Origin of the sequence: Streptomyces sp. NPDC052040, from assembly GCF_044548405.1 — a bacterium.
GTDB lineage: Bacteria > Actinomycetota > Actinomycetes > Streptomycetales > Streptomycetaceae > Streptomyces.
On record NZ_JBIUBV010000015.1, the window covers coordinates 1 to 57,671 of the forward strand.

The 57,671-nt window shown below is 71.8% G+C and carries 38 protein-coding genes and 3 tRNA genes; 14 read left to right on the plus strand and 27 right to left on the minus strand.

Features of this window, described 5'->3' with window-relative positions; translation table 11 throughout:
• Window positions 1–373 precede the first annotated feature (373 nt).
• The gene (locus ACIHAA_RS25105; RefSeq protein WP_399820857.1) at window positions 374–1,804 is read right to left on the minus strand and encodes a DUF2252 domain-containing protein; all 1,431 of its coding nucleotides are present in this window, start codon (window positions 1,802–1,804) and stop codon (window positions 374–376) included.
• Between the two features lie 482 nt (window positions 1,805–2,286).
• Between ACIHAA_RS25105 and ACIHAA_RS25110 the strand changes: the two genes are divergently transcribed.
• Both ACIHAA_RS25110 and ACIHAA_RS25115 read left to right on the plus strand, forming a co-directional pair.
• Window positions 2,287–4,092 carry an APC family permease gene (locus ACIHAA_RS25110; RefSeq protein ID WP_399820858.1) on the plus strand — a complete coding sequence of 602 codons (1,806 nt, stop codon included), beginning with the start codon at window positions 2,287–2,289 and terminating at the stop codon, window positions 4,090–4,092.
• Between the two features lie 156 nt (window positions 4,093–4,248).
• Window positions 4,249–4,614, plus strand: coding sequence for an MmcQ/YjbR family DNA-binding protein (locus ACIHAA_RS25115; protein ID WP_399820861.1), 366 nt, complete (start codon window positions 4,249–4,251; stop codon window positions 4,612–4,614).
• A 253-nt stretch (window positions 4,615–4,867) separates the two neighbouring features.
• Here the strand turns inward: ACIHAA_RS25115 and ACIHAA_RS25120 are convergent, their stop codons facing one another.
• The 7 genes from ACIHAA_RS25120 to ACIHAA_RS25150 all read right to left on the minus strand — a co-directional run bounded on the left by ACIHAA_RS25120 (window position 4,868) and on the right by ACIHAA_RS25150 (window position 26,282).
• On the minus strand, window positions 4,868–5,380 hold the full coding sequence (locus tag ACIHAA_RS25120) for a flavin reductase family protein (protein ID WP_399820864.1): 513 nt from the start codon (window positions 5,378–5,380) through the stop codon (window positions 4,868–4,870).
• 19 nt (window positions 5,381–5,399) lie between these two features.
• Window positions 5,400–6,530: an LLM class flavin-dependent oxidoreductase gene (locus ACIHAA_RS25125; protein ID WP_399820865.1), complete on the minus strand. Its 1,131-nt coding sequence runs from the start codon at window positions 6,528–6,530 to the stop codon at window positions 5,400–5,402.
• Window positions 6,527–14,803, minus strand: a complete 8,277-nt coding sequence (locus ACIHAA_RS25130) for an amino acid adenylation domain-containing protein (protein WP_399820868.1) — start codon at window positions 14,801–14,803, stop codon at window positions 6,527–6,529. The genes ACIHAA_RS25125 and ACIHAA_RS25130 overlap by 4 nt, the downstream gene beginning before the upstream one ends.
• Window positions 14,800–18,270, minus strand: a complete 3,471-nt coding sequence (locus ACIHAA_RS25135) for a type I polyketide synthase (protein ID WP_399820870.1) — start codon at window positions 18,268–18,270, stop codon at window positions 14,800–14,802. The genes ACIHAA_RS25130 and ACIHAA_RS25135 overlap by 4 nt, the downstream gene beginning before the upstream one ends.
• A gap of 1 nt (window position 18,271) precedes the next feature.
• Window positions 18,272–23,779 (minus strand): acyltransferase domain-containing protein, encoded by a 5,508-nt coding sequence (locus tag ACIHAA_RS25140; protein WP_399820871.1) that lies wholly within the window; start codon window positions 23,777–23,779, stop codon window positions 18,272–18,274.
• A 404-nt stretch (window positions 23,780–24,183) separates the two neighbouring features.
• Complete coding sequence (locus tag ACIHAA_RS25145) at window positions 24,184–25,761, minus strand: MFS transporter (RefSeq protein ID WP_399820872.1); 1,578 nt, start codon at window positions 25,759–25,761, stop codon at window positions 24,184–24,186.
• A 146-nt stretch (window positions 25,762–25,907) separates the two neighbouring features.
• Window positions 25,908–26,282: a cupin domain-containing protein gene (locus tag ACIHAA_RS25150; protein WP_399820873.1), complete on the minus strand. Its 375-nt coding sequence runs from the start codon at window positions 26,280–26,282 to the stop codon at window positions 25,908–25,910.
• Window positions 26,283–26,357: 75 nt separating this feature from the next.
• On the opposite strand from ACIHAA_RS25150, the gene ACIHAA_RS25155 reads away from it, so the two are divergent.
• Window positions 26,358–26,831: a MarR family winged helix-turn-helix transcriptional regulator gene (locus ACIHAA_RS25155; RefSeq protein WP_399820874.1), complete on the plus strand. Its 474-nt coding sequence runs from the start codon at window positions 26,358–26,360 to the stop codon at window positions 26,829–26,831.
• A 234-nt stretch (window positions 26,832–27,065) separates the two neighbouring features.
• Here ACIHAA_RS25155 and ACIHAA_RS25160 read toward each other — a convergent pair.
• A tRNA-Leu gene (locus tag ACIHAA_RS25160) sits at window positions 27,066–27,149 on the minus strand.
• Between the two features lie 648 nt (window positions 27,150–27,797).
• Between ACIHAA_RS25160 and ACIHAA_RS25165 the strand changes: the two genes are divergently transcribed.
• The 6 genes from ACIHAA_RS25165 to pknB all read left to right on the plus strand — a co-directional run bounded on the left by ACIHAA_RS25165 (window position 27,798) and on the right by pknB (window position 35,927).
• Window positions 27,798–28,646, plus strand: a complete 849-nt coding sequence (locus tag ACIHAA_RS25165; RefSeq protein ID WP_399820876.1) for an FhaA domain-containing protein — start codon at window positions 27,798–27,800, stop codon at window positions 28,644–28,646.
• A gap of 10 nt (window positions 28,647–28,656) precedes the next feature.
• Window positions 28,657–29,184 carry an FHA domain-containing protein gene (locus tag ACIHAA_RS25170; protein ID WP_399820878.1) on the plus strand — a complete coding sequence of 176 codons (528 nt, stop codon included), beginning with the start codon at window positions 28,657–28,659 and terminating at the stop codon, window positions 29,182–29,184.
• A 128-nt stretch (window positions 29,185–29,312) separates the two neighbouring features.
• The gene (locus ACIHAA_RS25175) at window positions 29,313–30,818 is read left to right on the plus strand and encodes a Stp1/IreP family PP2C-type Ser/Thr phosphatase (protein WP_399820880.1); all 1,506 of its coding nucleotides are present in this window, start codon (window positions 29,313–29,315) and stop codon (window positions 30,816–30,818) included.
• A gap of 27 nt (window positions 30,819–30,845) precedes the next feature.
• The gene (locus ACIHAA_RS25180; RefSeq protein ID WP_399820882.1) at window positions 30,846–32,282 is read left to right on the plus strand and encodes an FtsW/RodA/SpoVE family cell cycle protein; all 1,437 of its coding nucleotides are present in this window, start codon (window positions 30,846–30,848) and stop codon (window positions 32,280–32,282) included.
• Window positions 32,279–33,766, plus strand: coding sequence for a peptidoglycan D,D-transpeptidase FtsI family protein (locus ACIHAA_RS25185; RefSeq protein ID WP_399820884.1), 1,488 nt, complete (start codon window positions 32,279–32,281; stop codon window positions 33,764–33,766). Before ACIHAA_RS25180 ends, ACIHAA_RS25185 begins: the two co-directional genes overlap by 4 nt.
• 169 nt (window positions 33,767–33,935) lie before the next feature.
• A complete protein-coding gene (pknB, locus tag ACIHAA_RS25190) occupies window positions 33,936–35,927 on the plus strand; it encodes a Stk1 family PASTA domain-containing Ser/Thr kinase (protein WP_399820887.1) in 1,992 nt (663 codons plus the stop codon).
• 93 nt (window positions 35,928–36,020) lie between these two features.
• Here the strand turns inward: pknB and ACIHAA_RS25195 are convergent, their stop codons facing one another.
• The 6 genes from ACIHAA_RS25195 to ACIHAA_RS25220 form a co-directional block, all read right to left on the minus strand.
• Entirely contained in the window at window positions 36,021–36,782 is a 762-nt protein-coding gene (locus ACIHAA_RS25195; RefSeq protein ID WP_399820888.1) for a class E sortase, read from the minus strand.
• A 94-nt stretch (window positions 36,783–36,876) separates the two neighbouring features.
• The gene (locus ACIHAA_RS25200; protein ID WP_399820890.1) at window positions 36,877–37,896 is read right to left on the minus strand and encodes a class E sortase; all 1,020 of its coding nucleotides are present in this window, start codon (window positions 37,894–37,896) and stop codon (window positions 36,877–36,879) included.
• Window positions 37,893–38,531: an aminodeoxychorismate/anthranilate synthase component II gene (locus ACIHAA_RS25205; protein WP_399820892.1), complete on the minus strand. Its 639-nt coding sequence runs from the start codon at window positions 38,529–38,531 to the stop codon at window positions 37,893–37,895. Before ACIHAA_RS25205 ends, ACIHAA_RS25200 begins: the two co-directional genes overlap by 4 nt.
• Window positions 38,528–38,689 carry a hypothetical protein gene (locus ACIHAA_RS25210; RefSeq protein ID WP_399820894.1) on the minus strand — a complete coding sequence of 54 codons (162 nt, stop codon included), beginning with the start codon at window positions 38,687–38,689 and terminating at the stop codon, window positions 38,528–38,530. The genes ACIHAA_RS25205 and ACIHAA_RS25210 overlap by 4 nt, the downstream gene beginning before the upstream one ends.
• A gap of 52 nt (window positions 38,690–38,741) precedes the next feature.
• Window positions 38,742–39,416 carry a class E sortase gene (locus ACIHAA_RS25215; protein WP_399820895.1) on the minus strand — a complete coding sequence of 225 codons (675 nt, stop codon included), beginning with the start codon at window positions 39,414–39,416 and terminating at the stop codon, window positions 38,742–38,744.
• A 37-nt stretch (window positions 39,417–39,453) separates the two neighbouring features.
• Window positions 39,454–40,257 (minus strand): DUF881 domain-containing protein, encoded by an 804-nt coding sequence (locus tag ACIHAA_RS25220; protein WP_399820898.1) that lies wholly within the window; start codon window positions 40,255–40,257, stop codon window positions 39,454–39,456.
• A 142-nt stretch (window positions 40,258–40,399) separates the two neighbouring features.
• Between ACIHAA_RS25220 and crgA the strand changes: the two genes are divergently transcribed.
• Window positions 40,400–40,654 (plus strand): cell division protein CrgA, encoded by a 255-nt coding sequence (gene crgA, locus ACIHAA_RS25225; RefSeq protein ID WP_399820899.1) that lies wholly within the window; start codon window positions 40,400–40,402, stop codon window positions 40,652–40,654.
• A 304-nt stretch (window positions 40,655–40,958) separates the two neighbouring features.
• Here the strand turns inward: crgA and ACIHAA_RS25230 are convergent, their stop codons facing one another.
• Together ACIHAA_RS25230 and ACIHAA_RS25235 are read right to left on the minus strand one after the other, a co-directional pair.
• Window positions 40,959–41,858, minus strand: a complete 900-nt coding sequence (locus tag ACIHAA_RS25230; RefSeq protein ID WP_399820901.1) for a rhomboid family intramembrane serine protease — start codon at window positions 41,856–41,858, stop codon at window positions 40,959–40,961.
• Window positions 41,859–41,951: 93 nt separating this feature from the next.
• Window positions 41,952–42,485 (minus strand): peptidylprolyl isomerase, encoded by a 534-nt coding sequence (locus ACIHAA_RS25235; protein ID WP_399820903.1) that lies wholly within the window; start codon window positions 42,483–42,485, stop codon window positions 41,952–41,954.
• Window positions 42,486–42,895: 410 nt separating this feature from the next.
• Between ACIHAA_RS25235 and ACIHAA_RS25240 the strand changes: the two genes are divergently transcribed.
• A complete protein-coding gene (locus ACIHAA_RS25240) occupies window positions 42,896–43,588 on the plus strand; it encodes a DUF5324 family protein (RefSeq protein ID WP_399820905.1) in 693 nt (230 codons plus the stop codon).
• 434 nt (window positions 43,589–44,022) lie between these two features.
• Here the strand turns inward: ACIHAA_RS25240 and ACIHAA_RS25245 are convergent.
• Window positions 44,023–44,095: transfer RNA gene (locus ACIHAA_RS25245), tRNA-Ala, on the minus strand.
• A gap of 180 nt (window positions 44,096–44,275) precedes the next feature.
• Between ACIHAA_RS25245 and ACIHAA_RS25250 the strand changes: the two genes are divergently transcribed.
• Complete coding sequence (locus tag ACIHAA_RS25250; protein ID WP_399820907.1) at window positions 44,276–44,824, plus strand: helix-turn-helix domain-containing protein; 549 nt, start codon at window positions 44,276–44,278, stop codon at window positions 44,822–44,824.
• Between the two features lie 85 nt (window positions 44,825–44,909).
• Entirely contained in the window at window positions 44,910–47,033 is a 2,124-nt protein-coding gene (locus ACIHAA_RS25255) for a protein kinase (protein ID WP_399820908.1), read from the plus strand.
• A gap of 8 nt (window positions 47,034–47,041) precedes the next feature.
• Here ACIHAA_RS25255 and ACIHAA_RS25260 read toward each other — a convergent pair whose 3' ends face one another.
• A complete protein-coding gene (locus ACIHAA_RS25260; protein WP_399820910.1) occupies window positions 47,042–48,442 on the minus strand; it encodes a hypothetical protein in 1,401 nt (466 codons plus the stop codon).
• A gap of 195 nt (window positions 48,443–48,637) precedes the next feature.
• Complete coding sequence (locus tag ACIHAA_RS25265; protein ID WP_003999697.1) at window positions 48,638–48,766, minus strand: DLW-39 family protein; 129 nt, start codon at window positions 48,764–48,766, stop codon at window positions 48,638–48,640.
• Between the two features lie 346 nt (window positions 48,767–49,112).
• Here ACIHAA_RS25265 and ACIHAA_RS25270 point away from each other — a divergent pair, with 346 nt between their 5' ends.
• Complete coding sequence (locus ACIHAA_RS25270; RefSeq protein WP_399820912.1) at window positions 49,113–49,472, plus strand: DUF6344 domain-containing protein; 360 nt, start codon at window positions 49,113–49,115, stop codon at window positions 49,470–49,472.
• Window positions 49,473–49,608: 136 nt separating this feature from the next.
• Here the strand turns inward: ACIHAA_RS25270 and ACIHAA_RS25275 are convergent, their stop codons facing one another.
• The 7 genes from ACIHAA_RS25275 to recF all read right to left on the minus strand — a co-directional run bounded on the left by ACIHAA_RS25275 (window position 49,609) and on the right by recF (window position 57,623).
• The gene (locus ACIHAA_RS25275; protein ID WP_399820913.1) at window positions 49,609–49,812 is read right to left on the minus strand and encodes a hypothetical protein; all 204 of its coding nucleotides are present in this window, start codon (window positions 49,810–49,812) and stop codon (window positions 49,609–49,611) included.
• A gap of 157 nt (window positions 49,813–49,969) precedes the next feature.
• Window positions 49,970–50,043, minus strand: a tRNA-Ile gene (locus tag ACIHAA_RS25280).
• Window positions 50,044–50,165: 122 nt separating this feature from the next.
• Window positions 50,166–50,876 (minus strand): DUF3566 domain-containing protein, encoded by a 711-nt coding sequence (locus ACIHAA_RS25285; RefSeq protein ID WP_399820915.1) that lies wholly within the window; start codon window positions 50,874–50,876, stop codon window positions 50,166–50,168.
• Window positions 50,877–50,895: 19 nt separating this feature from the next.
• A complete protein-coding gene (gyrA, locus tag ACIHAA_RS25290; RefSeq protein ID WP_399820916.1) occupies window positions 50,896–53,490 on the minus strand; it encodes a DNA gyrase subunit A in 2,595 nt (864 codons plus the stop codon).
• Between the two features lie 42 nt (window positions 53,491–53,532).
• The gene (gyrB, locus tag ACIHAA_RS25295) at window positions 53,533–55,608 is read right to left on the minus strand and encodes a DNA topoisomerase (ATP-hydrolyzing) subunit B (RefSeq protein ID WP_399820918.1); all 2,076 of its coding nucleotides are present in this window, start codon (window positions 55,606–55,608) and stop codon (window positions 53,533–53,535) included.
• 363 nt (window positions 55,609–55,971) lie between these two features.
• Entirely contained in the window at window positions 55,972–56,505 is a 534-nt protein-coding gene (locus tag ACIHAA_RS25300) for a DUF721 domain-containing protein (protein WP_399820920.1), read from the minus strand.
• Entirely contained in the window at window positions 56,502–57,623 is a 1,122-nt protein-coding gene (gene recF / locus ACIHAA_RS25305; protein WP_399820922.1) for a DNA replication/repair protein RecF, read from the minus strand. The genes ACIHAA_RS25300 and recF overlap by 4 nt, the downstream gene beginning before the upstream one ends.
• Between the last annotated feature and the right edge of the window lie 48 nt (window positions 57,624–57,671).

Consider the following 57,671-nt stretch of genomic DNA (forward strand, 5'->3'; position numbering starts at 1 on the left):
CTCCCGCACGCCTCTCACGCCTCCCACGCCCCCTGGGTCCCACATCTCCTCCGCGCCTCACACCCCCACCGCGCTCCACACCCCCCCCCCCCCCCCCCCCCCCCCCGGCCCCCCCCCCCCCCGGCCCGGCCCCCCCCCCCCCCCGCCCCCCCCCCCCCCCCCGGGGGGGGGGGGGGGCCGCCCCCCCCCCCGGGGGCGCCGGGGGGGGGGGGGGGGGGGGGGGGGGGGGGGGGGGGGGGGCCCCAGAACGATCGGCGCGGGCTTGGGGGGGCTCCCCCCTCCCCCGCCCCCCTCCCCTCCCCCCGATCGACTGTCAGCCCCCACCCCCACCACCCCCAGAACCAACCCCGATCAAGACCGGGTCAAACCCGCATCAAACCCCCATCTCCCCCTCCACCCGCCCACTCCGCACAGCGGCCACCAGTGCCGAGTGGTCTGCCTCTGTGCGGTCCGCGTAGGCCATGGCGAAGGCCGCGATGGCTTCGTCCAGTTCCTCGTTCTTGCCGCAGTAGCCGGCTATCAGGCGCGGGTCGGCGCTGTGGCTGTGGGCGCGGGCCAGCAGTGCTCCGGTCATGCGGGCGTAGTCGTCGACCTGGTCGGCGGCCAGTGCGGCGGGGTCGACGCTGCCCTTGCGGTTGCGGAACTGCCGTACCTGGTAGGGGCGGCCTTCGACCGTTGTCCAGCCCAGCAGGATGTCGCTGACGACCTGCATGCGCTTCTGGCCGAGTACGACGCGGCGGCCCTCGTGCTCCGCCTGCGGCACCGGGTGGCCGGCCGTTGCCAGGTGCGGGAGCAGGGCGGACGGTCGGGCCTCCTTGACCTGGAGGACCAGCGGCTCGCCGCGGTGGTCGAGGAGCAGCACCACATAGGAGCGGGTGCCGACGCTGCCGGTGCCGACGACCCGGAAGGCGACGTCGTGCACGGCGTACCGTCCGAGGAGCGGCAGGCGGTCTTCGGAGAGGGTCGTCAGATAGTGCTCCAGTGACGCGGCGACGGCGGTGGCCTCCGCGTCGGGTATGCGGCGCAGTACGGGTGGTGCGTCCAGGAAGCGGCGGCCGCCGTCCTCGACCGGCTCGGTGGATTTGGCCGCGAAGCGTCCGCTGGTGTTGGCGCGTGCCTTTTCGGAGACTCTTTCCAGGGTGCCGAGCAGGTCGTGGGCGTCGGTGTGGGAGACGAGTTCCTCGTCGGCTATCGCGTTCCATGCGTCCAGGACGGGGAGTTTGGCGAGCAGGCGCATGGTGCGCCGGTAGGCGCCGGCCGCGTCCTGGGCTGCCGCGCGGCAGGTGTCCTCGTCGGCTCCGGCTTCGCGGCCGGCCAGGACCAGTGATGTGGCGAGGCGTTTGAGGTCCCATTCCCAGGGGCCGTGGACCGTCTCGTCGAAGTCGTTCAGGTCGATGACGAGGCTGCCGCGGGCGTCTGCGTAGAGTCCGAAGTTGGCCGCGTGGGCGTCGCCGCAGATCTGGGCGCGGATCCCGGTGGTGGGGGTGCGGGCGAGGTCGTGGGCCATGAGTCCGGCCGAGCCGCGCAGGAAGGCGAAGGGGGTGGCGGCCATCCTTCCGACGCGGATGGGGGTGAGTTCGGGGAGGCGGCCGTGGTTGGACTCCTCGACGGCGGCGACCGCGTCGGGGCGGTCGGCGTCGATCACGAGGTCGGCGTGGGCGCCGCGTCGGACCCGGGCGCGCAGTGCCTTGCCCTCGTCCTTGGGTGTTTCCGGCGCGGGCCATGGTGCGAAGCCGCGCACCGCGGAGATCCTGCGCCGTTGTGACGGCAGTGCCGCCTCTGTCGTCGTGCTGGTCCCGGCCATGTCGACCGCCTCCCCCGTTGGTTCGTTCGTCCGAGTGCTGCGCGTCCACTCGCTGCGCGTCCGCTTGTGGCGCGTGCGTCCGCTCATCGGGTGTTCGCTCATTGGTTGTTCGCTTGTCGCTGCTGCTTGTCCGCCGGTGCCGTGGCCGTCTGCCGGAGCACCGTCCGCCCGTCCGCCGTAGCGCCGCAACACCGCAGCCGTGTGCTGCTGTGCTGCGGTGCTGCGGTGGTGGGGACAGCAACTGCGGATGACCGTACAGCGGGGGGCCGGGGGAGTGTCAGGGGCTGTGGACAAGTGCGGGGTTGTGGACAACCTGGTCGGGCCGGTCGGTGTGCGGTGTGGTGCCCGGGGCGTGTCCGGTGCAGGGCCAAGTGGACGTGCCGCACGGCGGCCGGGGCGGGGGCCGGGCATGATGCGGCTGTACGGCAGGGGCCGCGCGGGCGGGCGTGGCGGGTCGCACGGTGCGAGGAGAGCGGGGCCCCATGGCTGCGAGCGAGCACGGGACGGGGGGCGGGCACGAGCGGGACCGGCTGACCGCGCCGGAGGGGCTGGCGGCGCTGTCGCTGGACGCGTTGGCGTCCGTGGCGTACGGGCCGGAAGCCATTGTGATCGTGCTGGCGGTGGCCGGCAGTGTGGGTCTGGGGTACACGGTGCCGGTGACGGCGGCGATCGTGGTGCTGCTGACCGCGCTGACGTTCTCGTACCGGCAGGTCATCGCGGCCTTTCCGAACGGCGGCGGGGCGTATGCGGTGGCGGGGCGGCATCTGGGGCGGGGGGCCGGTCTGGTGGCCGCGGCCTCGCTGATCATCGACTATGTGCTGAATGTGGCGGTCTCGGTGTCCGCCGGTGTGGCGGCGCTGACCTCGGCGTATCCGGAGCTGTACAGGGACCGGGTGCTGTGGTGCGTGCTGGTGCTGGCGCTGATCACGGCGGTGAATCTGTACGGGGCGGCGGAGTCGGCGCGGCTGATGATGGTGCCGACCGGGGTGTTCATCGCGGCGGTGTTCACGGTGATCGCGGCGGGGCTGCTGCGCTCCCAGCCGGTCGCGCAGCCCACGCATCCGTCGGCCGGTGCGGTGCAGGGTGTGGGCCTGCTGCTGCTTCTGCACGCCTTCGCCTCGGGCTGTTCGGCGCTGACCGGGGTAGAGGCGATCGCGAACGCCGTGCCCACGTTCCGTTCGCCGCGGGTGCGGAGGGCGCAGCGCACGGAGGTGGCGCTGGGCGGTCTGCTGGGGGCGATGCTGCTCGGGTTGTCGTTTCTGATCAGCAGGTTCCATGTGGCGCCCGATCCGGCGAAGACGGTGCTGGCGCAGCTGACGGAGGCGTCGATCGGTCACAGCGTGGGTTTCTACGTGGTGCAGTTCGCGACGATGGTGCTGCTGGCGCTGGCGGCGAACACGTCGTTCGGGGGGCTGCCGGTGCTGGCGTCGCTGCTGGCCCGGGACAACTGTCTGCCGCATGTCTTCTGGCTGCGGGCCGACCGGCAGGTCTACCGGTACGGCGTGGTGGTTCTGGCCGTGGTGGCGCTGGTGCTGCTGGTGGCCGTGGAGGGGGACACCCAGGCACTGGTGCCGGTGTTCGCGATCGGGGTCTTCATCGGGTTCACGCTGTCGCAGGCGGGGATGGTGCGGCACTGGTGGCTGGACGGCGGTCCGGGCTGGCGCTGGCGGGCGGCGCTCAACGGTCTGGGGGCGGTGCTGACCGCCGCGGCCCTGGTGATCGAGCTGACGGCGAAGTTCCGTGAGCGGGGCTGGCTGGTGCTGGTGGCGGTGACGGTGCTGGTCGCCCTGTTCGTGTCGGTCCGCCGGGCGTACGGGCGGATCGGTGCGGCGCTGCATCTGGGGGAGCTGCCGGGGCGGCCGCGGCGGTGCCGGACGCTGGTGGTGGTTCCGGTCGGGGCGGTGAATGTGCTGACCCGGGAGGCGCTGGGTGCGGCGCTGTCGCTGGGGGACGAGGTGCGGGCGGTGACCGTGGTGCACACCGAGGGGCCGGACGCACGGGCCGAGGAGCTGTGTGAGGCGTGGAGTGCCTGGGGGCCGGAGGTTCCGCTGTCGGTGGTGCGGACGCCGTCCCGGTCGTTGACCCGTCCGCTCGTGGACTATCTGCGGGCGGTGGGTGCCGAGGGCCGGTACGAGCGTCTGGTGGTGGTCATTCCGGAGATGCATCTGCCCCGGCCGTGGCTGCGGTTGTTGCAGAACCAGCGGGGTGCGGTGCTGGACCGGGCGATCCGCCGGCACACCGGTGCGGTCATCTGCCGACTGCGGTTCCGTCTGGAGCTTCCGGCGTGAGGTCGGGAGGTCGTGGGGTCGTCGGATCGTGAGGTCTCGGGGCCCTAAGGACCGTAGTCGCGGGGCCCTAAGGACCGTAGTCGCGGGGCCGTAAGGGCCGTCGGACCCGGCGTGGTCCAATGGGGCTTCTGCCGCCGTGGACGAGGAGGCTCCGGAGTGACTCCCGAGCAGATGCGTTCCTTCTGTCTGTCCTTCAACGCGGCGGTGGAGGAGTTCCCCTTCTCCTCCTTCCGGGAGCTGTCCGTCTTCAAGGTGCTGGGCAAGGCCTTCGCCCTGACGAGCCTGGACGCCCGGCCGCTGACGGCGAATCTGAAGTGCGACCCGGAGGACGCGCTGCGGCTGCGGGGCGAGCATCCGGGGCTGATCGTCCCGGGGTGGCACATGAACAAGCGTCACTGGAACACGGTGACGCTGGACGGCGGGCTGCCGGACCGGCTGGTGCGGGAGCTGGTGGAGGATTCCTACGACCTGGTCGTCGCGGGTCTGCCGCGTGCCGCACGGCTGCGCCTCGACCGTCCCTGAGTGAACGGCCCGACCCGCCTCCCTCCTGTGCGTGGCCTCCCGCCCTCCTCCTGTGCGTCGCCCCTGCCCCGCCCGGGCCCCTCGGATGGGAGGGGTCCGGGCGGGGGTCGGTGGCGTCATGGCCGCCGGGCGGTGGGCGGCGGCCGGTCCCCCGTGCCGACGGATCCCGTTCGGCGCGGGGTGCGCCCTCCGGGCGGCGGATGCGCTGCTGTGCACCTGCCCGGAAGTCCTGGTGGGAGGGAGGGGACGGGGTTCAGCGAGGGGTCCGGAAGTCGCGCCGGTACCAGACCAGGGGCGGTGCCGCCGTGCCCCGGTTGTGCATCCCGGACAGTTCCCCGACGAGCAGGGTGTGGTCGCCGACGGGGATGCGGCGGGCCACCACGCACCGCAGGGCGATCGCGATGTCGGCGAGGTACGGCACGGTCGAGCCGGGCCAGTCGGCCAGGGGCACCCCCGAGAACCGGTCGACTCCCCTGGCGGCGAAGGTCCGGGCCAGTTCCCGGTGATCGTCCCCGAGGATGTTGACGCTGAACTCGGCCGCCCGGGACAGGGCCCCGAAGCAGCTGGACGTCTGCGACATCCCGACGAGGAGGAGTGGGGGATCGAGGGACACGGAGGTCACCGAGCTGGCGGTGAAGCCCCATGGACGTCCGTCGGTGTCCCGGGCCGTGACGACGGTCAGCGGTGCCGCGAGGAAGGACATCGCCTCGCGGAACTCCGCGCCGCCCACCGCGGGCGGGCTGTCTCCGATCTGTGTGCTCACCATGCGTACCTCCCGCTGGGGGCTATCGGCCGGACGGGGACTGCCGGGCGGCGTCCCGTGCCTGGGCGGCGAAGTCGTCCTTCTGTTCCGACACCCACTGCTGTGAGGCGCGTCGGCTGGTCAGGGCGCCGGTGAAGTGCGGGGCCACATAGCGGGCGAGGAGTTCGTAGCTGCGCCTGGTCTGTTCGCGGGTGGCCCAGTCCTGGGTGTTGACGAGCAGCGTGCCGAAGCCTCCGCTGTCGTCGAGCATGCGCTGGACGGACTCGATGGCGTCGTCGACGGAGCCGATGATGGCGGTCCGGGTCTCCACGGCGACCTCCGCCTCGCGGCCCACGGGAAGGCTGGCCTGGGCGCCGACGGTGTCCCGGACGTACTCGCGGAACCAGCGGGTCATGCCGTCGCGGACCTGGCCGAGGGCCTCTTCGCGGGTCTCCGCGATGTGGACGCAGATGGCGACACGCCACTTGGCGCGGTCGACGGTCTTTCCGTACCGGGCCGCCTCGTCCTCCGCGGCCGCCCACAGCCGGGCCAGGGGCGGTTCCTCCATGCCGGGGCGTCCGGCGAAGGTGAGCGCGTCGAGGCCGTACCGTCCGGCCAGGCGCATGCCCCGTTCGGAGCCCGCGCTGGCGACGGCCATGTCGAAGCAGGGCCTGGTGTAGGGCTTGAGGTGGAGGCGGGCGTCGCGGAGTTCGAACCAGTCGGTCTTGACGGTGACCGGTTCGTCGCCGGTGAGCAGCTGCACCAGGGCGTCGAGGGACTCGGCCATCATGCGGCGCTGGTCGCCCGCCGCGATGCCCATCATGTGGGCGTCCGCGGGGGACACTCCGGCGCCCATGCCGAACATGGCGCGGCCCCGGCTCTGGTGGTCCAGCTGCACGATGCGGTTGGCGGCGGTGAGGGGGTGGTGGTAGGGCAGGCTGACGACTCCGGTGCCGAGTTTGATCCGGCGGGTCCGTTCGGCCGCCGCGGCGAGGAAGACCTCCGGGGAGCTGACGGTGGACCAGCCGCCGGAGTGGTGCTCGCCCACCCAGGCCTCGTCGATGCCGAGCACGTCCAGCCACTCGATGAGGTCCAGGTCGCGCCAGAAGGCGGTGGTGGGATCCTCGTCGAGGGAGTGGAAAGGCGGGATGAACGCGCCGAAGCGGAGAGTCATCGCTGGCTTCCTTCGTTGTCGTGTCGTGACGGTGTGCGGGCGTGGTCGAGCCAGGAGGTCAGCTCGTCCGCGAGGCGGCGCAGCCGGGGTTGCTGCATGACGGTGTAGTGGTCGCCGGGCAGGTCGACGATCCGGGTGTCGTGCGGGAAGAGGGCCTTCCAGGCGGTCACCGCGGTGTCCGGGGCGCCGTCCTGTGCGCGCAGGAAGCGGACGGGGCCCGGGTAGGGGTGGGGCTCGTGGGCGAGCAGGGCCCGGAAGTTGCGGGCGAAGCGTGCGTAGATGGCGGCGAGGGTGGCGGTGTCCAGGTCGGGCGGGAGGACGGAGCGGTGGCGGGCCTCGGTGTGGAGTGCGGCCAGCGCGTCGGGCAGGGCGCCCGCGGTGCGGAAGGCGGCCGGGTCGGGTTCCCAGGTGTGTCCGCCCAGGCCCGCGAGGTCGCGGGCGAACCAGGACAGCAGTACGGCGTCGTCGACGGGCTCCCCCGCGGCGGGACCCGGCGGTTCCATGAGGTCGATGACGGTGACGGATTCGACGTGGCGGCCCGCGCGGGTGAGGTGCCGGGCGGTCTCCAGGGCCACCACACCGCCCATGGACCAGCCGCCGAGCCGGCAGGGGCCCTCGGGATACGCCTCGGTGACGGCGTCGGCGTAGTGGGCGGCGAGGTCGGCGACGGTGGTCAGCTCGGGGCCGTCGGGCACCTGGAGGGCATAGAACGGCTGCTCCGGGTCGAGGAGTTGGGCAAGTTCGGCGTAGCAGAGGACGTCGCCGCCGACGGGGTGGACGAAGAAGAGCGGGGGGCGGCTTCCCTCGGTGCGGATGGGGACGAGTGCGGTGCGGGCGGTGGTGGCGCCGGTGTCGCGGACGGCTTCCGCGAGGGTGGCGATGGTCGGCCGGGCGAAGAGGACCGAGAGGGGCAGTGAGCGCTTCAGGCGGGCGCCGATCCTGGCCATGAGCCGCACCGCGAGCAGGGAGTTCCCGCCGAGGGCGAAGAACCCGGTGTGCACACCGAAGGGGGTGTCGGGGAAGAACTCGGTCCAGATGGAGGCGAGTTCGGCCTCGATGGCGTCGCGGGGGGCGACGGCGGCCTGGTCGTCGTCGGGGCGGGTGCCGGGCTGCGGCAGTGCCGTGCGGTCGACCTTGCCGTTCGCGGTGAGCGGCAGCGCGTCCAGGATCAGGATGTGCTGCGGGACCATGTAGGCGGGCAGTGTCTTGCCCAGGGTTTCGCGCAGCCGGTCGGGGGCGGCGGCCGGGTCGTGGCCCTCGTCGAGGACGGCGTGGGCGACGAGTTGTTTGGCGCCCTGCCGCTCGCCCACGGCGGACACCACCGCGGCGCGGACCCCGGCGCACTGGGCGAGGGCGGCCTCGATCTCGCCGAGTTCGATGCGGTAGCCCTGGACCTTCACCTGGAAGTCCTCGCGGCCGAGGAACTCGATGGTGCCGTCGGGCAGATAGCGGCCGAGGTCGCCGGTGCGGTAGAGGCGTTCCCCGGTGGCCGGGTGGCGGACGAAGGCGGCACGGGTCTTGGCCTCGTCGCCGAGGTAGCCGCGGGCGAGTCCGGCGCCGCCGATGCAGAGCCGGCCGGGCACCCAGACGGGGCAGGGCTGCATCGCGTCGTTGAGGACGTGGAACTGCTGGCTGCGCATCGGTGTGCCGTAGGGGATGCTCGCGCGGGCCGGGTCGACGTCGGTGACGGGGTGCAGGATCGACCAGATGGAGGCCTCGGTGGCGCCGCCCAGGCTCCATACGGCCGCGTCGGGCACCAGGGCGCGGATGCGGTCGGGGAGGGTGACGGGGATCCAGTCGCCGCTCATCATCACGGTGCGCAGCGGGAGGGCGGGGCCGAGGCCCTCGGCGAGGGCGTGTTCGGTGAACATCTCCATCAGGGTGGGGACGCTGTTCCACAGGGTGACGCGGTGCTCGGTGACGAGCTGCGCCCAGCGGCCGGGCTCCCGCTGGGCGGCGGGTTCCGGCAGTACGACGGCGCCGCCCGCGGCGAGGACGCCGAAGATGTCGTAGACGGAGAGGTCGAAGTTCAGCGCGGACAGGGCGAGGACCCGGTCGTCGGCGGTGACGGAGAACCGTTCGTTGATGTCGAGGCAGGTGTTCAGGGCGCCGGTGTGTTCGATCATCACGCCCTTGGGGGTGCCGGTGGACCCGGAGGTGAAGATGACGTAGGCGAGGTCGTCCGGGCGGGCCGGGGACGGGGTCAGGGGTGTGGTGTCCGTGGGCCGGGGGCCGGGGCGGTCGACGCTGAGGCGTACGGTGCCGTCGGGCCAGGCGGTGCGTTCCTCCACCCGCTGCTGGGTGAGGACGAGGGTGATTCCGGCGGACTCCAGCAGCAGCCTGAGGCGTTCGGCGGGTACGGCGGCGTCGACGGGCACGTAGGCGGCCCCGGACTTCAGTACGCCGACGGCGGCGGCGATCTGCTCCCAGCCCTTCTCCATGACGATGCCGACCAGGGTGCCCGGGCGTGCGCCCTGCTCGCGGAGCCAGTGGCCCAGCAGGTCGGTACGGGCGTCGAGTTCGCCGTAGGTGAGGGTGCGGCCGGGGGCGATGACGGCGGTGCGGGCGGGGTGGGCGGCGGCCTGCTCGGTGAACGGCTGGTGCAGCAGTCCGGTGGGAAGGGGTGCGTCGGTGGCGTTGACGGCCCGGCGCACCGCGAGGTCGGTGTCGGGGACCAGGACCGGGGCGGGCCGCTGCCAGGCGTCCGGGTCGTGGCACAGCCCGCGCAGGACGTCCACATGGGCCGCGAACATCGCGTCGATCATGCCCTCGGGGAAGATCTCCTCGACGGCGTCCCAGTTCACCACGAGGGCCCCGGCGTCCTCGACGACCTGGTGGTCCAGCCACACCTGGGGGGTGCGGATCGAGGTGGACACCTCCTGCCCGGCGCTGCCGAGGGAGGTCAGGTGCTGGGTGAGGCCGGTGGCGGCCGCGGAGTCCTCCTTGGCGGCGAAGTTGACGGTGCTGGCGAACACCACGGGCATGGCGGCCCGGCCCGCTCCGCCGCGCGCCCGCTGGAGTTCGCGCAGCACCTCCACACCGCTGACATGGCTGTGTTCCAGGTCGTTCCACAGCTGCTTCTGGATGCGGTCGGCGCGTACGGCGAAGCCGTCGGCGGCGGTGCTGTCGATCTCCAGCAGGGTGGTGGCGCTGAAGTTGCCGACGACGCTGCCGACGTCCGGGTGCAGCGGAAGCCGGTTGAAGAACAGCAGGTTGAGGGTGAAGCGGCTGGATTTGCTCCAGGCGGCGAGCACTTGGGCGTAGGCGGTGCACAGGGCCGCGGAGGGGGTGACGCCGAGAGCGGCCGCCCGCTGCTTGAAGCGGGCCCAGTCCTCGGCCGGGATGCGGTGGGAGCGGTGGGTGAAGACCGGCCGGTCGAGGGAGGCCGGGTTGCCCGCGAGGGGCAGTTCGGGTGCGGGCGGCAGGGTGTCGATGCGTGCGCGCCAGTACTCCAGGGACGCGGTGTGCGGCGGGGTGCCCTCCAGGGAGCGGGCGGTGACCACGTAGTCCCGGTAGGTGAGGGGCAGTTCGGGCAGTGCGGCCGCCCCGCCGCGGTAGGCGGCCGCCCATTCGCGGAACAGCAGGGAGGTGCTCCAGGCGTCGATGATCAGGGCGTCCAGGCCGATGTGCAGCCGGGTGCGCCGGTCGTCGAGCAGGGTGGCCCGCACATCGAACAGCGGCCAGCGGGTGGTGTCGAAGACCTGGTCGCGGACCTCCTCGTGGATGCCCCGCAGCAGCCGCTCCCGCTCGTCGCCGTGGTGGGCGCGCAGGTCGGTGGTGCGTATCTCGTACGGCGGTACGTCGGCCAGGACCCGCTGGTGGCCGTCCTCGGTCATGACGGCGCGCAGCATGTCGTGCCGGGCGATCATGAGTCGCAGTGCGTCGGTGAGGCGGGTGAGGTCGGTGTCCTCGACGTCGACCTCCAGGAAGAAGTACGTGGAGACGTTGCCGAGTTCGAAGGCGCTGGAGCGGCCCACCAGATAGGCCTGCTGGAGGTCGGTCAGCGGGAACGGCTCGTGCCGGGCGGGGGGGTCGGGGACGAGGACCGGCAGGGCGCCGCGCCCGGCCCGGGACGGCCGGGCCGTACCGGACTCCCCGGTGCCGTCGCCGGTGCCGCCCCCTGTGCCCCGGCCGGCGCCGTGGCCCATGCCGTCGCCGGTGCTGCCGTCGGTGCTGTCCCCGCTGCTGTCGCCGGTGCTGGCGCCGGTGCCGAGCAGGCCGAGGATCTCCGTGCCGAGGGTGTGCGTACTGCGCCCGTCGAGGAAGATCACCAGCGGCAGGGACACGCCGAGCCGGGCGGCGAGGGCCTCCTTGACCTCCAGGGCCATCAGCGAGTCCAGGCCCAGGTTCTGCAACGGCTCATGGACATCCAGGCCGGACGCGTCACTGCCGAGGGCCCGGGCCACCGTCCGCGCCACCAGCTCCCGTACGGCGTCGGGGCCGTCCGGGACCGGCTGCCCGGCGGGAGGCTGCGGAAGGGCGCGGGGAGCGGGCCGCTCCCGGGAGGGGCCCGGGCGCAGCAGCTGCCCGCGGTCGGCGCGCCGCAGACACACCCCGTCCGCCTCGGCCAGCGGCTGCCCCTCGTCGTCGTAGAGGACGGCCTCGGCGAGCAGCATCGCGGCCGGGTCCGAGGACGGCAGCAGCCGGACCCGGCAGTGGGTGGGGCCGTCGTCCGGGGCGCGGTGCAGGAGGAAGCGGTCGATGCCGACGAGGAGGTAGGTGGCGTCCGCCGGGGTGTCGGGGGGCAGGCAGGCGAACAGGGTCTGGAACAGGGCGTCGGTCAGGCCGGGGTGCAGCAGATAGGCGTCCTTCTCGTCGGGGCGCGGCGGCCGCATCCGGGCCAGCGCCTCCCCGTCGCCGCCGTGGATGTGCTCGATCCACTGGGCGGACGGCCCGAGATACAGCTTCCGCCGCCACATGCGGCGGTGGAAGTCGTCGCCGGACATCTCCCGGGTGAGCCGCCCGCGCAGGGCGTCCAGATCGGCGGGCGTCGCGGCCGGGGAGGCCGGGCCGATCCTGCCCTGCGCGTGCAGGGTCCAGGAGCCGGGGTCGCCGTCGGCGCCGGAGGGGGCGGCGAAGTAGCGGTAGACGGCGGCCCCGCCGGGGGCTGTCTCGTCCACCAGGAGCTGCACCTCGGCGCGCTCCCCGGGTTCGAGGACCATGCTCTGGAGCACCAGGCAGTCCTCGACCAGCACCGGGCCCGGGCCGTGGAGCAGCCGGGACGCCTCCAGGGCGGTCTCCAGATAGACCCCGATGTTGACCACCGGCAGTCCGTCCATCACGCAGTCGCCCAGGCACGGATGGGACTCGGCGGCGAGGGTGGCGGCGAACTGGGCGGTCGGCAGCGGGGAGGCGGCCCGCTCACCGAGCAGCGTCCGCGACAGCCCGTCCGCGGAACCGGACACCGCCGGGGAACCGTACTCCGCCCCGGAGCCCGACGCAGCCGGGGAGCCGGACACCGTCCCATGGCCGGACGCCGTCTGAAGGCCGGTCGCAGCCCGGCTGCCGGTCCGGAACCAGTGGCGGTCGCGCTGGAAGGCGTAGGTGGGCAGTTCGGTGCGGCGGCGGCCGCGTCCGGCGTCGTAGCGATCCCAGTCGACCGCCACCCCACGGGTGTACAGGGCGCCCAGACTGTCCAGCAGCACCTGCCAGTCGTCATGGCGGGGGCGCAGCGACGGCAGGAACAGCGGCGCCTCGTCCGGATCCGTGCCCGGGCCGAGGAACCGGCGTGCCATGCCGCTGAGCGTGGGCGCCGGCCCCACCTCCAGGAACAGGCGGTGGCCCTCCCCGTGGAGGGTGGTCATGCCCTCGTGGAACCGTACGGCCGCGCGGGCGTGCTCCCGCAGATAGCGGGCGGTGAACGCCTGCTCGCCGTCGAGGATCCGCCCGGTGACATTGGAGACCACCGGGATCCGGGGCGCGCGGAAGGCCACCTTGGCGGCCTCCTGTTCGAACGCGTCGAGTGCGGGCTCCACCAGCGGCGAGTGGAAGGCGCGGGTCGCGGTCATCCGCCTGGCTCGCACGCCCTGCCCGGACAGTTCGGCGAGGACCTCGTCCAGCGCGGGTGCGCGGCCCGACAGGACGATGCTCTCCGGACCGTTGACGGCCGCGACGGACACGCCCTCCGCCCGCTGCCGCAGCAGGGGGGCGACCCGCTCCTCGGCGGCGAAGACCGCGGCCATGGCGCCGTCCCCGGCGAGGTCGTGCATGAGCCGTCCCCGGCGCGCGGCGAGCCGCAGCCCGTCGGTGACGTCCATGGCCCCGGCGACGGTGGCCGCGACCAGTTCGCCGATGCTGTGGCCCAGGACGGCTGCGGGCTCGACGCCCCAGGACCGCCACAGCTCGGCGAGCGCGTACTCGACGGCGAACAGGGCGGGCTGCGTCCAGCAGGTGTCGTGGATCAGCCCGGCGTCCTCGGGCGCGGGATCGAGCACGGACAGCAGCGGGCGGCCGGTCAGCGGGCGCAGCACCGCGTCGCACTCGTCGAGGACCCGCCGGAAGACCGGCTCCGTGGCGTACAGGGTGCGGGCCATGCCCGGGTACTGGGCCCCCTGCCCGGTGAACAGGAAGACCACCTGCGGCCGGCTCCCGGCCCGGACGCGGCCCTGCCGGATGCCCGCGGGCCGCCCTCCGGCGGCGTACTCGGCGAGCCGCCGGGCCGTCTCCCCGGCGGAGGACCCGGTCACGGCCAGCCGGTGGGAGAGGTGCGAGCGGCCGGTGGCGGCGGTGAAGCAGAGGTCGCCGAGTTCGCCGTCCGCCGCCGCGGCGAGCCGCTCGTGGTAGCGGGCGGCCAGGGCGGTGAGCGCCTCGGGGGACCGGGCGGACAGCGTCAGCAGCTGCGCCGTGCGCTCCGGTCCGGCCGCGGCCGCCGCGGCGGCGGTGTCCTCGGGCGCCTCCTCGACGACGACATGGGCGTTGGTGCCGCTGGCGCCGAAGGAGCTGACACCGGCGATCCGGGGCGCGGCCCCCCGCGGCCACGGGCGGCCCCCGGCCGGGATCTCCAGGGCGAGATCCTCGATGCCGATCTCCGGGTTGACCTCGGAGAGGTGCAGATGCGGGGGGATGCGTTCATGGCGCAGCGACAGGATGACCTTGATCAGCCCGGCGACCCCGGCGGCGGGCTCCAGATGGCCCACGTTGGTCTTGACCGACCCCACCAGCAGCGGGCCCGCGTCGCCGCGCTCGCCCAGGACGGCGTCCAGGGCGCGCAGTTCCAGCGGGTCGCCGAGGGGGGTGCCGGTGCCGTGCGCCTCGACATAGCCGACCTGGGCCGGTTCGACGGAGGCCGCCCGCAGGGCCCGGCGGATCACCGCCTGCTGCGCGGCCGAGTTGGGGACGGTGACCCCGCTGCTGCGCCCGTCGTGGTTGACGGCGGAGCCCCGGATCACGGCGAGGATCCGGTCCCCGTCCGCCCGCGCGTCGGCCAGCCTTTTCAGTACGACGATGCCGCAGCCCTCGCTGCGGACATAGCCGTCCGCGCGGGCGTCGAACGTCTTGCACCGGCCGTCCGCCGCGAGCATGTGCGCCTGGGACGCCACCACGAACCACTCCGGTGACAGCAGTACGTTCACCCCGCCCGCCAGCGCCAGCGACGTCTCCCCCGAGCGCAGGCTCTGGCAGGCCAGGTGCACCCCGACCAGGGAGGAGGAGCAGGCGGTGTCCACGGACAGGCTCGGGCCGTTGAGACCGAGCCAGTACGACAGCCGTCCGGCGGCGAAGGTGGAGGCGTTCCCGGTGAGGCTGTAGGCGGTCAGCTCGGCCGGGTCGGCCTGCTGCATCTGCGTCTGGAGGTAGTCGTAGGTGGTGATGCCGAAGTAGACGCCGGTGTCGGAGCCCCGCAGGCTCTCCGGTGACCGCCCCGCGTGCTCCAGGGCCTCCCAGCCCACCTCAAGCAGCAGCCGCTGCTGGGGGTCGAGGGCGGCGGCCTCCCGGGGGGAGACACCGAAGAAGGGGGCGTCGAACCGGTCGACGCCGTCGAGGAATCCACCGCGCCGGGTGGACATCTTGCCGGGGGCGTCCGGGTCGGGGTCGTAGAAGTGCCCGACGTCCCAGCGTCCGGCGGGGATGTCGCCGATGCCGTCGCCGCCCCGGTCGAGGAACTCCCAGAACGCCTCGGGGCTGTCGGCACCGCCCGGCATGCGGCAGGCCATGCCGACGACGGCGACGGGTTCCGAACCGGCCTGCTCGGCCGCCTCGAGTTCGGCGCGCAGCCGCCGGATCTCCTGAAGGCTCCGGGCAAGGACTGACTGACGCTCACGACCGTGCTCGGTCATCGGGATCCTCCTGCGGTACGGGTCGAGGCGCGGACTTCTTCGTCCAGCAGGGCGAGGAGTTCGTCCTCGGAGAGGTCCTCGGGGGCGCCGGCGGGGGCGGGGGCGGGGTCGGTGGCAGCGGTGGGGTCCGTTGCGGGGGCGGTGGGTCCGGTCGCGGGACCAGCGCTGTCGGGCGCGGGGGCCCTGTCGTTCCTAGCGGCGGTGTCGGTCACCGGTGGGGTGCCGGTCGTCGGTGGGGTGTCGCCGTCCGTCGCGGCGGGCGGCCGCGGGCCCGGTCCGCCGGAGTGCCGGTCCAGGAGCCGTTCGGCGAGGACCAGCAGATGCGCGGAGAGCGCCTCGACCGAGGGGTGTTCGAACATCACCGGAGCGGGCAGCCTGCGCCCGAGCCCCGCCTCCAGCTGCACCCGCACCCGGGCGGCGAGCATCGAGTCCATGCCCATCTGGAAGAACCCGGCGTCCGGGTCGACGCGCTCCGGGGGCATCTCCAGCACCTCGGCCACGGCGTGCAGCACGGTCTCCCGGAGCACCGCCCCGCGTTCGGCGGCGGCCGCCAGCCGCTCGTACAGCGCGGTCCGCGGCTCCGCGCCCGGCACCACGGCGGACTCGGCGGCCGGGGCGAGGGGTTCCGGGATCCGCGCGCGGTCGGCGGGGCGCGCGCTGCGGAACCAGAAGCGCTGGTGCTGCCAGGTGTAGGCGGGCAGCGGGACGGGGCGCCCGCCGTCGGGCAGCAGCGTCTCGGGGGCGGGCGCGGGCAGGCCGTGGGTGTGGAGGGCGCCGAGGATGCGGAGCATGCCGTGCGTCTCGGGTCCCTCGCGCCGCATGGCCGGCAGGGCGAGCCCCTCGCGTTCGCCGGACTCAAAACCCTGCTCGACGGCCGACAGCAGCACCGGATGCGGGCTCATCTCCACGAACACCCCGTGGTCGCGGGCGATGAGCGACCGCACGGCGTCCCAGAACAGCACCGGCTCGCGCAGATTGCGCATCCAGTACTCGGCGTCGAAACCGGAGCCGTCGGTCGCCTCGCCGGTGACCGTGGACAGGATCGGGATGCGGGACGGTACGGGCGCCAGTCCCGCGAGGTCGGCGAGGAGTTCCTCGCGCAGCGGATCCACCTGGGGGCTGTGCGAGGCCACGTCGACCTTCACCGGGCGGCAGAAGACATTGCGGGACCGCAGCGTCTCCGCCAGGTCGACCAGGGTGCGCGGGTCCCCGGACAGCACCGTGGAGGTGGGGCTGTTGCTGACCGCCACGGACACCCGGTCCCGGCAGTCCTCGACCAGCCGCCCCGCCTGGTCCAGGGGCAGCGCCACGACCAGCATCGCGCCCTGGCAGCTGATGCGGCGCAGCAGGGCGCTGCGGCGGCAGATGACCCGGGCGGCGTCGTCCAGGCCGAGCGCCCCGGCGATGTGCGCGGCCGCCACCTCCCCCATGCTGTGGCCGACCACGGCGTCCGGTTCGACGCCGTGGGAGCGGCACCGGGCGGCGAGACCGACGGCCAGGGCGAACAGGCCGGGCTGGATCAGATCGATACGGTCCAGGGCCGCGTCGCCGTCGAGCCGCATCACCGCGTCCACGATGGAGCGGCCCCCGAGGTAGGGGCGCATGGCGTCGTCGCACTCGCCGACCGCCGCGCGGAACACCGGGCAGGAGTACAGCAGTTCGCGGCCCATGCCGGGCCGCTGGGAGCCCTGTCCCGGGAAGACGAAGACGGTGCCGTCGGCCACCGCTCCGGTCGCCCGGCCGGTGACCACGCCCGGCTCCTCCTCCCCGTCCAGCCACCGGGTGAGCCGGTCGGCCGCCTCCTGGTGCGATCCGGCGACGACGGCGAGCCGGTGGTCGTGGCGGGTACGGCGCAGGGTCGCCGTGTGGACGATGTCGTCGAAGCGGTGGGCGCGGCCCCCGGCGGACCGCAGCCGGTCCCGGTAGGCGCGGGCCAGGGGCGCCAGCGCGTCGCCGGTGGCCGCGGAGATGGGCAGCAGCCAGGGCCCCTCCCCGGCCGGGGGCCGCTTGTCGGACTCCGCCGCCGGGGCGGGGCCGAGGATGACATGGGCGTTGGTGCCGCCCGCGCCGAAGGAGCTGACGGCCGCGTGCCGCCGTTCGTCGGGCACGGTCCAGGGGCGCAGCGAGGTCGGTACGACGAACCGGGTCCCGTCGAGGTCGATGTGCGGGTTGAGGTTCGTCAGATGCAGATGGGGCGCGATGGCGCGGTGGTGGATGCTCAGCGCGGCCCGGATCAGCCCGGCCATTCCGGCCCCGGCCTCCAGATGGCCGATGTTGGTCTTCACCGAGCCGAGCGCGCAGCCCTCGCCGTCGGCGCCGGGAGCGCCGTAGACGGAGCCGAGCGCCTCCACCTCGATGGGGTCGCCGAGGGCGGTTCCCGTGCCGTGCGCCTCCAGCAGGGTCACCTGGGAGGGGTCGAGGCGGGCGTTGCGCAGGGCCTGCCGGATCACCTGCTGCTGGGACAGCCCGTTGGGTGCGGTGAGTCCGTTGGTCAGGCCGTCCTGGTTGACGGCGGAGCCGCGGACGACCGCCCAGATCCGGTCGCCGTCGGCCTGCGCGTCGGTCAGCCGTTTCAGCACGAGTACGCCGATGCCCTCGCCGCGGGCGTAGCCGTTGGCCTCCGCGTCGAAGGTCTTGCAGCGTCCGTCGGGGGCCAGCGGCAGCCCCTGGGCGTGGGCCCGGGCCAGGGCGGGCGACAGGATCAGGTTGAGGCCGCCGACGACGGCCGTGTCGCAGTCCCGGTTGCGCAGGCTCTGGGCCGCCAGGTGCACGGCCACCAGCGAGGAGGAGCAGGCGGTGTCCAGGGTCATGCTGGGCCCGCGCAGGTCCAGTACGTACGACAGCCGGTTGGCGATGATGCAGTTGGTGCCGCCCGTCACGGTGTAGGTGTCGACGGCGGCGTCCGCCAGCTGGAGCTGGAGGTAGTCGGAGGCGTTGGCGCCGACGAAGACCCCGGTCGGGCTGGACCGGAGCTTCTCCCGGGTCAGTCCGGCGTCCTCCAGCGCCTCCCAGGCCACTTCGAGGAAGTGGCGCTGCTGGGGGTCCATCCGGGCCGCCTCGCGCGGGGATATCCCGAAGAAGTAGGGGTCGAAGCGGTCGACACCGTCGATGAAACCACCGAGCGGGAGCGGCCCGTCGTCCCCGTCGGCCGGAGAGCCGCCCGACGAGGAACCGCCCGACGAGGAACCCCCCGGCGGGCGGAGTTCAAAACGGTCCTCGGGGACCTCGCCGATGGTGTCGACGCCTTCGGAGACCACCTTCCAGAAGGCGTCGGGTGACCTCACCCCGCCCGGCAGCCGGCATCCCATGCCGACCACGGCGATGCCCTCCCGCTTCGCCAGCTCCAACGCGTCGACCTTGCCGCGCAGTTGGCGGACGGCCGCGAGGGCCTTGGTCATGGGGGTGTCGGCGGGGGGTGCGGCCGTGGCCGCATCCCGGTCCCCGGACGCCCCGGATGTGCCGCTCATGCTAGATGGTCTCCATCCGCTCGTTGAGCTCGGCGAGTTCACGTTCGAGGAGTTCCTCGGGGCCCGCGGCTCCCCCGGCCGCTGCACCACCGTCCGAGGCCGGAGCCGGTGCGACCGGATCCCCCGCCGCCGGGCGCCCCGGGCCCTCAGCCGGGTCGCCGCCCTCCTCGTCGAGCACCAGCCCGAGCTTTCCGGCCAGGAAGAGGGCGAGGTCCCGGATGGTCGGGTGGTTCCAGATGAGGGTGGCCGACAGCCGGATGCCGAAGGTCCCTTCGAGCCGGTTGCGCAGCTCCAGCGACATCAGGGAGTCGATGCCGAGGGACCGCAGCGGCCGGTCGGGGTCCACCCGGCGGGCGGGCAGCTTCACGACCTGGGCCACGTTCTCCCGCACCGCCGCCTCCAGCGCCGTACGCCGCTCCGCTCCCCCGGGCAGCGCCGCCAGACGCTCCCGCAGGGCGCCCGGGGCGGCGGCCGGACCGGCGCTCCCGGACCGACCGTTCCCGTCCGGCGGGGCGGGCGGGGCCGCGGCGAGCACGGGAACGGACGCGAGGCGGACGATGCGCAGGCCGAGGACCTCGGCGAGCGGGGTCCCGTCCGGTGCGAGGACCAGGACGTCGACCTCCCACCTGCCGTCGCCCGCCGCCCGGCACACGGCATGCGCCCGCACCTCACCGGCCGCTGTGCCATGGACCGCCGCCCGGCTCATCCCCTCGCTCAGGAAGCCGCCCTCGGTCGTCCAGTCCGCGCCGAGCAGCGGCGCCACGGCCGTCTGGAGGGCGCAGTCCAGCAACGCGGGCGGCACCGTGTGGCCCGTGCCGGGCCAGCCCTCCGGGGACGGCGGCGCGATCCACGCCAACGCCTCGCCGTCACCGCGGGCGATCCGGGTGATGCCCTGGTAGGCGGGGCCGTAGCCGAGACCGCAGGCGGCCAGCGCCCGGTAGTAGCCGGGGCCGTCGAGCGTCTCGGCCGTCCGCGCGGCGAGGCGCTCCCCGTCGGCCGGGGCCGACGGCGTTTCCGGTACGTCCGCCGCCGACAGCTCCGCCTCGGCCACACAGACGGGCCCGTTCTCCTCGGAGACGAAGAAACGGATCCGCGCCCGCTGTTCGCCGGAGCCCTCCAGGACCGCCTGCACCCGTGCGCTGCCCGTCCCGGGAAGCACCAGCGGCTGCTGGAACAGCACCTCGGACAGCACATGCCGGTCGCCGGGCAGCACCTGCCGGGCCGCGCTGAGCGCCATGTCCACGAACGCCGCCCCGGGCACCACGGCCGCCCCGCCGATGAGATGGTCCCGTACGGCCGCGGTCCCGGCGTTCAGACCCGTCTGCCAGTAGTGGGTGCCGGGCTGGACCGCCGAGTCGATCCGCTCGCCCAGCAGCCCCTGGAGCGGGGCGGACCCGGTCTCGGCGGGAGCGCCGTGCGACCCGTGCCAGAAGCGTTCCCGCTGCCACGGATAGTGCGGCAGGCCCCGGCCGCGGGCCGCGGGGGTCGCCACCCGGTCCAGCCGGGCCGGGACGCCCAGCACATGCAGCCGCCCCAGCGAGGCCAGCAGGGTGTCCCGCTCGCCCTCGTTCCTGCGCAGCGACGGCAGTACGGCGGTCTCGGCGCCGAGTCCGGCGGCCACCTGCTCCACGGCGGGCAGCAGAATGGGGTGCGGGCTCATCTCGGCGAAGGCGTCCACGCCCTCCCGCACCAGACGGGCGATCTGGTCCCCGAAGAGCACCGGCTCGCGGAGGTTGTCCACCCAGTAGGCGGCCGTCATCTCCGTGCCGCCGACGAGGTCGCCGGTGACGGTCGAGTAGACCGGCACGGCCGCCGGGCGCGGCGCGAGGCCCTCCAGCGCCGACAGCAGCTCCGGCCGCAGCGGGTCCATCTGCGGGCTGTGCGAGGCGACGTCCACCTTCACCCAGCGGCAGAAGACGTCATCCGCCTCCAGCTCCCGGGCCACCTCGGCCAGGACCTCCCGGTCCCCGGACAGCACCGTGGAGCGGGGGCCGTTGTTGACCGCGACGGAGACGGCGCCCTCCCGCCCGGCGAGGACCCGGTGGGACTCCTCCATGGTGAGTTCGACCGCGAGCATCGCGCCCCGGCCGCTGGTACGGCGCAGCAGACGGCTGCGCAGACAGATGATCCGCGCGGCGTCCTCCAGGCTCAGCACTCCGGCCACATGGGCGGCGGCGACCTCGCCCATGCTGTGTCCGACCACCGCGTCGGGCTCCACGCCCCAGGACCGCCACAGCGCGGCGAGCGCCACCTCCACGGCGAACAGCACCGGCTGCACGACATCGATGCGGTCGGCCGCGGGATCCGGTGCGACGGCGGTCAGCCGCTCCAGGACCGACCAGTCCACAAAGGCTCGGGCCGCCTCGTCGCACTCCCGCAGCGCCGCGTGGAACACCGGCTCACGGTGCATCAACTCCCGGCCCATACCCGGCCACTGGGAGCCCTGGCCGGGGAAGACGAACGCCACCCGGGGCCGCTTCCCGGCCGCCCGGCCGGAGGTGTACAGCCCGGCGGTCCGCTCACCGCGCGCATGCGCCGCCAGGGCGTCCGCCAGCTCCTCCCGGTCCCGGGCCACGACCGCCAGCCGGTACGGATGCTGCGCCCGCGGCAGAGCCGCCCGCACCAGCCCGGCCAGCCCACCGTCCCCTACAACACGCCCGCCGCTCCCAGCGACTCCGCCGCCCCCGACGCGGTTGGCGACCTCGGCCCCACCACCCCCGGCGCAGTCGGCAACCTCGGCGCCACCGCCACCCCCCACCCCCACCGCGGCCCGCCCCGCCAACTCCCGCAGCGCATCAGCAGACTTGGCCGACAGGACGAACAACTCGGCGTCCGACGCGTCCCCCCGGCCCGGCAGCCGTATCTCCGTGCCGAGGCGGGCGAGTGCCTCCAGGGTTTCGGCCAGGCCCGTGCGGTCGTCGTCGCCGCGGCGCATGGTGGGCAGGACCGTCGCGGTGCGCCCGAAGTCGTCCGCGCTCTGCTGGAGCGCGGGTACGAGCACCGGGTTGGCGCTGATCTCCAGCAGGACGTCGAACTTCTCCCGCAGCAGATGCGCCGTCGCGTCAGCGAGCCGCACCTGTTCCCGCAGATTGCGCGCGAAGTACCCGGGGGTCACGTCCCGCGGGTCCAGGGGGCGCCCGGTGACCGAGGAGATGACGGGGATGCGCCCCGGCCGCCCGGCGATGCCCGCGAGGGCCCGTTCCAGATCGGCCATGACGGGGTCGATGGCCGGGCTGTGGGCGGCCAGATCGACGCGGATCATGGCGCACAGCACGCCCTCCGCCTTGAGCCCGGCGACGATCTCCTCCAGTTCCGCCCGGCCGCCCGCCAGCGCCGTGGTGCGCGGCCCGTTGCGGGCGGCCACGCACGCCGGGGAGTTCCGCGCGGCGAGCCGCGCCTGAAGCGCGTCGGCGTCCAGCTCGACCACGGCCATCCCGCGGTCCGGCCCGGCCACCCGGCGCTGCTGGTCGCTGTAGTGGTGGACCAGCCGTACCGCGTCGGGCAGGTCGAGCACCCCGGCGATGACACAGGCGGCGATCTCGCCGAGGCTGTGGCCGACCACGGCGCCGGGCCGTACCCCGCAGGACTCCAGCCAGGCGGCGAGCCCCACCTGGACGGCGAAGACGACGGGCTGCATGACACCGACGTCGCCGGTGCGGGCCTGCGGTTCGTCCAGGAACAGTTCCTCGACGAGCGAGAAGCCCGCGTGGCGGGCGAGTTCGCGGTCGCACTCCTCCAGGACGGACCGGAAGACCGGCTCGGTGCGGTAGAGACCGCGTGCCATGCCGACCCACTGCTGCCCGTACGGGGAGCAGACGAAGGCGATCCGGGGCCGTCCCGGCAGACCGCGGGCCGCGACGGCGGGCAGTTCCATCGGGGCGGGATCGCGGTAGCCCTCCAGCACCGCGTGGACATTGGTGCCGCCCCAGCCGAAGGCGCTCACCCCGGCGTACGGCGCGCCGCTCTCGGGCCAGGGTTCGGCCTCGGTCGGCACCCGGAGCCGCAGTTCACCGAAGGGGATGTGCGGGTTGGGCTGCTCGAAGTGGAGGTTCCGCGGCACCCGCCGGTGCTTGAGCGCCAGGGCGGTCTTGATGAATCCGGCGATCCCGGCCGCCGCCTCCAGATGCCCGGTGTTGGTCTTCACCGAGCCGATGCGCAACGGCGCGTCCTGCGGCCGTCCCCTGCCGAGGACCTCGCCCAGGGCCATGGCCTCGATGGGGTCGCCCAGGGCGGTGCCGGTGCCGTGGGTCTCCACGTAGTGCACCTCGTGCGGCGCCACCCCGGCCCTGCCGTAGGCGGTCCGCAGCACCTCCTCCTGGGCCGCCGGGTTGGGGGCGGTGAGACCGTTGCTGAGGCCGTCGTTGTTGGCGGCGGTCGCACGGATCGTGCACCAGATGCCGTCCCCGTCGGCCAGGGCCCGGGACAGCGGTTTGAGGACGACGACCCCGCAGCCCTCCCCGCGTCCGAAGCCGTCGGCGCGGGCGTCGAAGGCCTTGCAGCGGCCGTCCGGCGACAGCCCGCCGAACTTGCTGAGGGACGCCATGGTGCCGGGGCTCAGCAGCAGGTTGACCCCGCCCGCGAGCGCCATGGACGACTCGCCGGTCCAGATGCTCTGGCAGGCGAGGTGCACCGCGAGCAGGGAGGAGGAGCAGGCGGAGTCGAGGACCACGCTCGGCCCGCGGAGTCCGAGGACGTACGACAGCCGGTTGGCGATCATGTTCAGGGCCCGGCCCGTGGCCGAGTGCGACGACAGGTTTCCGGCGCCGCCGGGGGCGAGATCCGCGTAGTCGTGCCAGATCGCTCCGGCGAACACTCCGGTGGCGCTGCCCGCGAGATCGCTCTCGGTAATTCCCGCGTCCTCCAGGGCCTCCCAGGCGACTTCGAGGAACAGCCGCTGCTGCGGATCCATCTCCACGGCTTCCCTCGGGGAAATACCGAAGAAAAGCGGATCGAACTCGTCGACCGGCCCGTCGAGAAATCCCGCTTCGGTGGTGGTCATTTCGAACGGGGCGGGTGAACGCGGCGCCCCGACGGGCCAGCGGCCCTCCGGTACGGTCCTGACCGCGTCCTTTCCCTCCTCCAGCAGGTTCCAGAAGGCGTCGACGCCGTCGGCGCCGGGGAAGCGGCACGCCATGCCGACCACGGCGACGGGCTCCTGCCCCCGGCATCCCGCGGCCGGCGTCCGGCGGGCCGCAGGAGCGCCCCCGGCGTCGGGCCCGGCACCGGGGACGTCCCCGGCGACGATGCGGGCGGCGAGCGCGCCAATGGTGGGGTGAGCCCATAAAAGGGCGGGTGACCAGTGCTTTCCCGTGGCCCGGGACAGGGCCGCCATCAGGCTTGTGGCCCGCATGGAGTCCATGCCGAGACCGGAGAACAGCTCGTCGTCGTCACGGTCGCCGATCTCCCGGCCGACCAGTTCGGCCACCCGGGAGCGCAGCCATGAGGCGACCCCTCCGGGCGTTTCGAGATCAATGGAGATCGGCTTTTCACCGGCATCACCGAATGACACCGTGTACCCCCCGTCCTAACGATCCAGGGCACCTCAAGTGCCCGCATTAGGAAATAGACAGCCGCAGAATGATCAACGATCAAGAAGCGTCCACAATGAGCCGCCGAAGCGACCCTCTGTTTTTCAAAAGCGGTCGCTTGACGGGCATGACCCTACGGATTCAGCCTCCCGCAAGTCAAGCACCTTTACTCCTGGTCAGGTCGGCAAATTCGGAGCACTCAACTCCGCCCGATTCGACCGCATTCCGAACAAGGAAATCCCACGCAGCTCACCCAGGCTGTTACCGGGCGTAATGCGGAATCGTAAAGTCCGTGTGGCGATTTCACGCGCGCACAAGACATGAGGGTGCCCGCCGGTGTACAGACCGGCGGGCACCCTCGTACGGACCGTTGCTGCGGAAGGGCTCAGGCAAGCGCCCCCGGCGTACCGGCGGCCTCCTCGGCCGCGGGCTTGGGCGCCGGCGGCATGGGCGGCCTGGGCGCGGTCTTCGGCAGCCACCGCAGGGACACCGCGGTGGCCAGCAGGGCCACTCCCGCGGCCACCAGCATGGTGACCTCCATGCCCGAGAGATAGCTGTCGACGGCCTTGTGGAGCAGCGCGGGGGCCCGGTCACCGAGCCGCGCGGAGTTCACCGCCCGCAGGGTGTCGCCGATCGACCCGGCCGCCTCGTGCCGCGCGGACGGCGGGAGCACCTTCACGGCGTCCTGCATGTCCGAGCGGTACACCACCCCGAGGATGCTGCCGATGATCGCGACCCCGAGGGCGCCCGCGACCTGGCGGATCGTCTGTGACACCGCCTGCCCGGCGCCCGCCTTGACCGGCGGCACCACGGACATCAGCGAGGCGGTCGCGGGCGCCATGATGGAGCCCCAGCCCAGACCGAAGATCAGCTGCGCGACCACCAGCAGCCAGGTCGGGGTGTCCGCGGTGAACTGGCTGGAGATCACGAAGGAGACCGCCATCACGGCCGACCCGGTGGCCACCACGGCCCGCGGGCCGAACCGCATCACCAGCTTGGGGCAGCGGGCCGACACCACCAGCGAGCCGATGCCCATGGGAAGCATCAGGAAACCGGCCTTCATCGGCGAGAAGCCCAGCACCGCCTGGTAGTAGAACTGGGTGATGAAGATCGCGCCGATCAGGGCGAAGAAGCAGAGCGCGATGGCGCCCGAACCGGCCGAGAACCGCGCGTTGCGCAGCAGGCCGACGTCCAGCGAAGGCGCCGCCATCCGCGACTCGATCACCACGAGCAGCGCGACCAGCAGCACGCCCCCGACGAGCGCTCCGAGCGTGTCACCGCTGAGCCAGTCGTTGTCCTCGCCGCCGGTGACGATGCCGTAGACCAGCAGGCCCACCGCGACGATGGACAGCACCACGCCCAGGGGGTCGAACTTGGCGGGGGCCGGGTTCTTGGACTCGGGGACCAGCCAGGCCATGAGGATCAGGCCGACGACCACCAGCGGGGCGTTGATGAGGAAGATCGAGCCCCACCAGAAGTGGTCGAGCAGCACACCACCGAGCACCGGGCCCACCGCGAAGGCCACACCGGCCGCCGAGGCCCAGGCCGCGATCGCCTTCGGGCGCTCCATGGGCGGGAAGACGTTCATGAGGATGGCGAGTGTGACGGTCGGGATGACCGCGGCCCCCACACCCATGACACTGCGCCACAGGATGAGCTGGCCGATGCTTCCGGCGTACGCGCCCAGCACCGAACTGGCGCCGAACACCGCGAGCCCGGTGATCAGGGTCTTCTTCCGCCCGAAGCGGTCCGCGCAGACGCCACCGGTGAAGAGGAAGGCCGCGAAGGTGATCAGGTACGAGTCGAGCGACCACTGAAGGTCGGCGTTGGAGGCGTCGAGGCTCTGCTGGATCGGGTTGAGCGCCACATTGATGATCGTCAGGTCCATGACCACGATCAGTACGGTGATGGCGAGCAGGGCCAGAATCGCCCGGCGGCGCCCGCTGCTCACTTCGGGGTTCATGCCAGTCCTTCGTTGGATGGTGACTGATGTCTGAGGGGTGCGGCCCGGCCTTCACGCCCGACCGGCGGGAGCAGGGCCCCGAGCGGCAGACAGCCCGGCCAGATCGATCGGAAGTCGGCCTGGTCGGGCTGCTGGACGGGGAAGGGTCACTCGGCCCACGGAAGCGGGATCTTGTCCTCGCTGCCCGGCATCATGGCCTTGCCGCCGACGACCATGGCGACCAGCGCCTCCGCGGGGCCGCCCACCGCCTTGAGCTGCCGCTTCGCGCCCGCCGGCACGATGACGGCCTGCCCGGCCTTGGCCTGCTCGACGGTGCCGTTCACCTCGACCTCGAACGCGCCCGACAGCGGCATCCACACCTGCTCGCGGTCGATGATGTGCAGAGGCGTGGACGCGTCCGCGGGGAGGTCCACGCGCCAGGTGCTGATCTCGGCGCTGCCCTGGCTGGGACCGGCCAGGCCGAACATCGAGGCGGCGGGCGTCTTGGTCGTCCGCTGCTCGCTCTCGCTGACCACGTACATGGTGCCTCCTGTGTATAAAGCTTCTTTACTCGCACCGAGTAAAGCGGCTTTATACAGGTGTGTCAAGATGAAACGATGGAGACCAACGACCCCCTCGAACACTCCGAGCTGACCTTCCTGCTCGGGATGTCCTTCCAGCTGGTCCTCTCCGAGTTCGTGAGCCGTCTCGACGCCGCCGGCTACGCGGACCTGCGCCCCATGCACGGCCTGGTCTTCCAGGTGCTCCACGGCTCCGGCGCGACCAGCAGCGAGCTGGCCGAGGAACTCGGGGTCACCAAGCAGGCCGCCGGGCAGATCATCGACGACCTGGAGAAACGGGGCTATGTCGAGCGCCGCCCGCACCCCGCGGGCGGCCGTCGCAAGCTCGTCGTCCTCACCGCCGAGGCCCTGGAGCACCTGACGGTGGCCGGGCGGATCCTCTACGAGCTGGAGGCGCAGCTGACCAAGCAGCTGCACGAGGTCGGACTCCAGGTCCCGCGCGCCGAACTCGCGGCCGTCATCCGCACCCTGACGGGCGACTCGATCCCCCCGCTGCGCCCCGTGTGGTGAGACGGCCGACGGCGCACCACCGGCAACAGCGCACCCCGCGCGGCCGATCCGCTGCGAACGAAGCCGTCGGCCGACCGCCGCCCGACACCGGCGGACCCCGCCCGTGAGATAGGTCACGAGCCGATGGCGCCCGCCCCGCGGAAATGCTGTGCGATGCCTCACAAGCTTTCGGGCACAACGAAAAACGGGCCCCTCCCGGACTTTCGTCCGAGGAGAGACCCGTTTCTCACGGTGTGCGCGAGGGGGGAGTTGAACCCCCACGCCCTTTCGGGCACTGGAACCTGAATCCAGCGCGTCTGCCTATTCCGCCACCCGCGCATTGGGTGTGTCTTCCGGTCCCGCCCCTTTCGGCGCGGCGCCTTCCGACATCCAGAACATTAGCACGGTGGAGAGGGTGGGTTCACATCCCTTTCCCCCGGGGACCCCGGGGGACGGGGGATCCGCCCGGGCACCCCTCCGACCAGCGGCAAGGTGCCCGCACCCGCACCGCCCGGCCCCGGACCCCGGCCGCCCGCGCACCGGCTCGCGCCGCGGCCGCCGCGCCCCGCCCGGCGACGGCACGCCGCACCGTAAGAACGTCCCACCACCCCCGCGCCGCCCCGTCCGTCCCGCGCACGCACCCCCGCCTGCCCCCGCGTCCCCCGGGCCCCCGTAGCGTCTCGACACGAATCGGTTCACGTATCAACCTCGTACCGGTCCCGCTCATCTCTCCAGGAGGGGGCGGCGTCCACAGCCGGGTGCGGGACACTGGTCTGCGGCCGCCTCTACGATCCATGCCAGGAGTGCGAGCGCGGAGTCCGAGCAGGAGGAGTTCGAAGAGGTCGTCCGGAGGGAACTCCGCAGGCGTCGACACCGGTCGACAGGAGCCGACAGGGGGAACCAGCCGATTTTCCGGCGCGTGGATACGATCAGTAAGCAGTACCAGGTAAGCAGTACCCAGGACGGCAACGACCAAGGAGGTGCCCCATGGGAGTCCTGAAGAAGTTCGAGCAGCGTCTCGAAGGTCTGGTCAACGGCACCTTCGCCAAGGTCTTCAAGTCCGAGGTCCAGCCCGTGGAGATCGCCGGCGCGCTCCAGCGCGAGTGCGACAACAACGCGACCATCTGGAACCGCGACCGGACCGTGGTCCCCAACGACTTCATCGTGGAGCTGAGCACGCCGGACTACGAGCGCCTCAGCCCCTACTCGGGCCAGCTCGGCGACGAGCTGGCCGGCATGGTGGGCGACTACGCCAAGCAGCAGCGCTACACCTTCATGGGACCCGTCAAGGTCCACCTGGAGAAGGCCGACGACCTCGACACCGGTCTGTACCGGGTGCGCAGCCGCACCCTGGCCTCCTCCAGCAGCCAGCAGGCCCCCGCCGCCCCCTCCGGGCGGCAGGCCCCCGGCGGCTACGGCTACCCGCCGTCCGCCGCACCGGCGGGACCCCCGCCCATGCCGAGCGCCCCGCCCTCCGGCGGACGCCCCGGCGGCGGCTACGGATACCCGCAGCCCGCGGACCAGCGCCCCGGTGCCGCCCCGGCATCCGGCGGACGCACCCGCCACTGGATCGAGATCAACGGCACCCGCCACCAGATCTCCCGTCCGACGCTGGTGCTGGGACGCAGCACCGAGGCGGACGTGCGGATCGACGACCCCGGCGTCTCCCGCCGGCACTGCGAGATCCGGACCGGAACGCCCTCGACGATCCAGGATCTCGGGTCCACCAACGGCATCGTGGTGGACGGGCAGCACACCACCCGCGCTACGCTCCGCGACGGCTCGCGGATCGTCGTGGGCAGCACCACCATCATTTACCGGCAAGCCGAAGGGTGAAGCGGGGGCAATGTCAGAGCTGACCCTCACGGTCATGCGGCTGGGTTTCCTGGCCGTACTGTGGCTGTTCGTGATCGTGGCCGTGCAGGTCATCCGCAGCGACCTGTTCGGTACGCGCGTCACCCAGCGCGGCTCGCGCCGGGACGCCGGCCGACAGCAGCAGGCCGCCCGTCCCGCGGGGCCGCCGCAGCAGCGCCAGCAGCCGCAGCGGCAGCAGTCCGGCGGCGGCCGCCAGCGCCGCGGCGCCCCCACCAAGCTGGTCGTCTCCGAGGGCTCCCTGACCGGGACCACGGTGGCGCTCCAGGGCCAGACCATCACCCTGGGCCGCGCCCACGACAGCACCATCGTGCTGGACGACGACTACGCCTCCAGCCGCCACGCCCGGATCTACCCCGACCGGGACGGCCAGTGGATCGTCGAGGACCTCGGGTCCACCAACGGCACCTACCTGGACCGGACCCGGCTGACGACTCCCACACCGATCCCGCTGGGCGCGCCGATCCGCATCGGCAAAACCGTCATCGAGCTGCGGAAGTAGTGCTACATCATGAGTGAGCGCGAGCGGAGCGAGCACGCAGCGGCGGTCCCCACCAGGGGCCCCGGCGCGCTCCCGACCGGAGGGTGGGCACCGTGCGGATGTATCCGGAGCCGACGGGCGAGGTGCGCATGAGTCTGTCACTGCGCTTCGCCGCCGGATCGCACAAAGGCATGATCCGCGAGGGCAACGAGGACTCCGGTTACGCCGGTCCACGCCTGCTCGCGATCGCCGACGGGATGGGCGGCCAGGCCGCCGGCGAGGTCGCCTCCTCCGAGGTGATCTCCACCATCGTCGCGCTCGACGACGACGTCCCCGGCTCCGACATCCTCACCTCGCTCGGCACCGCCGTGCAGCGCGCCAACGACCAGCTGCGGGCCATGGTCGACGAGGACCCCCAGCTGGAGGGCATGGGGACCACCCTCACCGCCCTGCTGTGGACCGGCCAGCGGCTCGGTCTGGTGCACGTCGGCGACTCCCGCGCGTATCTGCTGCGGGACGGCCTCCTCACCCAGATCACCCAGGACCACACCTGGGTGCAGCGCCTCGTCGACGAGGGCCGCATCACCGAGGAGGAGGCCACCACCCATCCGCAGCGCTCGCTGCTGATGCGGGCCCTCGGCAGCGCCGACCACGTCGAGCCCGACCTCTCCGTCCGCGAGGTGCGCGCCGGTGACCGCTATCTGATCTGCTCCGACGGGCTGTCCGGAGTGGTCTCCCACCAGACGATGGAGGAGACCCTCGCCAGCTACCAGGGCCCGCAGGAGACCGTGCAGGAGCTGATCCAGCTCGCGCTGCGCGGGGGCGGCCCCGACAACATCACGGTCATCGTGGCCGATGTGCTCGACCTGGACACCGGCGACACCCTCGCCGTGCAGCTGTCCGACACCCCGGTCGTGGTGGGCGCGGTCGCCGAGAACCAGCTCCATCTGCACGACAACGGCATCATGCAGACGCCCGCGGGCCGCGCCTCCGGCCTCGGCCGGCAGGTGCCCGGGCAGGGCGGCGGCGAGTTCGGCACGCCCGGCGACGGCGACACCACCGGCTATGTGCCCGCGGGCAGCTTCGGCGACTACACCGACGAGGACTTCGTCAAGCCGCGCCGGGGCCGCCGCTGGCTGAAGAGATCCTTCTACACCCTGCTGGTGCTCGGCGTGATCGGCGGCGGCTGCTACGGCGCCTACCAGTGGACGCAGACGCAGTACTACGTCGGCGCCAACGAGGAGCACGTCGCGCTCTACCGCGGCCTCAGCCAGGACCTCGCCTGGGTGTCGCTGTCGAAGGTGGAGAAGGACCACCCCGAGATCGAACTCAAGTACCTGCCGCCGTACCAGCAGAAGCAGATCCGGGCGACCATCGCCGAGGGCGGCCTCACGGCGGCCCAGTCGAAGATCTCCGAGCTGTCCGTGCAGGCGTCGGCCTGCCGCAAGGAGACCGAGCGCCAGAAGAGCGAGAGCCAGGCCGGCGCGAAGCCCGGCGGGACCGTCGGCGGAACCGGCAAGTCCGGTCCCACGTCCAAGGGCTCACCGGCTCCGAAGGCGTCGGCGAGCAAGTCCCCAACCGCACCCACACCCACACCCGGCCCCACCCTCTCGGAGGAAGAGCAGAAGGTCGTCTCACTGTGCGGTAAGCAGTAAGCAAGCCGTGAGGGGCCCTGTCACACCATGAGCAGCAGTACGAACACGACGACGCATCACACGTCCACGATCGGCGCGATCGGCGCGCCGAGCCGACGCAACACCGAACTGGCGCTGCTGGTCTTCGCCGTTGTCATCCCGGTGTTCGCGTACGCCAATGTGGGCCTCGCCATCAACAACAAGGTGCCGCCCGGCCTGCTGAGCTACGGCGTCGGCCTCGGTCTGCTGGCCGGAGTGGGCCATCTCGTCGTACGGAAGTTCGCCCCGTACGCGGATCCGCTGCTGCTGCCGCTGGCGACGCTGCTGAACGGCCTCGGCCTGGTGGTGATCTGGCGGCTGGACCAGTCGAAGCTGCTCCAGTCCATCAAGCAGGCGGGCAACGCGGCTCCCCGCCAGCTGATGTACACCGCGCTGGGCATCGCCCTCTTCGTCGTCGTGCTGGTCTTCCTCAAGGACCACCGGGTGCTCCAGCGCTACACCTACATCTCCATGGTGGGCGCGCTGGTGCTGCTGCTCCTGCCGCTGATCCCCGGTCTCGGCGCCAACATCTACGGCGCGAAGATCTGGATCCACGTCGGCAGCTTCAGCATCCAGCCCGGTGAGTTCGCGAAGATCGTGCTGGCGGTCTTCTTCGCCGGTTACCTGATGGTGAAGCGGGACGCGCTCGCCCTGGCCAGCCGCCGCTTCATGGGGCTGTACCTGCCGCGCGGCCGGGACCTCGGCCCGATCCTCGTGGTGTGGGGGATGTCGATCCTGATCCTGGTCTTCGAGACCGACCTCGGCACCTCGCTGCTGTTCTTCGGAATGTTCGTCATCATGCTGTACGTCGCCACCGAGCGGACCAGCTGGATCGTCTTCGGTCTGCTGATGTCCGCGGCCGGCGCGGTCGGTGTGGCGTCCTTCGAGCCGCATGTGCAGCAGCGTGTCCAGGCCTGGCTGGACCCGATGAAGGAGTACACGCTCAGCCGGCAGGGCGTCGTCGGCCACTCCGAGCAGGCCATGCAGGCGCTGTGGGCGTTCGGCTCCGGCGGCACCCTCGGCACGGGCCTCGGCCAGGGCCACTCCGACCTCATCCGGTTCGCGGCCAACTCCGACTTCATCCTCGCCACCTTCGGCGAGGAGCTGGGCCTGGCCGGGATCATGGCGCTGCTGCTGATCTACGGCCTGATCGTGGAGCGCGGTGTGCGCACCGCCCTCGCCGCCCGCGACCCGTTCGGCAAGCTGCTGGCGGTGGGTCTGTCCGGCGCCTTCGGGCTCCAGGTGTTCGTGGTCGCCGGTGGTGTGATGGGCCTCATCCCGCTGACCGGTATGACGATGCCCTTCCTGGCGTACGGCGGTTCCTCCGTCATCGCGAACTGGGCGCTGATCGGCATCCTGCTGCGCATCAGCGACACCGCGCGCCGCCCGGCCCCGTCCCCCGCCCCGAACCCCGACGCCGAGATGACCCAGGTGGTCCGCCCGTGAACAAGCCCCTGCGCCGGATCGCGATCTTCTGTGGGCTCCTCGTCCTCGCGCTGCTCGCCCGCGACAACTGGCTCCAGTACCTCCAGGCCGACAAGCTGCGTACGGACCCGAACAACCGCCGGGTCCTGATCGCGCGGTACTCCAAGCCCCGCGGCGACATCATCGTCGACGGCAATCCGATCACCGGGTCGAAGAAGACGCCCACCGACAGCCTCAACGACTTCGCGTACAAGCGCACGTACAAGGACGGCGCGATGTGGTCGCCGGTCACCGGCTACGCGTCCCAGGCGTTCGGCGCCACGCAGCTGGAGTCCATCGAGGACGGCATCCTCACCGGCGACGACGACCGGCTCTTCTTCCGCAACACGCTGAACATGCTGACCGGCAAGCAGCAGCAGGGCGGCAATGTCGTCACCACGCTGAACGCGGCCGCGCAGAAGGCCGCCTACGAGGGTCTGAAGCGGGTCGGCGGCAAGGGCGCGGCCGTGGCGCTCGACCCGCAGACGGGCGCGATCCTGTCGCTGGCCTCCTACCCGTCGTACGACCCGTCGTCCTTCGCGGGCAACAGCACGTCCGTCGACTCCAAGGCGTGGACCAAGCTCCAGAAGAACAACGACCCGAGCGACCCGATGCTGAACCGGGCGCTGCGCGAGACCTACCCGCCTGGCTCCACCTTCAAGGTGGTCACCGCGGCCGCCGCGCTGGAGAACGGGCTGTACAGCAGCGCGGACCAGAAGACCAACTCCCCGCTGCCCTACATCCTCCCGGACACCAGGACCGAGCTGAAGAACGAGGGGAACATCCCCTGCAAGGACGCGCCCATGCGGGTCGCGCTCCAGTTCTCCTGCAACACGGTCTTCGGCAAGATCGGCGCCGACCTCGGCAAGGACAAGATGCTGGACGAGGCGGAGAAGTTCGGCTTCGACTCCGAGCAGTTCACGCCGGTGCGGTCCAACGCCTCCACCTTCCCCAAGAAGATGGACAGGCCGCAGACGGCGCTCAGCTCGATCGGCCAGTTCGAGACCGCCGCGACGCCGCTCCAGATGGCGATGGTCGCCTCGGCCGTCGCCAACGACGGCAAGCTGATGAAGCCGTACATGGTGGACAAGCTCCAGACGCCCGGCCTGGATGTGCTCTCGCAGACCCAGCCGGAGGAGCTGAGCCGCCCGCTGTCCGAGAAGAACGCCCAGATCCTCCAGTCGATGATGGGGACGGTCGTCACGGACGGTACGGGTAAGAACGCGCAGATCAGCGGCGTTACGGTGGGCGGCAAGACCGGTACCGCCCAGCACGGTCTGAACAACAGCGAGAAGCCGTACGCGTGGTTCATCTCGTTCGCCAAGCTCCCGGACGGCAGCTCGCCGGTCGCCGTGGCCGTGGTGGTCGAGGACGACAACGCCAACCGTGACGACATCTCCGGCGGCGGCCTGGCCGCCCCGATCGCCAAGAAGGTCATGGAGGCGGTCATCAACAGCAAGAAGTGACCCCCGTCACGTCCCCTTCCCATCGGTGCACGTTGCGATACCGGTCCTGTATCGGGTGGCGGATGTGGCCAGGTCACACAAAACGAGCCGGGTACCGTATGCCCGGACAGCACACCGCCGGACCATACGCGGGTGTGGTCAGGACCGACGGAGAGGGCTGGTAGGAGCTATGGAAGAGCCGCGTCGCCTCGGCGGCCGGTACGAACTGGGCCATGTGCTCGGCCGTGGCGGCATGGCGGAGGTCTACCTCGCGCATGACACGCGCCTCGGTCGCACCGTGGCGGTGAAGACGCTGCGCGCCGACCTGGCGCGTGACCCTTCCTTCCAGGCCCGGTTCCGCCGGGAGGCCCAGTCGGCCGCCTCGCTCAACCACCCCGCGATCGTCGCGGTGTACGACACGGGTGAGGACTACATCGACGGGGTCTCGATCCCGTACATCGTGATGGAGTACGTCGACGGCTCCACGCTCCGTGAGCTTCTTCACAGCGGCCGCAAGCTGCTGCCGGAGCGGGCCATGGAGATGACCATCGGCATCCTCCAGGGCCTGGAGTACGCCCACCGCAACGGCATCGTCCACCGCGACATCAAGCCGGCGAACGTCATGCTGACGCGCAACGGCCAGGTCAAGGTAATGGACTTCGGTATCGCCCGGGCCATGGGCGACTCCGGTATGACGATGACGCAGACGGCCGCGGTCATCGGCACGGCCCAGTACCTCTCGCCGGAGCAGGCGAAGGGCGAGCAGGTCGACGCACGTTCCGACCTCTATTCGACCGGTTGTCTGCTGTACGAGCTGCTGACGGTCCGGCCGCCGTTCGTCGGGGACTCGCCGGTCGCGGTGGCCTACCAGCATGTGCGCGAGGAGCCCCAGCCGCCGAGCGTCTTCGACCCCGAGATCACGCCCGAGATGGACGCGATCGTGCTGCGGGCGCTGGTCAAGGACCCGGACTACCGGTACCAGAGCGCCGACGAGATGCGCCAGGACATCGAGGCGTGCCTCGACGGCCAGCCGGTCGCGGCGACGGCCGCGCTGGGCTCCGTCGGCTACGGCGGCTACCACGACGGCCAGGCCACGACGGCGCTGCGCGCCGAACCGGGCGGCGGCGCCACCACGATGCTGCCCCCGATGGGCCCGGACGAGGGCGGCTTCGGCTACGACGACCGCCCGGACCGGCGCCGTCAGCGGAAGTCCAGCACCTCGACGGTCCTGCTGGTCGTCGCGGCTGTGCTGGTGCTGGTCGGCGCCGTCCTCATCGGCAAGTGGATGTTCAGCGGCGGCGGCGTGGGCAACGGCTCCGTGGACGTGCCCAACTTCGTGGGGCAGTCCAGGGTGGCCTCGCGGCAACTGGCCGAGAACACCGATCTGAAACTGTCGTTCACCGGCAAGACCTGCGACGACCAGGCCAAGGGCAATGTCTGCTCCCAGGACCCGGCCCCGAAGAGCCAGGTCAAGAAGGGCACCACGATCAACCTGGTGGTGTCCACGGGCGCCCCGAAGGTGACGGTGCCCGACGTCCGGGGTGTGCAGTTCGACAAGGCCAAGTCCCAGCTGGAGGACAAGGGCTTCAAGGTCGAGCAGAAGACGGAGGAGTCCGACCAGACTCCTGGTGTCGTCACCGCGCAGAACCCGGACGGCGGGGTGGACAAGGAAAAGGGCTCCACGATCACCCTCACGGTCGCCACGGCCCCGGCGACGACGACCGTGCCGGATGTGACGAACCAGAGCTGTGACGCCGCCAAGCAGCAGATGCAGGCCAACAACCTGAACGCCAACTGCGTCGAGGTGGACGTCAGCGACCCGAACCAGGCGGGCAAGGTCGTCCAGACCTCGCCGGCCGCCAACAGCACGGTCAAGAAGGGCTCCACGGTCACCCTCCAGGTCGGCAAGGCGCAGCCCCAGCAGGTCCCGGTCCCGAACATCCAGGGCCAGAAGCTGGGCAACGTCAAGCAGGCCCTCCAGCAGGCGGGCCTCCAGGTCGGCAACATCGTGGGCGCCCAGGACGACAACGCCACCGTGGTGGGCTCGAACCCGCCGCAGGGCACCCAGGTCCAGCGGGGCTCCTCGGTGGACCTGATCACCGCCGACCAGGGCAACGGTGGCGGCGGGAACGGCGGCGGAGGCATCTTCGGCGGTCCGTTCGGCGGCGGCGGAAGGAACTGACCCCCGCGCACGACGACCGGGCCCCGGCACCCTGGAGAGGGTGCCGGGGCCCTGGCGTATCCGGTCGGGTCCGCCCCCCGGTGGGGGCTGCGGCTAGCGCAGCTCGGGCGGCGGGGTGCGGTCGCCGTCGACCTTCTCCACCCGCTCCAACTCGCCCCAGACGATGTAGCGGTACTCGGAGGTGAAGACCGGGGTGCAGGTCGTCAGCGTGATGTAGTGGCCCGGCTTGGTCACGCCCGCCTGCTTGGGGACCGCGGAGAGGACCGTCACGTTGTACTTGGAGGTCTCCGGGAGGATCGCGAAGACCTTGTAGACGTACCAGTCGTCCTTCGTCTCGAAGACGACCGGGTCGCCCTTCCGCACCTTGTCGATGTTGTGGAACTTCGCCCCGTGGCCGTCGCGGTGCGCGGCCAGCGCGAAGTTGCCGGTGCCGCCCTTCATGGGCAGGGCGGCCTTGACGGGGTCGACGTAGTAGCCGGCCACCCCGTCGTTGAGGACGTCGGTCGAGGTGCCCTTCTCGACCAGCACCTCGCCGTTGTGCATGGACGGCACATGCAGGAAGCCGATGCCGTCCTTGGTGTCCAGCGCGCCCGGTCCACTGTCCTTCTCGGCCGCCCAGTGGTCGCGCACCCGGTTGCCCTCCCGGTCCGCCTTGCGGTCGGCGAGGACATTGGTCCACCACAGGGAATAGACGACGAACAGCCCGAGGACCAGGCCCGCGGTGATCAGCAGTTCCCCGAGGACACTCACCGCGAACGCGATCCGGCCGGACCCGCGGCGCCCCGGTGCCGCGGGGGAGCCGGGACCGGGCGGCGGCACATCGGTCTGCTCGTCCTGGTCGGTCGTCACTCCCACTGCCCCTGCCCCGTCTGTTCCTGTGCCCGTGCGTCCGCGGGCCGTACGAAATGAGCGGTCCGCGCACCGGGCGGACCTGTGGCACGCAGCGTGCCTACGAGATGAGCGCGTCCGGCTTGCCCTTGCTGCGCGGCCGTTCCTCGACCATCTTGCCCCAGACGATCAGCCGGTATTTGCTGGTGAATTCCGGGGTGCAGGTGGTGAGGGTGATGTACCGGCCCGGCTCGGTGAAGCCCGAGCCCCTGGGTATGGGGTCGAGGACACTGGTGTTGGCGGGCGAGGTCACCGGGAGGGTGGAGGTCATCCGGTAGACGTAGTAGTCGTCCTGGGTCTCCACCACGATCGCATCGCCCGGCTGGAGGCGGTTGATGTAGCGGAACGGTTCGCCGTGCGTGTTCCGGTGCGCGGCGAGCCCGAAGTTGCCGGTCCTGGCGTCCGGCATGGCCGTCTTGAGGCTGCCCTCGCCGTAGTGGCCGACCATGCCCTTGTCGAGGACGCCGGTCTTGCTGGTGCCTTCCGCGATCGGTGCGACCACGTCCAGTTTGGGGATGTGCAGGATGGCGAAGCCCTGTCCCGGTGCGAACACGCCCGGGGCCCGCTTGCCGCTGGCCCAGTCCTGCTGGAGGTGCTGGGCGGCGCTGCCCGCCTCCTGGTGCGCCCGGATGTTGGACCACCACAGCTGGTAGGTGACGAACAGCAGCATCACCACTCCGGCGGTGATGAACAGCTCGCCCACCAGGCGGCTCATGACGACCCCGACGCCCGGCCTGCGGGCCCGTGCGGCCCGCCGGGCCTCCACTCGGGACAGGGGAGCCGCCGAGGCCGTCCCAGGGGCGCTCCCGGCCGCCGGGGGGCGGCCGCCGTGCCGCCCGTGCTTCGCGGCCGCCCTGCGCCGCGCCGCACGGCCGCCGTCCGCGGCCGGGGTCCCGGCGGCGGAAGCACCCGCCCGGCGGGCCTCCTCGGCGTCCACGGCGCGCAGCGCGACCGTCTCGCTGTCCGTGCCCTGGCCCTGCCACGCACCGCCGCCCCCGTACGGCCGGGGTACGTACGGGGATCCGTGGTCCGCGGCGCCCCGGGGGGCGCCGGTGTCGCGCCCGGGGCGCAGCGTGGTCACGCCGTGGCCCTGCCCACCACCGGGGCGAGCCCCGCCGACCTCGCCACGGCCTCGCGGTCGCCGCACTCCGACAGCCAGTTGGCCATCATCCGGTGGCCGTGCTCCGTGAGCACCGACTCGGGGTGGAACTGCACGCCCTCGACCGGGAGTTCGCGGTGCCTGAGGCCCATGATGATGCCGTCGTGGGTGCGCGCCGTGACCTCCAGCTCGGCCGACACCGTCGCGGGCTCGGCGGCCAGGGAGTGGTAGCGGGTCGCGGTGAAGGGGGTGGGGAGTCCGGCGAAGACGCCCTGGCCCCGGTGCTCGACCAGGGAGGTCTTGCCGTGCAGGAGTTCCGGTGCCCGGTCGACGACACCGCCGTAGGCCACCTGCATCGACTGCATGCCCAGGCAGACGCCGAAGACGGGTACCCCGGTGGCGGCGCAGTGCCGCACCATGTCGATGCAGACCCCGGCCTCCTCGGGGGTGCCGGGGCCGGGGGACAGCAGCACGCCGTCGAAGCCGTCCTGGGCGTGGGCCGTGGACACCTCGTCGTTGCGCAGCACCTCGCACTCGGCGCCGAGCTGGTAGAGGTACTGGACCAGGTTGAAGACGAAGCTGTCGTAGTTGTCGACGACGAGAATGCGCGCGCTCACTGGTTGTCCACCGTCACATCGTTGAAGGGCAGCAGCGGTTCGGCCCAGGGGAAGACGTACTGGAAGAGGACGTAGACCACGGCCAGGACCAGGAGCGCCGAGACCAGCGCCCTCACCCAAGCGTTCCCCGGCAGATGCCGCCAGATCCAGCCGTACATGCCGTCCCTTCCCTCTCACCACGGCACCAGACTCCCGCCGCACGCCACCAGACTAACGGCGCAGGGCCGCCGGTTTCCCTGTGTCCACAGGCTGTGTGGCATCGAGGTGCGCCCAGACGATCAGCCGGTGACTGTGCCCCCATTCCGGATCGCACGTGGTCAGCGTCAGATAGCGTCCGGGACGCGTGTACCCCGACGTACGTGGCACAGGGTCGATTACTTCAACGTCGGTGGGCACGGTTTTGTAAGGGCCTTTGTCGATCCGATACGTGAACCAGGTGGTTCCGTCGGTGAGGACCACCGCGTCCCCGGGGCGCAGCCGGGGGACGTCCCGGAAGGGGTCGCCATAGGTGCGCCGGTGTCCCGCGACGGCGAAGTTGCCCTCCTGGCCGAGCTGGGCGGTGCCCGGGTAGTGGCCGAGCCCCTTCTCCAGGGTGCCCGTGGCGGTGCCCTCCAGCACGGGCTTGTTCCACGTGAAACCGAACCGCGGGATGTACATGACGGCGAACGGTTCACCGGGGGTGTACGGCGCGGGCGGCCGGGGGCCCGCGGAACCGGCGGGCGCCGCCGCGGCCCGCGACCACTGCCGGTGCAGCCGGGCGACACCGTCCTGCATCGCGCCGTCCGCGCGCACCCCGGTCCAGAAGAGGAGATAGGCCACGAAGAGCACCACGAGGGCCCCGGCGGTCACACAGATCTCGCTGACGGTCCTGACGATCGCTCGCACCGGCACAGGTCCCCCAGCGGCAGCCGTTCCCGGTCCCCTACTCCACGGGCTTCGCGTAGTGCAGGTCCACTGTGCCCGAGTAGCCGGGGAGAGTCACCGTTCCGTCCTCGGTGACCTTCCAGCCGAGGCCGTAGACATTGACGTACACCATGTAGTTCTGGATCGCGGGCGAGGCGGCGAGCGCCTTCTGGAGCCGGTCCGGGTCGCCCACGGCGGTGATCTTGTACGGGGGCGAGTAGACGCGGCCCTGGAGGATCAGGGTGTTGCCGACGCAGCGCACGGCGCTGGTGGAGATCAGCCGCTGGTCCATGACCTTGATCCCGCGGGCGCCGCCCTGCCACAGGGCGTTCACCACGGCTTGCAGATCCTGCTGGTGGATGACCAGATAGTCGGGCTGGGGCTCGGGGTAGCCGGGGAGCTTGGCGGTGGCGCCGGGCGGGGCGTCATTGAGCGTGACCGTGACGGCACTGCCCGCGAGCTTCTGGGTGCCCGTGTCCTTCTCCAGGGCCGCGAGCCGGGCCTCCTCGGCCTTGCTGCTGCCGCCGCCGGTGCGCTTGGCGAGTCCCTCGACATCGTCGCGGAGCAGGGCGTTGGACTCGTCGAGACGGGCGTTCTTGCGACTGCGGTCGTGGATCAGGTCGGAGAGCTTCAGCAGGGAGGAGTCCGTGCGGATGTCGGTGCCCTTGGCCGTGTTGAAGCTGGTGAAGAAGAGGAGCCCGGCGAGGGCGAAGACGCCCACGGTGAGGACACGCACGGGCCGCAGCCGGCGCGGAGGGCGGGATGCGGTCCCCGTCCCGGGGGAACCGGGACCCGCCTGGGGGGAGTCGGCCGGATTGCTCAACGTACCCTTATCTCCTTCGGCGCCGCGGAAGCACTACGCTAACGGACGCCCGGGGGAGCGCTCAGTGTCCCCTTGTACGCTGCCCCGGAGCCCGCCCCGTTCCCTTGCGCGGCCACGCAGCGCATCGACAGGAGAGACCCTCGTGCCGAAGTCACGTATCCGCAAGAAGGCCGACTACACGCCGCCGCCCGCCAAGCAGGCCACCAGTCTCAAGCTGGACAGCCGGGGCTGGGTCGCGCCGGTCATGCTGGCGATGTTCCTCATCGGTCTCGCGTGGATCGTCGTCTTCTACGTGACCGACGGCTCGCTGCCCGTGCACGCACTGCGCAACTGGAACATCGTCGTGGGCTTCGGCTTCATCGCGGCGGGGTTCGGCGTCTCCACGCAGTGGAAGTAGCGGTCCCGGCAGGCTCCGCGACCGGCGCCGCCAGGGGTTCCCGAGGCTAGTTATCCACAGCCTTGTCCACAGAGACCCCGACCGGTGGAAAAAGAACGAAGATCTGTGGATAACCCATCGGGCGTTGACGCCGGTATGAAGGAATCATCGGTCTCCGTAAGCATGTTCGCCCCCTGTTCCACCTGCGGAAACTCCGACCGGTGACAGGGGGCACGCATGTTCCCCACCGGAAGCGCACGATCCACCGGGGACTGTGGACAACGCTGGGTACAACCTCGGGCTACGGCCCGTGGGGATCCGCTGCTCAGGTGAGCTGCGCGGTCCTCGTCAGTGTCATCACGACCACCGCGGCCAGCACCAGGGCGCAGACCCCGTACTGGACGAGATTCCGCCGCTCGCGGGGGGCGTGGACCATGGCGTAGCCGACCACGACGCCGCCGACCAGTCCCCCGATGTGAGCCTGCCAGGCGATCCCGGCCCACCAGAAGGTGATGATCAGGTTGACCACCAGCAGACCGATCACCGGGCGCATGTCGTACCTGAGCCGGCGCATCAGCACGGCGGTGGCTCCGAACAGGCCGAAGATCGCGCCGGAGGCACCGAGCGAGGGCTGCACCGGGGCGGCGAGCAGATAGGTGAGGGCGCTTCCGGCCAGCCCGGCGGAGAAGTAGAGCGCGAGGTAGCGGGCACGGCCGAGGGCCGCCTCCAGCGGGGCGCCGATCCACCACAGGCTGAGCATGTTGAACATGATGTGGACGACGTTGGCGTGCAGGAACATCGCCGTCAGCAGCCGGTACCACTGCCCCTCCGCGACGCCCTGGAGCGGCCCGTCGAAGGAGAACACCGCCCGCCCCACGAGCTCGAAGCGGTTGGTGAAGGCGTCGCCCAGCGCCTGCTGGAGCAGGAAAAGGACCAGATTGATCCCGATGAGGATCTTGGTGACCAGCCGGGGGTCGGCGGCGACGGTGCCGCCCGCGAGCGTGCGGGGGCGGGACGCGGCCGGGGAATGGCCCGTACCGGAGCCGCTGCGGACGCACTCGGGGCACTGGAAGCCGACCGAGGCGCTGACCATGCACTCCGGACAGATCGGCCGCTCACAGCGGGTACAGCGGATGGCCGTCTCCCGGTCCGCGTGCCGGTAGCAGCCCGGCAGCTCCCGGGCTCCGTGCGGCCCCTGCTCCTGGCTGCCTGGCGCCTGCTCCATGGTCCCCTCACTCTCCGTACGACGGGCCGGCCCCGCCCTTCCTTGGACGGACGGGCGGGGCGCTTTGTTCCCTCGTGCGGTTCCCCGAAGGGGTCAGCCCTCGCGGGACTCGACGACGACCGACTCGATGACGACGTCCTTGACCGGACGGTCCGTGCGGGGGTTGGTCTGGGTGGTCGCGATGGCGTCCACCACCTTCTGGCTGGCCTGGTCGACGACCTCGCCGAAGATGGTGTGCTTGCGGGTCAGCCAGGCCGTCGGGGAGACCGTGATGAAGAACTGCGAGCCGTTGGTGCCCGGACCGGCGTTGGCCATGGCCAGCAGGTACGGCTTGTCGAAGCCCAGCTCCGGGTGGAACTCGTCCTCGAACTGGTAGCCGGGGCCACCGGTGCCGTTGCCCAGCGGGTCACCGCCCTGGATCATGAATCCGCTGATCACCCGGTGGAAGACCGTGCCGTCGTAGAGCTTCTCCGTGGACTTCTGGCCCGTGGCGGGGTTCGTCCACTCGCGCTCGCCCTGGGCGAGCTCGACGAAGTTGCGGACCGTCTTCGGCGCGTGGTGCGGCAGAAGCCGGACCTGGATGTCGCCGTGGTTGGTCTTCAGGGTGGCGTACAGCTGCTCAGCCACGATGTGCCTTCCGTTGTCCTCTGTGACTCCCCGATCCTCGCACGGTACGCGCCCCGAGTCGTCCGGCCACCGCTCACGGGCCCATGTCCGGGGGTGTCCCCGGACGCGGCGGGGCGGCGGGCGGGCAGAAAACCAGCCGGGTCGCCCCGTCACGGGGGCGCGGCACGGCGATCCGTGGCATTGTCGTCGACAAGTCCTGTTGCGTAGACAAGGCCCTGTTGCACCGTGTTGCTCTGTGTTGCTCCGTGTTTTCACCACTCGTCCGGAACAGGCGCCGAGGCGCCCCGGGCCCCTCGCGGGCCGCATGACCCGGATGCCCGCCCTCGCATGCCCGGGAGTAACCCGAGAGGCATGATCCGTAAAAGGCGGGAAAGTCGAATTACCGTACGCCACCGAGGAGGAGGAACCCCGTGACCCGCATCGACAGCGTGCGCGCCGCGACCGGTTCGGCGAAGGACAGCGTGCTGCACGCCGCGGAAGTGGTGGCGCCCTACGCCGACACGGCCAAGGACAAGGCAGCCCACTACGCGCACGAGGCGCGTGTGCGCCTCGCGCCCCGGATGTCACAGGCCGCCGACCAGGCTCGCGTCCAGTACGGCGCCCATCTCGCCCCGCGACTGGAGCAGGCCCGCACCCATGTGCCGCCCCGGGTGGACCAGGCCGCACAGGACGCCGCCGCCTACACCCGCAAGGCAGCCCGCCAGGCGGCCGACTACTCCCTGCCGAAGATCGGGCACGCGGTCGCCGTCGCCGGACCGGCCAGGGAGGAGGCGGCCTCCCGCGGGGCCGCGGCGCTGGCCGCACTGCGCGGCCAGGTCTCGCCGGAGCAGATCCAGAAGCTGGTGCGCCGACAGCAGCGGCGGGCCAAGGCAGGCCGCGTCGTCAGGGGCATGGCGCTGCTGGGCCTGGCGGCCGGTGGTGCCTTCGCCGCCTGGAAGTGGTGGGACAAGCAGGCGAACCCCGACTGGCTGGTGGAGCCGCCCGCCGCGACCGATGTCGCCCAGAACGACCGCCTGACCGCGGTGGACGGCAGGGACCAACTGGACCCCGAGGTCAGGGCGAAGCAGGACGACGAGGAGTCCACGGAGGACGACGACCGCTGAACCGTCCGGCCCGGGCCGGACAGCAACCCCCGCGTGGGGCAGGAGACTTGCACGGCTCCTGCCCCACCGCGCTGTCCACAGCGAAAAAAAGCCACTCGACGGCCGCCGCCGAACCCCTGCGCCTTCCCCCTGTGATGACGTTTGCAACGCGTCATCTGTGCACATTCCGTGGAGACTTCGTCGGCGGGCGGCCCTCCGCCGCATGCGTGCCCGCGGGCACACCGGCCGGTACAAGATGTCGCAAATCATCCCGCATCACCCCGCACCACCCTGCGGGGCCGTCGGCCGCCCGCACGGGACCCGGCCGCGCCGGGATCATCGGCGAATGTTTGCGCAAAGGATTGCAATGGCTGCAAACACACCTGTGTGACGCGGCTCACCCCATACAAAAACCGGCCAGTCACCCGTACAGGGTGGCCGACCGGTTCAGGATGTGGAGCCTAGGGGAGTCGAACCCCTGACATCTGCCATGCAAAGACAGCGCTCTACCAACTGAGCTAAGGCCCCGAGAAGCCGCGTCCGTCCGATGTAGGGACACATCGCCGGGCGCTGCGCACCAGCGTACCGGGTCAGCGCCCGTATCTCACAAAAAGAGGGGGGTCCCGGTGGACAACCACTCTCCGTAAGATGCTCGTCGTGGTTCGCTACAGCGAACCGCGGTACTTGGGGAAGCGATGGGGAGACGCAATGGACGCCGCACAGCAGGAAGCCACCGCAAGAGCGCGGGAGCTTCAGCGGAACTGGTACGGAGAGCCGTTGGGGGCGCTCTTCCGTAGGCTCATCGACGATCTCGGCCTCAACCAGGCTCGTCTCGCCGGCGTACTGGGGCTGTCCGCCCCGATGCTGTCGCAGCTGATGAGCGGTCAGCGGGCCAAGATCGGCAATCCCGCGGTGGTCCAGCGGGTGCAGCTGCTTCAGGACCTGTCGGCGCAGGTCGCGGACGGCAGCGCGAGTGCGGCCGAGGCTGCCGAGCGGATGGACGAGATCAGGAAGTCGCAGGGGGGTTCCGTGCTCAACAACACCACGCAGACGACGAGCAGTTCGGGTGCGCCCACGGTCAAGCGGGTGGTCCGCGAGATCCAGTCGCTGCTGCGCTCGGTCGCGGCGGCCGGGGACATCATCGAGGCGGCGGACACCCTCGCCCCGAGCCACCCGGAGCTGGCAGAGTTCCTCCGGGTGTACGGCGCGGGCCGCACCTCCGACGCGGTCGCCCACTACCAGTCCCACCAGAACTAGCAGCGGCCTCGGCCGCCGGGGGCTCCCGCGCCGGGGGTGCGCGGGAGTCCCCGGTGCCGTCCGGGAGGGGGAGCGACGTACGACCATGGGTGAGGTCTTCGCCGGACGGTACGAACTGGCCGACCCCGTCGGGCGCGGGGGAGTCGGCGCGGTGTGGCGCGCCTGGGACCACCGGCGGCGCCGCTATGTGGCCGCCAAGATCCTCCAGCAGCGGGACGCCCATGCGCTGCTGCGGTTCGTGCGCGAGCAGGCACTGCGCATCGACCACCCCCATGTGCTCGCGCCCGCCAGCTGGGCCGCGGACGACGACAAGGTCCTGTTCACCATGGACCTGGTGGCCGGGGGCTCCCTGGTCCATCTGGTCGGCGACTACGGCCCGCTGCCTCCCGCGTTTGTCTGCACCCTGCTCGACCAGTTGCTCTCCGGGCTCGCGGCCGTGCACGCGGAAGGGGTCGTGCACCGGGACATCAAGCCCGCGAACGTACTGCTGGAGGCCACCGGCACCGCCCGGCCCCGGCTGCGCCTGTCGGACTTCGGCGTGGCCATGCGCCTGGGGGAGCCGCGGCTGACGGAGACCGACCATGTGGTGGGCACGCCCGGCTATCTCGCACCCGAGCAACTGCTCGGCACCGAACCGGACTTCCCGTCCGACCTGTTCGCCGTGGGCCTGGTCGCGCTGTATCTGCTCCAGGGCGCCAAACCGGACACCAGGGCCCTGGTCGAGCACTTCACCTCGCACGGCACCCCCGGAGCACCGCACGGCGTGCCCGGGCCGCTGTGGGAGGTCGTGGCGACGCTGCTGCAACCGGATCCGGCCGCCCGCTTCCGTACGGCCACGGGCGCGCGCAAGGCGCTCGCCTCGGCCCGGGAACTGCTGCCCGAACCCGGCGGCGACGACGAGTCGGTCGAAATCTTCGACCAACTCGGCCCGCTTCCCCCGGGCTTCGGCCCCCAGGGGCCCCTGGGGCCGCCGCCGGGGAGGGGGATGGGGGCGGGGGACGGGCCGTCGGGGACGCAGCACGGGTCGTCGGGGGTGTCGGCTGGTACGTCGGGCGTCTCCTCGGACTTCTCGGGGTCCTTGGGCTCCTCGGGCGCTCATGCCGGTGCGCAGGGCCTTGCCGGTACGCAGGGCTCCCCTGCCGGTGCACACGGTTCCCTCGCCGGTGCGGCGGGCGCCTCTGCCGGTGCGCAGGAATTCCTTGCCGATGCGGCGCCCCCCTGTGCTGGTACGCCGGGTTCCCTTGCCGATGCGGCGGGCCCCTCTGCCGGTACGTCGGGCGCCTCGCCGGGCGTCTCCACCGCGGCTCCGGGCCCCCCTGCCGCTGCTCCGGACATCTCCGCCGCCGCTCCGGAGATCTCCGCCGGTGCACCGAGCGCACCCGTCACACCGGGCGCACCGGGAACCGGTAGCGGGGCGGCGGATGCCGCGTCCGGGGCATCCGGCACCACCGCCGTAGGCAACGGCACAAGTGCCGCCATCCCGCCGCGTCCCACCACCGCCCCCACAGCACCCGGCAGCACACCAGCAGCCGCCTCCCGCACGCCTCTCACGCCTCCCACGCCCCCTGGGTCCCACATCTCCTCCGCGCCTCACACCCCCACCGCGCTCCACACCCCGCCCCCGCCGCTCGCCCCCGGAGGCCCGCACACGCCCGTGCCGTCCCCCACCGGCCCGCGGCCCCCCGTAGCCCCTCCCCCCGGCATATCCCCTCCTCCCGGCACCGGCGGCACCGCTCCGGACGGTGGGCCGCCTCACCCCGCCGGTACACCGCAGGTCCTTCCCCCCGGCATCCCGCCCAGGCCCGCAGGCGATCCGACACCTGCCTCGCGGCCGCTGGCGACGCCGGACACCGGTGGCTTCCCGCTGCCGCCGCCTCCGCCGCCCGGGGAAGTGCTGGGGCGGACACCGTGGGCGGCCGGGCAGCCGCCGACGCAACCGGCGACCGTTCTGGCACCCGCGCCGGTCCCCGCGTACACGGCCCCCGTCCCGCTCCACGAACCCACGTATGTCCCCGTGCCCGGCCCGCGCCCCGCCCCGGGCACCGTCGCCCGGTCGCCGGACGCCCCCACCCGCCCGCAGCGGACCGCACGGCACGGCAGAAGGGCGGCTCCCCGGCGCGCGGGACCGCCCGCGAAGATCGCCGTACCGGTCCTGCTCCTCGCCCTGGTCTGCTACGCGGTGGGCTTCTGGGCCCTGTCCCGGATCTGAACGGCCGCTCACCCCGCCCAGCGGCGGCGGGCCCGCCGCCGGGCGGCCGCGGTCCACACCCCGAGCCACAGCAGCAGCGCGCTCCCGGTGCCGATCCCGCCCGCGGCGAGCATCGCCAGGGCGCGGGTGTCCCCCGCCGTCCCGCCGCCCGCACCGGCCCGGACGAGCGGCGCGGAGCCGTCGAAGCCGCCGCCCCGCGCCGTACCGGCGGCCGCCCCCGCCGAAGCCTCCCGCCGGTCCGCGGCCGTCACCTCGAACACCTCACGCGGCGCGGACCGTCCGGCGTAGACCGGCCCGGAGACCGGTGTCCCGCCGATCCGCACCCGCAGGGTCAGTCCGAACGGGCCGCCGCCGAACCGGTCCGCGACCGGTGCCCCGAGATGCACGGCCAGGTAGTACCAGCCCGCGAACCGCATCCCGCCCGCACGGCTGCCGACCGCCCGGCGGTTGGCGTAGTCGACCGGCGGCAGCGGCTCCAGCGCCGCCGAGGACTGCGCGCCCCCGTACCCGGCACCGGCGTCCTCCACATGGGCCCGGACCGGGTTGTAGAGGGACAGCGCGAGGGCGGTGCCCACATAGCCGTCGCCGCTCCCGGAGCTGCTCATCTCGGCGGTGGCGGAGAGCTGCTGCCCCCAGTCGACGGGGACCTTGTAGAAGAGGGTCTGCCCGGGCCTGATCGCGTCCCGCCAGACGCCCTGCCCCAGGGCGCTCGCCGTGGCGAAGCCCGCGCCGCCCACGCGCGGCGCGGCCTCGCCGAGCACGGGCGCCGGGGACCCCGCGCTCCAGCCACCGGACGGCGCCGTGCTCCCGGCCCGGCGCACGGCGGGTTCGGAGACGTAGTCCAGCTCCAGGTCCCAGCCGGTGGGCAGGACGGCGGTCGGATCACGCCGCTCGACGACCACGTAGTAGGCCCCGGCCCCCTTGCACCCGTAGGTTCCGGGACCGGTCTCGCGGGAGGCCCAGGCGGCGATCGGGTGCGGGCTCTGGGTGGGACCGAAATGCGCGGTGCCCGAGGAACAGGTGGTGCCGTCGGCGTCCTGGAGCGACACCTTGAAGCCGTCGGAGGAGGTGACCCGGGCTCCCGCCCGCGGCACGGCCGTCACCGAGACATAGGCGTCGGCGGTCGCGTCCAGGTCCAGCCGGTAGTAGCGCCTGGCACCCACGGGCAGTGCGCTGCGGTACAGATGACCGGGATCCAGGCGTACGGCGTCGGTCGTGCCCGTCGCACCGTCCACCGCCCTAGCCTCCCGGGCGAACGCGTACGGTGCGGGCGGCGCCGGAAGGGCCCGCGCGGGCAGCGCCGCGGCCGTGCCGTACGCCACCGCCGCGCCCAGGACGACCCCCGCGCACGCCGGGGTACGACCGCGCCACGGGAAGCCGCGCCCCGCTTCCGTACGACGCTCTCCCACGCTCCACCCCCGAAGTAGCCGCCCCGGACCGCCGCCCATCCTGCCCCGGGTGCCACGGCGGCACCGCGATATCACGGACGAGCGGCCGAAACGCTTCCCCCTGAACGGCCGGGACGACGGGAAGACCCGGGAAACACAAAACCCCGACCGCAACGGCGGTCGGGGCTTGCTCTGCTGTCTGCTGTGCGTGCGGACTCACGAACCCGTGGGCACGGAGTCGGTCGCCTCCGTCCACAGATCCTGCTCGGCGCGATCCGCCTGGATCTGGCGGTACACGAGGAGTCCGCCGATGGCGGCCAGTGCGACCAGGAGCAGCTTCTTCACCGCGCGACCTCGTCTTTCCTTGACGTAGGGGACTTCTGGCGCCCGACTATACACACCGATCGATACCGATCGGTGACCTGAGCCGGTGCTCAACTCCGGTCCGGCGCAGCCCAGTACGGCCGACCGTCGCCGATGCGCCAGCGCGCGAACATCGCGTGAGCATCCCTCACGGACTGTGATGTTCGACGCTCTCCCCGCCTTTCCTGACATTTCAGGGTCTCATGCGTCCATCCGAGTGGTGTTCATCCGAAGATCGCCGCGCCACGGGCGTTGGTCCACCACTTCGCGGCCCCCTTACACATCATGAGGAAAGTACGCAAATCGCCCGACCCGAAAGTGAGGGGTCATGGCCCGCAATCAGGTCATGAAACTGTGGACCGCAGTCGTCAGCGCCTTCCTCGCGCTGTTCACCGCGCTGGGATTCATCACCACGAGCACCGCCGCCGCCGAGGTACCCCAGACCCGGCCGGAGCGCAACGCGAGCCCCACCGTGGTGACAGCGCCGCAACCGGCCCAGGAGCTCTGGGCCCGAGAACGGGCCCTGCCCCCCACGATGAAACAACGCATCCGCGCCGAGGCCCACGGTTCCTCCCCGACCTGCCGCAGTCAACGGCCGGCCAGCACCCCGACACTCCGCCTCGCCCGCTGCGCCCTGGAACCCCCGAGCCGCGCCGCCGACCCTCCCGAGACGACAGCGCACCACTGACCCGACCCTCCCCCGGCCGCGGCACCCCTGCGGCCCCACCCGGGCGACCTTGCGTACACCGCCCCCACGGCAAACGGCCCGACACCTGCTCCCAGGTGCCGGGCCGTTGCCATGAAACACCCCTCCGAGGGCACGGTCAGTATTCAGCTGGACCAGGTGCCGTGAGGTCGACCCATATCCACGGCTTGGTGTCCCAGTCACGCACCTCGCCTATGACCAGGTCGACGGTCGCCCCCACTGGTGGCAGCTCCTGCACCAGTCGCTTCACTCCCGGCTCGCTTCCGCGGCGAATCGTGTCCAGTGAGGCGCCCACCGGGTCGTACTCGTCGAGCTGTGCCATGAGGCCCCATGGCTGGTGACCAGTGATCGTTGCCCGGACTGTCTCGCCCTGCCGAAGCTCACTGAGAGGGCGTCTCGGTTCATCTGTCACGGCAGCATTCTCCACCGCTGACACCAAAAGACCCCCGGCCCTAATAGACCGGAGGTCTTCTCGCAAGTGGGGCTAACAGGATTTGAACCTGTGGCCTCATCCTTATCAGGGATGCGCTCTAACCAACTGAGCTATAGCCCCGCCGCGCTCTGCGGTGTGTGTCCCGCGCGCTGACCCCTGAAGATTAGCGCACGACGTGGGAAGTCCCAAAATCGGTTACCGGGCCCCGCTCCGCAGGTGGCGCCGCGCCGGGTGGCGCTTTCCTACTCGTCCTCCGCCAGCGTCAGCTCGACGCCGCCGACGAAGCCCGCGGAGAGGTTGTAGATGAAGGCGCCGAGGGTGGCCAGGGCGGTCGCCAGGATCACGTCGATGACCGCGATGACCGTGGTGAAGAGGAGCACGTTCGACAGCGACAGGAACGACTGGAGGTCGAAACCGTTCGACTCGTTCGAGCCGGTGGCCTCCGAGATGGTCCCGCCGACCGTGGAGAAGACACCCATGGCGTCCATGACCATCCACAGCACCGAGGCCGCCACGATCGTGCAGATGCCGAGCGCGATGGAGAGCAGGAAACTGACCTTCATCACCGACCACGGGTCGGCCTTGGCCACCCTGAGCCGCGCCTTGCGGGTGCGGGGAGTGGTGCTGGCGCCGGTCCGGGGGCGGCGCACCGCGCCCGTGCCCTGCTGCGCCGGGTAGGCCTGCGGCGGGTGGTAGGGCCCCGCGGCCTGCTGGGGGCGTCGTTCCCCCGGCAGCGGGGAGGTACCCGGCTGCGCCTCCGGCGCCTGCCGGTCGCCCGGTGCGGCCGGGCCCGCCCCGGCCGCGTACGGCTGGGCTCCCGGCCCTCGGGTGTCCGTCACAGTTCCCCCCTGGGATCCATGAGACTCATGGGTGTCCTTCGAGTCCGTGGCGGAGCCACGGCCGCCGCCGTCCGTGTCCGTACCGGTCGACCCGGCGCCCGTGGCTCCGCTCACGCTGACTCACTCCTCGTGCCTACTCGGCCGAGGGCGCCTCGCCCTCGTCCGTGCCGGTGGCCGTGGCTTCCCCGGTGGTCTCGTCGACGACGTCCTCGCCGTCGACCTCCTCCGCCTCACGCCCCGCCTCGGCGTTACGTGCGATGCCGACCACGGCATCGCGCTTGCCCAGGTTGATCAGTTGGACGCCCATGGTGTCACGGCCCGTCTCCCTGACCTCGTTGACTCGCGTACGAATCACACCGCCCGACAGCGTGATGGCGAGGATCTCGTCGGTCTCCTCGACCACCAGCGCGCCGACGAGCGATCCACGGTCCTCGACGATCTTGGCGGCCTTGATGCCGAGGCCGCCGCGGCCCTGGACGCGGTACTCGTCGACGACGGTCCGCTTCGCGTACCCGCCGTCGGTGGCAGTGAACACGAACGTACCGGGTCGAACAACATTCATCGAGAGGAGCTCGTCCCCCTCGCGGAAGCTCATGCCCTTGACGCCCGAGGTGGCACGGCCCATCGGACGCAGCGAGTCGTCCGTCGCGGTGAATCGGATCGACTGGGCCTTCTTGCTGATCAGCAGCAGATCATCGTCCGGCGACACCAGCTCGGCCCCGATCAGCTCGTCATCGGAACCGTCCTCCATCTCGCGGAGGTTGATCGCGATGACACCGCCGGAGCGCGGCGAATCGTAATCCTTCAGAGGCGTCTTCTTGACCAGACCGCCCTTGGTGGCGAGCACCAGGTACGGGGCCGCCTCGTAGTCGCGGATCGCCAGGATCTCGGCGATCGCCTCGTCGGGCTGGAAGGCGAGCAGGTTGGCGACGTGCTGGCCGCGCGCGTCCCGGCCGGCGTCCGGCAGCTCGTAGGCCTTGGCGCGGTAGACCCGGCCCTTGTTGGTGAAGAACAGCAGCCAGTGGTGCGTGGTCGACACGAAGAAGTGGTCGACGATGTCGTCTTCCTTGAGCTTCGCGCCGCGCACGCCCTTGCCGCCGCGCTTCTGGGCCCGGTAGTCGTCGGTCTTGGTGCGCTTGATGTAGCCGCCGCGGGTGACCGTGACGACGATGTCCTCCTCGGCGATCAGGTCCTCGATGGACATGTCGCCGTCGAAGGGCACCAGCTGGGAGCGGCGGTCCTCGCCGAACTTCTCGACGATCGCGGCCAGCTCCTCGCTGATGATGCCGCGCTGGCGGACGGGCGAGGCGAGGATCGCGTTGTACTCGCGGATCTTCGCCTGGAGCTCGTCGTGCTCCTGGACGATCTTCTGGCGCTCCAGGGCGGCGAGGCGGCGCAGCTGCATCTCGAGGATGGCGTTGGCCTGGATCTCGTCGATCTCCAGCAGGCCCATCAGGCCTTCCCGGGCGATCTCGACGGTGTCGCTGCGCCGGATCAGCGCGATGACCTCGTCGATGGCGTCCAGGGCCTTCAGCAGGCCGCGCAGGATGTGCGCCCGCTCCTCGGCCTTGCGCAGCCGGAAGCGCGTACGGCGGACGACGACCTCGATCTGGTGCGTCACCCAGTGGCGGATGAACGCGTCCAGGGACAGGGTGCGCGGCACTCCGTCGACGAGCGCCAGCATGTTGGCGCCGAAGTTCGTCTGGAGGTCGGTGTGCTTGTAGAGGTTGTTCAGGACGACCTTGGCGACCGCGTCCCGCTTGAGCACGATGACCAGGCGCTGGCCGGTGCGGGAGGACGTCTCGTCGCGGACGTCCGCGATGCCGCCGATCCGGCCGTCCTTCACCAGGTCGGCGATCTTCTGGGCGAGGTTGTCCGGGTTGACCTGGTAGGGAAGCTCGGTGACCACCAGGCACTGGCGGTTCTGGATCTCCTCGACCTCGACGACCGCGCGCATGGTGATCGAGCCGCGGCCGGTGCGGTAGGCCTCCTCGATGCCCTTGCGGCCCACCACCAGGGCGCCGGTCGGGAAGTCCGGGCCCTTGATGCGCTCGATGAGGGCGTCGAGCAGCTCCTCGTGCGAGGCCTCCGGGTTCTCCAGGTACCACTGGGCGCCGGACGCGACCTCCCGCAGATTGTGCGGCGGGATGTTGGTGGCCATGCCGACCGCGATACCGGCGGAGCCGTTGATCAGCAGGTTCGGGAAGCGGGACGGCAGGACCGTCGGCTCCTGGGAGCGGCCGTCGTAGTTGTCCGTGAAGTCGACGGTGTCCTCGTCGATGTCGCGGACCATCTCCATCGACAGGGGCGCCATCTTGCACTCGGTGTAGCGCATGGCGGCGGCCGGGTCGTTGCCCGGGGAGCCGAAGTTGCCGTTGGAGTCCACCAGCGGCATCCGCATCGACCACGGCTGCGCGAGGCGGACCAGCGCGTCGTAGATCGAGGAGTCGCCGTGCGGGTGGTAGTTGCCCATGACGTCGCCGACCACGCGGGCGCACTTGTAGAAGCCGCGCTCGGGGCGGTAGCCGCCGTCGTACATCGCGTACAGGACGCGGCGGTGGACGGGCTTGAGTCCGTCCCGCACGTCGGGCAGCGCACGCGAGACGATGACGGACATCGCGTAGTCGAGGTACGAACGCTGCATCTCCGTCTCGAGCCCGACGGGCTCGATCCGCAGCGTGGTGTCGTCGCCCTCATCGGGCGTCACGGGGGTGTTCTCGTCGGCCATTGCTGGTGAAGATCCTTCCTGGTGCGGTCAGCAGAGACCGACTCAGATGTCGAGGAAGCGGACGTCCTTGGCGTTGCGCTGGATGAACGCGCGGCGTGCCTCGACGTCCTCGCCCATCAGGACCGAGAAGAGGTCGTCGGCCTGGGCGGCGTCGTCGAGGGTGACCTGGCCGAGGACCCGGTGGTCGACGTCCATGGTGGTGACGCGCAGCTCCTCGGCGTTCATCTCGCCGAGACCCTTGAAGCGCTGCACCGAGTCGTCCTTGATCCGCTTGCCGTTGCTGCGTCCCAGCTCGATCAGCGCGTCGCGCTCGCGGTCGGAGTACGCGTACTCGAAGTCGTCCCGCCCCCACTTGATCTTGTACAGCGGCGGGCGGGAGAGGAAGACGTGCCCGGCCTCGACCAGCGGCCGCATGAAGCGGAAGAGGAAGGTCAGCAGCAGGGTGTTGATGTGCTGGCCGTCGACGTCGGCGTCCGCCATCAGGATGATCTTGTGATAGCGGAGCTTGGTGATGTCGAAGTCCTCGTGCACCCCGGTGCCGAAGGCCGAGATCAGCGCCTGGATCTCCTGGTTCTGGAGGATCTTGTCGATCCGCGCCTTCTCGACGTTGAGGATCTTGCCGCGGATCGGGAGGATCGCCTGGTACTGCGGGTTGCGGCCGGACTTGGCCGAACCGCCGGCGGAGTCACCCTCGACGATGAAGATCTCGCACTTGGTGGGGTCGTTCGACTGGCAGTCGGACAGCTTGCCGGGGAGCGACGCCGTCTCCAGCAGCCCCTTGCGGCGGGTGAGGTCGCGGGCCTTGCGGGCCGCCACGCGCGCGGTGGCCGCCTGGATGCCCTTGCGGATGATGTCCGTGGCCTCGTTGGGGTTGCGGTCCAGCCAGTCGTTGAGGTGCTCGTAGACGGCCCGCTGGACGAAGGTCTTCGCCTCGGTGTTGCCCAGCTTGGTCTTGGTCTGGCCCTCGAACTGCGGCTCGCTCAGCTTGACCGAGATGATCGCGGTCAGGCCCTCGCGGATGTCGTCGCCGGTGAGGTTGTCGTCCTTGTCGCGCAGCAGCTTCTTGTCCCGCGCGTACTTGTTGATCAGCGAGGTCAGCGCGGCGCGGAAGCCCTCTTCGTGCGTGCCGCCCTCATGGGTGTGGATGATGTTGGCGAAGGAGTAGACACCCTCGGTGTAGCCGCTGTTCCACTGCATCGCGACCTCGAGGGACAGGCTCTTGTCCTTGTCCTCGGCCTCCAGGTCGATGACGGTGGGGTGCACCACGTCGCCCTTGCGGGAGTTGAGGTACTTCACGAAGTCGACGATGCCGCCCTCGTAGTGGTACGTGACGGTCTTGACCTCGGCCTTCTCGTCCGCACCCGCCTCGTCCGCGCCGGTGACGGCCTTCGCCGACTCGCGCTCGTCCGTGAGCCGGAGCGTCAGGCCCTTGTTGAGGAACGCCATCTCCTGGAAGCGCCGCGAGAGCGTCTCGAAGGAGTAGTCGGTGGTCTCGAAGATGTCCGGGTCGGCCCAGAAGGTGACCGAGGTGCCGGTCTCGTCCGTGGCCTCGTGCTGGGCCAGGGGGGCCGTGGGGACGCCGAGCTTGTACTCCTGCGTCCAGCGGTGGCCGTCCGTCCTGATCTCGACGGCCACCTTGGTCGACAGGGCGTTCACGACGGACACGCCCACACCGTGCAGACCGCCGGAGACCGCGTAGCCGCCGCCGCCGAACTTGCCGCCCGCGTGCAGCACGGTCAGCACGACCTCGACGGCCGGCTTGCCCTCGGACGGCACGATGCCGACCGGGATGCCGCGGCCGTTGTCGACGACGCGCACGCCGCCGTCGGCGAGGATCGTCACGTCGATGGTGTCCGCGTGACCGGCCAGCGCCTCGTCGACCGAGTTGTCCACCACCTCGTACACCAGGTGGTGGAGTCCGCGCTCGCCGGTCGAGCCGATGTACATACCGGGTCGCTTGCGGACCGCGTCCAGACCCTCGAGGACGGTGATGGCACTGGCGTCGTACGACGCGGTGACCTCGCCGCTCAAGCTGGTCGCCGCTCCGGCGTCGGTGGAGGGGATGTTCTCGTTGGGGTTGCCGGAATCGGCCACGAAGCGCCCTTTCTGGCACAGCACAAGCCAGGCTCGTCGGCGGTTGCCGGAGCGGCTGCGGCATGTTGCGTTGGTAAGCCTTGATCAGCGTTGCTCAGCGATACCCGGACGGTCCCCACGATCGGGGCGGGATTGTCACCCAGTCTACCGGTAGCGCCGACAGTGATGGGGGTTTGCCGGTACCTGGATCCGCATGTGCCGCCCTCAACCGGTCTCGGCCGACTCCCCATATGCGGAACGGGTCTCCAAGAGGCTCTAAGAGGCACTCAGCGCTTCCGGCTGTCAACCCTTGGCAATGTCGTAAGTCCGGTGGATGTTCGCAACCGCGCGCGGGTGCAGCGAACGGGCAGCCGGAGCGTCCGCCCGGCGGCCCGTACGTGATGTCGGTCACCCGTAGGTGTCACCGGGGCCCGTGGAGCCCGGGGCACGCAGGGGGCCGTAGCGCCGGGCGGGACCACCGGGGCCCTGGACCTTGATCAGCCGGACCGTGCCGTGCCCCAGGTCCTCGTTCAGCCGGGCGACCAGCTGCGGGGCCAGCAGCCGCAGCTGGGTGGCCCAGACCGTGGAGTCGCAGGCGACGGTCAGCACCTGCTCGTCCTCGTCGTACCGCTGCGGGACGCAGTGCTTGGCCAGGTCCTCGCCGACGATCTGCGGCCAGCGGCCCATCACACCGCCCACCGCGGCCGGGGTCTCCCAGCCGCGCTCGGTGATCAGCCGGTTGATGGCCGCACCGAGCGCCATGGGGTCGCGGCCGTCGGAGCGCGCGCCGGAGCGCAGGCCACCGCGGCGCGCCTGCTTCTTCTGCTGCGCGGCGTCGCCCCGCGCGCGGGCCTGTTCCTTCGCCGCGCGCAGTGCCACCCGCGCGAGGTCCACGCCCGACAGTTCGGGAGTCTTCCCCGGTGCGGGCTCGTCGGTGCTCATGCGCGCTCCACGGTGCCGCCGGACACGGTGTACCGCGTCCCCTTCAGTACATGCGGTACGTCGTCGTCGACCGCGGCGGTCACCAGGACCTGCTCGCCGGGCGCCACCAGTTCGGCGAGGCGCTCGCGGCGGCGGGCGTCCAGCTCGGCGAAGACGTCGTCGAGGACGAGCACCGGCTCGGGTCCCTCCGCACGGAGGAGGTCGTACGAGGCCAGCCGCAGCGCCAGCGCGTAGGACCAGGACTCGCCGTGGGAGGCGTATCCCTTGGCGGGCATCCGGCCGAGCTGGAGGAGCAGGTCGTCGCGGTGGGGCCCCACCAGGGTGACGCCGCGTTCGATCTCCTGTTTGCGGGCGTCGGCGAGCGCGGACATCAGCTGCTCGTGGAGGTCCTCGCGGGTGTGGGCCTCGCCGGGCGCGGACGGCCGGTACTCCAGGGCGAGCGGGCCGCCGCCCGGCGCCAGCTGCTCGTACGCCTTGTCGGCGAGCGGCCGGAGCGCGGCGATCAGGTCCAGACGCTGGGCGAGCAGCTCCGCGCCCGCGTGCGCCAGATGCTGGTCCCAGACGTCCAGGGTGGACAGGTCCATGGCGCGGCCGCCGTGGCGGCGGGCCAGCGCGGCCGACTTGAGGAGGGTGTTGCGCTGCTTGAGGACCCGGTCGTAGTCGGAGCGGACGCCCGCCATCCGCGGGGAGCGCGCGGTGATCAGCTCGTCGAGGAAGCGGCGCCGCTCCCCGGGGTCGCCCTTGACCAGCGCCAGATCCTCGGGCGCGAACAGCACACTGCGCACGATGCCGAGCACATCACGCGGTCTGGTCTGCGGGGACCTGTTGATACGGGCGCGGTTGGCGCGGCCCGGGTTCAGCTCCAGTTCGACCAGCTGCTGCCGCTCGCCCTGGCGGACCTGGGCGCGGACGATCGCGCGTTCGGCTCCCATACGGACCAGGGGCGCGTCGGTGGAGACGCGGTGGCTGCCCAGGGTGGCGAGATAGCCGACCGCCTCCACCAGGTTGGTCTTGCCCTGGCCGTTGGGGCCGACGAAGGCGGTGACGCCCGGGTCGAGCGGGACCTCGGCCCGGGCGTAGGAGCGGAAGTCGGCCAGCGACAGATGCGCGACATGCATGGCCGTTCGCCGACCTCCCTCGAAGGTTGTGGACCGCCGGGCGGCCCT

Bases quoted from the DNA above. Each gene is read 5' to 3' on its own strand.
- ACIHAA_RS25165 (WP_399820876.1), top strand. From the start codon at position 27,798: ATGGGAGTCCTGAAGAAGTTCGAGCAGCGTCTCGAAGGTCTGGTCAAC.
- ACIHAA_RS25270 (WP_399820912.1), top strand. From the start codon at position 49,113: ATGGCCCGCAATCAGGTCATGAAACTGTGGACCGCAGTCGTCAGCGCC.
- ACIHAA_RS25120 (WP_399820864.1), bottom strand. From the start codon at position 5,380: ATGGTGAGCACACAGATCGGAGACAGCCCGCCCGCGGTGGGCGGCGCG.
- ACIHAA_RS25175 (WP_399820880.1), top strand. From the start codon at position 29,313: ATGAGTCTGTCACTGCGCTTCGCCGCCGGATCGCACAAAGGCATGATC.
- ACIHAA_RS25130 (WP_399820868.1), bottom strand. From the start codon at position 14,803: ATGACCGAGCACGGTCGTGAGCGTCAGTCAGTCCTTGCCCGGAGCCTT.
- ACIHAA_RS25300 (WP_399820920.1), bottom strand. From the start codon at position 56,505: ATGAGCACCGACGAGCCCGCACCGGGGAAGACTCCCGAACTGTCGGGC.
- ACIHAA_RS25210 (WP_399820894.1), bottom strand. From the start codon at position 38,689: ATGTACGGCTGGATCTGGCGGCATCTGCCGGGGAACGCTTGGGTGAGG.
- ACIHAA_RS25155 (WP_399820874.1), top strand. From the start codon at position 26,358: ATGGAGACCAACGACCCCCTCGAACACTCCGAGCTGACCTTCCTGCTC.
- ACIHAA_RS25250 (WP_399820907.1), top strand. From the start codon at position 44,276: ATGGACGCCGCACAGCAGGAAGCCACCGCAAGAGCGCGGGAGCTTCAG.
- ACIHAA_RS25170 (WP_399820878.1), top strand. From the start codon at position 28,657: ATGTCAGAGCTGACCCTCACGGTCATGCGGCTGGGTTTCCTGGCCGTA.
- ACIHAA_RS25230 (WP_399820901.1), bottom strand. From the start codon at position 41,858: ATGGAGCAGGCGCCAGGCAGCCAGGAGCAGGGGCCGCACGGAGCCCGG.
- ACIHAA_RS25180 (WP_399820882.1), top strand. From the start codon at position 30,846: ATGAGCAGCAGTACGAACACGACGACGCATCACACGTCCACGATCGGC.
- ACIHAA_RS25145 (WP_399820872.1), bottom strand. From the start codon at position 25,761: ATGAACCCCGAAGTGAGCAGCGGGCGCCGCCGGGCGATTCTGGCCCTG.
- ACIHAA_RS25110 (WP_399820858.1), top strand. From the start codon at position 2,287: ATGGCTGCGAGCGAGCACGGGACGGGGGGCGGGCACGAGCGGGACCGG.
- ACIHAA_RS25105 (WP_399820857.1), bottom strand. From the start codon at position 1,804: ATGGCCGGGACCAGCACGACGACAGAGGCGGCACTGCCGTCACAACGG.
- ACIHAA_RS25135 (WP_399820870.1), bottom strand. From the start codon at position 18,270: ATGAGCGGCACATCCGGGGCGTCCGGGGACCGGGATGCGGCCACGGCC.
- ACIHAA_RS25125 (WP_399820865.1), bottom strand. From the start codon at position 6,530: ATGACTCTCCGCTTCGGCGCGTTCATCCCGCCTTTCCACTCCCTCGAC.
- ACIHAA_RS25255 (WP_399820908.1), top strand. From the start codon at position 44,910: ATGGGTGAGGTCTTCGCCGGACGGTACGAACTGGCCGACCCCGTCGGG.
- ACIHAA_RS25150 (WP_399820873.1), bottom strand. From the start codon at position 26,282: ATGTACGTGGTCAGCGAGAGCGAGCAGCGGACGACCAAGACGCCCGCC.
- ACIHAA_RS25275 (WP_399820913.1), bottom strand. From the start codon at position 49,812: ATGGCACAGCTCGACGAGTACGACCCGGTGGGCGCCTCACTGGACACG.
- pknB (WP_399820887.1), top strand. From the start codon at position 33,936: ATGGAAGAGCCGCGTCGCCTCGGCGGCCGGTACGAACTGGGCCATGTG.
- recF (WP_399820922.1), bottom strand. From the start codon at position 57,623: ATGCATGTCGCGCATCTGTCGCTGGCCGACTTCCGCTCCTACGCCCGG.
- gyrA (WP_399820916.1), bottom strand. From the start codon at position 53,490: ATGGCCGACGAGAACACCCCCGTGACGCCCGATGAGGGCGACGACACC.